This window comes from Streptomyces sp. NPDC021356 (assembly GCF_040641015.1).
Lineage (GTDB): Bacteria > Actinomycetota > Actinomycetes > Streptomycetales > Streptomycetaceae > Streptomyces.
Genome location: NZ_JBFACU010000045.1, coordinates 1 through 55,570 on the forward strand (window position 1 = coordinate 1; position 55,570 = coordinate 55,570).

Consider the following 55,570-nt stretch of genomic DNA (forward strand, 5'->3'; position numbering starts at 1 on the left):
CAGAACGCCGCCACCGTCTTCGTGATCTCGTCCCGGATCCGGTTGTGATGACCGACCTTGCCACCGTCGTACTGCCAGTCGTCATCGTCCTTCACGGAGTTGACGAACGTCGTGGCTTCCCGCTTCAGGTCCTCGAGCTTCTTCACCAGCGGACGGATCTCCGTCGCATACCCCGACAGCGCCCCCGACACCGACTCCAGACCCGACGCGAACGTGTCCGCACGGTCCTTCACCGGCTTCGTCGACGCGAACAACTGCTCCGCCTCCGGAGCCCTGTAATACGCCGACAACCCCTGGAACCGGTTATGGACCTCACCACCGGCATCCCGGATGTGACCCGCGTCCGCCTTCAGATCCCCGTACGCCTTCTCCAACAGCCCCAGATCACCCGTGAACTGCGGAATCTCCTCCGGCTTGATCACGATGCACTGCCCCCCGTTCGCCGGCCCTCCGCAGGGCTGGCTCGCGTCAAGATCTCATCATCATATAAACGGGGTTACGGGGTGTCAGGAGTGGGACGTGGACCGGCGGGTCCGTGTGTGTGGGCCGCCGAAACTCGGGACCGGGTCCGTGGGGGAGGGGGAGATGAGGATTCCGCCCAGGACCGCACCGGCCGTGCCGGGGGTGTGGAGGTCCGCTTCCGCGTACGGGTTTCCGTGCGTGCGGACGTCCTGTTCCGCGTGGTCCCGGGCCTCGCGGGCGAGGGCGTCGGCGCGCAGGTGGTCGGCCGGGGCGTCCGAGGCGAGGAGGCGTTCCGCCTCGGTCAGCAGGGCGCGGGCCCCGGCGCCCACCGCACCCCGGTGCGTCGTGACGAAGTCGGCCGCCGCCGTGGTGGCGCTGCGGGCCGTGAGCAGGATGGCGGCCGACAGCACTCCCGTACGCCCCGCGTCCAGGGGAGCTGCCGCCGCGACGACCCGGCGCAGGACGCCCAACGGGTCATGCGGACGCCCCGACGTCAACTCCTGGCGTACGGAGGCCAGGACGGCGTCCGCGTGCAGGACGCGGGCACGGATCTCACCGGGCGGCACGGCCGTGAGACGGGCCTGCGCTCCCGCCCGCTCCGCCTCCGCCCCGCTCAGCGCGGCCGGCACCATCGACGCGGCCTCGTCCAGTTCCGCGGCGAGGCGTTCGATGCCGTCGAGGAAGACCTCCGCCTGCGCGACCGCGCCCTCGGCGGCGCGCAGATGAGTCACCGCGCGGCCGTTCTCGCCCCGATCGGCCTGCTGGCGTGCCTGGTTGAGGTGGACCGTGGCGAACATCAGGCGGTCCTTGGCCTGTTCCGCGTAACCCGCCACCTGGTCCGACGCCGAGGGGGCGAAGCGCCGTACGAGGCCCAGCAGGACCGCCTCCGTCGCCGGTGTCCGGGCCGTCAGCGCGCGGAAACGGGACTCCGCCACCTCCACCGCCCCGCCGACACCCCGGTCCAGGCCGCGTACGTCGTCGAAACCGTCCGCCGCCGCGTCCAGCAGCCGGCCGGCCTCCTCGCAGCGGCCGATCACGTCGGCCGGCACCTGCCGCCGGGCAGCAGGGTCCGCCGGGACGCCTTCGTCGTAGCGCAGGAGCTGCCCGAAGGCCGTCGCCAGCTCGGTCCCGGCCTGCCGTACGGTTCCGGCGTACGGAGCCACGGCCGTGGCGCCGCCGGTGCGCGCCTCGACGAACCCCAGTTCCTCCCGGCTGGTGCGCACGCAGTCGTCGACCAGGGTCAGCGCCTGCCGCGCCCGTTCGTCCAGTCGGCCGGGTTCGCCCGTGTCGTCGAGCCCGCCGCCGCCCGGCGTCGTCCGGGTCCTCGCCCGCCGGGTGCGCCGAACGTAGCCGTACCCCGCACCCACCACCGCCGCGCCCACCGCCACGAGCGGCAGGACGAGGTCGGCGCCCGACGTCTCGTCCTGCTGGGGTGCGGCGGTGCCTGCGGCGGCCGGGCCCGCGCGGGGGAGCACCCCGGCTGCAACCGCCGTGCCGCTGTCGATCGTCATCACCGGAAGCGCCAGCCAGGCGATCACCGCCGTGCCGCCCAGCGCGGCCCGCGCCGCCCGCACGCACCAGTGCGTGGTGGCGCGGCGCGGCCGGACCGCGCGGGGCAGGGATGACGTCACGTCTCGGAGCGTATGACCGCCCGAGCGGGCTCGCGACCGGGGCTGCGGCACCGGTGGGGCGGTTGCCACGCCACGACAGGTGAGGGGTCGGGACAGCAGCATGCGGAACAGAGGAAGTGCCGAGGGCAGACGCGACGGGGACGGAAGTGCCGAGGGCAGACGCGACGGGGACGGAAGTGCCGAGGGCAGACGCGACGGGGACGGAAGTGCCGAGGGCAGGAGCGACGGGGACGGAAGTGCCGAGGGCAGACGCGACGGGGACGGAAGTGCCGAGGGCAGGAGCGACGCGGACGGAAGTGCCGAGGGCAGGAGCGACGCGGACAGAAGCGGCGGGGGCGGAGGCGACGAGGAGGTGGGGGAGGCCCAGGAGGCCACTGAGGGCAGCGAAGAGGCCGTGCGCCGCGCTCGCCGCTTCCTCCGCGCCCGCCGCTTCCTCCGCCCCCGCCGCCTCGTCCCCGCCCTCGTCCTCCTGCTCCTCCTCCCCCTCCTCGCCGCCGAGACCGCCCTCCGGGTGAACTACACCGGTGACCCGGTCGACGGCACCCGTACCCGGGGCCAGGACGCGATCTGGCTCGGGCACGCCTGGGTGGACGGGCGGAAGAAGGACGACGACGTCGCGGCGCTGGCCGTGCGGCTGCGCGGGACCGGGATCCGGGACCTGTACGTGCACGCGGGACCGCTGGAGCACGACGGCACGCTGCCGGCGTCCGCGTACCGCAACGCCGGATGGCTGGTGGCGGCCGTGCACCGGGAACTGCCCGGGGTGCGGGTGCAGGCCTGGCTGGGGGACGTGCTGGCCACCGAGAGCCCCGACGGGCTGCGGCTGGAGCGGGCGGGGACGCGCGCGGCCGTGGTCGCGTCCACCCGCGCGGTCCTGGCGGCTGGCTTCGAGGGGGCCCACTTCGACCTGGAGCCGCTGCACTCGGGCGACCGGAACTACCTCGGCCTCCTCGACGACCTGCGCGCCGTCACCCGCGCGCACGGCGCCGCCCTGTCCGTGGCCGCACACCAGATCGACCCGCTCCCTGCCTTCCACTCCCTCTGGGGCACCCTCACCAACCACCCCAAGTGGTGGTCGCAGGCGTACTTCGGCGAGGTCGCGCGCCGGGTCGACCAGATCGCCGTGATGTCGTACGACACCATGCAGCCGTCGCAGAGCCTGTACGGCGGCTACGTCGCCCAGCAGACCTCACTCGCCCTGGAGGTCACCCCGCCCACCACCGACCTGCTGATGGGCCTGCCCTTCTACCACGAGAACCGGTTCGGCCACTGGGCGCACGCCGAGACCGTGCCCGCCGCCGTCCGGGGCGTCCGCCTGGGCCTGTCCCGCGCGGACGCGGACCGGGTGCGCTTCGGCGTCGCGCTGTACGTCGACTTCGCCGCGACCGAGGCGGACTGGAGCGCGTACCGGGACGGCTGGGTGTGAACGGGGACGGCCGGGTGCGAGCCGGGGTCCTCACGGGGAGCGCCGCCTGATCTTCGAGCCCAGCCACACCAGCGGGTCGTACTTGCGGTCCGCCGCGCGCTCCTTCAGGGGGATCAGGGCGTTGTCGGTGATGCGGATGTTCTCCGGGCACACCTCCGTGCAGCACTTGGTGATGTTGCAGTAGCCGAGGCCGTGGTCGTCCTGGGCCGTGCGCGCGCGGTCCACGCCCGTCTCGGCCGCCGCGTCCAGGGGGTGCATGTCCAGCTCGGCGATCCGCATCAGGAAGCGCGGTCCGGCGTACGCGGGCTTGTTGTCCTCGTGGTCGCGGACGACGTGGCACACGTCCTGGCACAGGAAGCACTCGATGCACTTGCGGAACTCCTGCGGGCGGTCCACGTCCTCCTGCGTCATCCGGTACTCGCCGGGACGCAGGCCGGCCGGCGGTACGAAGGCGGGGATCTCGCGCGCCTTGGCGTAGTTGAAGCCGACGTCCGTGACCAGGTCCCGGACGACGGGGAAGGCGCGCAGCGGAGTGACGGTGACGCTCTCCTCGGGGGTGAAGACCGACATGCGGGTCATGCACATCAGGCGCGGGCGCCCGTTGATCTCCGCCGAGCAGGAACCGCACTTGCCCGCCTTGCAGTTCCAGCGCACGGCGAGGTCGGGTGCCTGGGTGGCCTGGATGCGGTGGATGATGTCGAGGACCACCTCGCCGTCGTTGACCTCGACCGGGAAGTCCTTCAGGCCGCCGCCCTCCGCGTCGCCCCGCCACACCTTGAAGCGGGCCTGGTAGCCGCTCATTCGTATCGCTCCTCCTCGGCGAGGTACTTGCCCAGCTCCTCCTTGGGGAAGAGGGCGAGCAGGTCGGGGCGGACGGGGTCGGTGGTCTCGCGGGTGAGGACGATCCGGTCGCGGGCCGGGTCCGTGGCCGCGAGGTCTCCCGTCGGGTCGGCGAGCCGGCACAGCAGGTTGATCCGGCGCCAGGCGCGGTCCATCTGCGGATGGTCCTCGCGGGTGTGTCCGCCGCGTGACTCGGTACGGATCAGGGCGGCCCGGGCCACGCACTCGCTCACCAGCAGCATGTTCCGCAGGTCCAGGGCGAGGTGCCAGCCCGGGTTGAACTGCCGGTGCCCCTCGACCCCGGCCCGGTGGGCCCGGACCCGCAGCTCGGCGAGCTTGGCCAGGGCCTGCTCCATCTCGCCCTGGCGGCGGATGATGCCGACCAGGTCGTTCATGGTCTGCTGGAGTTCCTGGTGGAGGGTGTACGGGTTCTCCGGCGGCCCGTCCTGCTTCTCCGGTGGCCCGGCCTGCCCCTCCGGCCTGGCCTGCCCCTCCTGCGAGGCCTGCCCCTCCTGCGAGGCCTGCCCCTCCTGCGAGGCCTGCCCCGCCGGGCCGCTCTCCGTCGCGGGCGGTTGCTGCGTCTGCGCGGAGAACGGCCGCAGCGCCTCCGCCGCCGCCGCGTCGACCTGGGTGTCGTCCACGGGCGGCCGGGCGTACGCCAGGCCCTGCGCGTACTCGGCCGCGTGCCAGCCCGCCCGGCGGCCGAAGACCAGCAGGTCGGAGAGGGAGTTGCCGCCGAGCCGGTTGGAGCCGTGCATGCCGCCGGCCACCTCCCCGGCCGCGTACAGGCCCGGTACGCCGCGCGCCGCCGCCGTGTCGGATTCGACGGCGATGCCTCCCATCACGTAGTGGCAGGTCGGTCCCACCTCCATCGACTCCGCCGTGATGTCCACGTCGGCCAGCTCCTTGAACTGGTGGTACATCGACGGCAGCCGGCGCCGGATGACGTCGGCGGGCATGCGCGTGGAGACGTCCAGGTAGACGCCGCCGTGCGGGGAGCCCCGGCCCGCCTTGACCTCGGCGTTGATGGCGCGGGCGACCTCGTCGCGGGGGAGCAGGTCCGGCGGGCGCCGGTTGTTGTCCGGGTCCTCGTACCAGCGGTCGGCCTCGGCCTCGCCCTCCGCGTAGCTGTCCTTGAAGACGTCGGGGACGTAGTCGAACATGAACCGCCTGCCCTCGGCGTTGCGCAGCACCCCGCCGTCGCCGCGCACCGACTCGGTCACGAGGATGCCCTTCACCGACGGCGGCCAGACCATTCCGGTGGGGTGGAACTGCACGAACTCCATGTTCAGCAGGGGCGCTCCGGCGAGCAGCGCCAGCGCGTGCCCGTCGCCGGTGTACTCCCACGAGTTCGAGGTGACCTTGAACGACTTGCCGATGCCGCCGGTGGCGAGGACGACGGCGGGGGCCTGGAGCACGAAGAAGCGGCCGGTCTCGCGGTCGTAGGCGAAGACCCCGCAGACCCGGTCGCCGTCCTTGAGGATCCGGGTCACCGTGCACTCCTGGAAGACCTTCAGCCGGGACTCGTAGTCCCCGGTCTCCCGGTGGTCCTCCTGCTGGAGCGAGACGATCTTCTGCTGGAGGGTGCGGATCAGTTCGAGTCCGGTGCGGTCACCGACGTGGGCGAGGCGCGGGTATTCGTGGCCGCCGAAGTTGCGCTGCGAGATACGGCCGTCCTTCGTACGGTCGAACAGCGCGCCCCAGGTCTCCAGCTCCCACACCCGCTCGGGCGCCTCCCGGGCGTGCAGCTCGGCCATCCGCCACTGGTTGAGGAACTTCCCGCCGCGCAGCGTGTCGCGGAAGTGGACCTGCCAGCTGTCGTGCGGGTTGGCGTTGCCCATGGCCGCCGCGATGCCGCCCTCGGCCATCACGGTGTGCGCCTTGCCGAACAGCGACTTGCAGATCACCGCCGTGCGCGCCCCGCGCTCGCGTGCCTCGACGGCGGCGCGCAGCCCGGCGCCCCCGGCGCCGACCACGACGACGTCCCACTCCTGCCGGTCGACCACGGACATCAGCCAGTTCCCCACTCACTAGAGCCCACCAGGACGGACGCGGCCCACGGGAAGCCGCGTCCCGCTAGAAGAAGCGCGGATCGTCGAAGACGCCGGACGCCACCAGGTACACGTAGAAGTCGGCGAGCGCCACGCTCACCAGGGAGGCCCAGGCCAGTTGCATGTGCCGGGCGTTCAGCCGTCCCACGAACTGCCACATCCGGTAGCGCACCGGATGCTTCGAGAAGTGTCTGAGCCTGCCGCCGACGATGTGCCGGCAGGAGTGGCAGGAGAGGGTGTACGCCCAGATCAGCCCGATGTTGGCCAGGAAGACCAGGGTGCCCAGGCCCATGTGACCCCAGTGGTGGTGCGGGTCGCGGAAGGACAGCACCGTGTCGTAGGTCAGCACGCCCGCGACGAGCAGGGCGGCGTAGAAGAAGTACCGGTGGATGTTCTGCAGGACCAGCGGGAAGCGGGTCTCGCCCGAGTAGCGGCCGTGCGGCTCGGCGACCGCGCAGGCCGGCGGGGATGCCCAGAAACTGCGGTAGTACGCCTTGCGGTAGTAGTAGCAGGTCAGGCGGAAGCCCAGCGGGAAGATCAGGACGATGATCGCCGGGGAGATCGCCCACCAGCTGCCGAAGACGTCGGCGTTGGGTCCCATGTGCATCGTCCGGCAGTTCTGCGCCAGGCACGGCGAGTAGAACGGCGAGACGTACGGGGCGGCGTAGTAGTCCGCGTTCGCGAAGGCGCGCCACGTCGAGTAGACGACGAAGGCGAGCAGCCCGGCGGCGGTGACCGCCGGTGCCAGCCACCAGCGGTCGGTGCGCAGGTGACCGGCGGCGATCGCGGCACGGCCCGGGGAGCGGACGCCGCCGCGCGCGGGGTGGGGGGCCGTGCCGGGGGGTTCCGTACCAGTGGCCACGTGAGGACTCCGGTCGGGTCAGGGGGCGTGGCGGTCGCGGACGCCGAGTCCCTCGTCGTCCGAGTCCGTCCACAGGGAGATGTCGTAGGGCGTGTCGGAGATGGTGACGAGGGCGGGGCGCTGGGGCGCGGCCGGGCTCTGCGTGGCCTCGCGCAGCAGGGCGACGCTCTCGCGCAGGTGGTCGGCGTCGGTGCGCACGCGGCGTATCTCCAGCGCGCCGCCGAGCTGGTGTTCCAGCCGGGCCACCGAGCGCAGCAGTTCGTCGAGGGTGTGCTGTACGGACGTCAGGTCGTCGGGCACGGACATGACGTGACCTCACTTCCACGGGCCGTGCGGCCCTGGACGGCGACGTTCATGCGCCTGCGAGTGTCGCGCGTCACACCTGTCGGTGGGAAGGGATGTGCAGCGATCGGCGGATCGCACCTCCCTGGCGCACGCCCCCGCACGCGCTCTGTGTGCGCCGGGGCGCATTGCTCCGCACGGGTGACCTTCCGGGCTCCCGCCGCCGTGTCGCCTCCGGCAGACGAACCCTTTCCTTTTCAGTGGGCCATAGATCTGATCAGCTCCAAAATACCGCCAAATGTGAACAAGCAGTACATGACTCCCCATCGCCCACCGGCGGGAGCGGCTCCCCGGAGGTAGCACAGATGTCGTACGACGGTGTCGGACCCCGCGCGGTCATGCGCTCGGTCGCCTTCCTGACCGCGGGCGCCCTCGCGGTGCCCCTGCTGGCCGGCTGCGGCTCAGACGACGAAGGCAGCAAGCCCCTGGCCGGACAGGACATCGCACCCGCCGCCCGCGCCCAGGTCGCCGACGGCGGCACCCTGCGCTGGGCCGTGGACGCGATGCCGGAGACGCTCAACACCTACCAGGCGGACGCCGACGCCGGCACCACCCGGATCGCCCAGGCCGTCCTGCCCGCCATGTTCCGCCTCGACGCGAACGGCCGCCCGCAGCGCGACGCCGACTACCTCGACTCGGCCCGCGTGGTCGAGACCGAGCCCAAGCAGGTCGTCGTCTACCGGCTCGACCAGCAGGCCGTCTGGAGCGACGGCCGCGAGATCGGCGCCGCCGACTTCGCCGCCCAGTGGCGCGCCCTGTCCGGCAAGGACTCCGCCTACTGGACCGCGCGCAACGCCGGCTACGACCGCATCGAGAAGGTCGAGCGCGGCGCCAGCAACCTGGAGGTCCGCGTCACCTTCGCCCGCCCCTACGCGGACTGGCGCTCGCTCTTCTCCCCGCTCTACCCCAAGGACGTCACCGGCACCGCGAACGACTTCAACGACGGGGCGCGCAAGAAGCTCAAGGTCAGCGCCGGCCCGTTCACGGTGCAGAAGATCGACACCAAGAAGAAGGACGTCGTCCTCGCGCGCAGCCCGCGCTGGTGGGGCCACCCGGCCAAGCTGAACCAGATCGTGCTGCACGAGGTGGCGCCCGGCAAGCGGGCCGCCGCGCTCGCCGACGGCACCGTGGACGTGGCCGACATCGACCCCGCCGACGCCGACCGCATCACCCTCGCCGGCGGCGCCCGGGGCAGCTCCCCCTTCCAGGGCCCGGCCGGCGGGCGCACCGCCGCCAAGGCACTGCGCTCCTGGGCGCTCGTGCACGGCTCCGACGAGAAGGCCGCCGACCGTGAGCGCCGCGCCCTGGAGAAGGGTCGCGGCACGCTCACCACCTACCTGGAGCAGCAGGAGGCGCTGCGCGGCGTCCAGGTGCGCAAGTCGCTGGAGCCCGCCTTCACCCAGCTCGCCCTGAACGGCGCCGGCGGCCCCCTCGCCGACGAACGCGTCCGGCACGCGGTGGCGCACGCCCTGGACCGCAAGGCACTCGCCGAGATCGTCCTCAAGCCGCTCGGCCTGCCCACGGCCCCCGTCGGCAGCCACCTCGCCCTGCCCGGCCAGGACGGCTACGCCGACAACAGCGACGCGCTCGGCGGCCAGGACACCGCCCAGGCCAAGGCACTGCTCGCCGACGCCGGCTGGGTGCCCGGCCAGGGCAAGGAACAGAAGAAGGGCGACAAGGCGGCCGGCGCCGAGGGGCACCGGAGCACGAGCGGGTCGCCGGCCGCCTCGGGCGAGGGCACGTACATCGTCGGCGTCAACGACGACATCGAGGCCAACGGCGACGGCAAGGGCCACGCGCAAAGCGGTCACCGCGTCTCCGGTGACGACGAGAGCGGCAAGGAGAGCGCCAAGGACCCCGCCGGGGACGGCAGCGGCCCGCGCCAGCTCGCCCAGGACGGCAGGCAGTACGCGCGCGAACAGCTGACGCAGGGCGGTGCGCCGGGCGCGTACGCCCCCCGGGGGACCGCCGCCCCGGCCGGTACCGTGGCCGGGCCGCTGGCCAAGGACGGCAAGCCGCTCACCCTCCGGTTCGTCCTGCCCTCCGGCTCCGGCTCACAGACGCTGCGCAAGGTCGCCGACCGGATCACCGCCATGCTGGAGAAGGTCGGCATCGCGACCGACATCACCAAGGTCCCGGACGAGAGCTACTTCCGCGACCACATCGCCGCCGGCCAGTACGACCTCGCCCTGTACTCCTGGCCGTCCTCCCCCTACCCGGCCACCGACGCCCGCCCGGTCTACGCCAAGCCCGTCCCGGCCGCCGACGGCTCCCTGAACGTCCAGCAGAACTACACCCGCGTCGGCACCGACCAGGTCGACCAGCTCTTCGACGAGGCCCTGGCCACCCTGGACCAGGACGAGGAGCGCGGCCTGGTCCGCAAGGCCGACGCCCGGATCTGGGCGAGCGCCGGGTCCATCCCGCTCTACCAGCGGCCCCAGCTCGTCGCCGTCCGCGGCACCCTGGCCAACGTGGGCGCCTTCGGCTTCCAGACACCGCTCTACGAGGACATGGGCTTCCTGAAGAAGGGCGCGAAGGCGTCGGCGGACGCCTCGTCGTAGCGGGACCGGCCGCGGGCGGAATCCGGGGCCGAACGGCCCCGCAGGCCCCCGCGGCGGCGCACCCGTACCATGGGGTGAGGCCGTGGCGCGTTCAGCCCGGCAGGGCGCGCGTACCGAGGACGTACGCGCAGCCGTCCGCACACTCCGGGAGTACGCCTCACTATGGCCACGCGCCACGACATTCGAAACGTAGCCATCGTCGCTCACGTCGACCACGGCAAGACGACCATCGTCGACGGCATGCTGAAGCAGGCCGGTGCCTTCGCCGCCCACCAGCTCGACTCCGTCGACGACCGCATGATGGACTCGAACGACCTGGAGCGTGAGAAGGGCATCACGATCCTCGCCAAGAACACGGCGGTGAAGTATCACCCCAAGGACGGCGGGGACCCCATCACGATCAACATCATCGACACCCCCGGCCACGCCGACTTCGGCGGCGAGGTCGAGCGCGGCCTGTCGATGGTCGACGGCGTCGTGCTGCTCGTCGACGCCTCCGAGGGCCCGCTGCCGCAGACCCGGTTCGTGCTGCGCAAGGCGCTCCAGCAGCGCCTGCCGGTCATCCTGTGCATCAACAAGACGGACCGCCCGGACTCCCGGATCGACGAGGTCGTCAACGAGACGTACGACCTCTTCCTCGACCTGGACGCCGACGAGGAGCAGATCGAGTTCCCGATCGTCTACGCCTGCGGCCGTGACGGCATCGCGTCCCTGACCAAGCCGGACAACGGCACGGTCCCGGCCGACTCCGACAGCCTGGAGCCGTTCTTCTCCACGATCCTGGAGCACATCCCGGCCCCCACCTACGACGAGGAACTGCCGCTGCAGGCCCACGTCACCAACCTGGACGCGGACAACTTCCTCGGCCGTATCGCGCTGCTGCGCGTGGAGCAGGGCGAGCTGCGCAAGGGCCAGACGGTCGCGTGGATCAAGCGCGACGGCTCCGTGCAGAACGTGCGGATCTCCGAGCTGATGATGACCGAGGCGCTCACCCGCAAGCCCGCCGAGAAGGCGGGCCCCGGTGACATCTGCGCCGTCGCCGGCATCCCGGACATCATGATCGGCGAGACCCTGGCCGACCCGGAGAACCCGGTCCCGCTGCCGCTGATCACGGTCGACGAGCCCGCGATCTCCATGACCATCGGCACCAACACCTCCCCGCTGGTCGGCCGCGGCGGCACCGGCAAGGGCGCCGACGCGAAGGCGGCCGTCAAGGACCGCAAGGTCACCGCCCGCCAGGTCAAGGACCGCCTGGACCGCGAGCTGATCGGCAACGTCTCGCTGCGCGTGCTGGAGACCGAGCGCCCGGACGCCTGGGAGGTGCAGGGCCGCGGTGAGCTGGCGCTGGCCATCCTGGTGGAGACCATGCGCCGCGAGGGCTACGAGCTGACCGTCGGCAAGCCGCAGGTCGTCACCAAGGAGGTCGACGGCAAGACGTACGAGCCGGTCGAGCGCATGACGGTCGACGTGCCCGAGGAGCACATGGGCGCGGTCACCCAGCTCATGGGTGTGCGCAAGGGCCGGATGGACAACATGTCCAACCACGGCTCGGGCTGGGTCCGCATGGAGTTCGTGGTGCCCTCGCGCGGTCTGATCGGCTTCCGCACCGAGTTCCTGACGCAGACCCGCGGCACCGGCATCGGCCACTCCATCCACGAGGGCTTCGAGCCCTGGTTCGGCACGCTGACCACCCGCAACAACGGTTCGCTGGTCGCCGACCGCTCCGGTGCCGTCACCGCCTTCGCGATGACCAACCTCCAGGAGCGCGGTGTCCTCTTCGTGGAGCCGGGCACCGAGGTGTACGAGGGCATGATCGTCGGTGAGAACTCCCGCGCCGACGACATGGACGTCAACATCACCAAGGAGAAGAAGCTCACGAACATGCGGTCCTCGACCGCCGACGTGACCGAGTCCATCGTCCCGCCGCGCAAGCTCTCCCTGGAGCAGTCCCTGGAGTTCTGCCGCGACGACGAGTGCGTCGAGGTCACCCCGGAGGCGGTCCGCATTCGCAAGGTGAGCCTGGACGCGCGCGACCGCGCCCGCGCGGCCAGCCGGGCCAAGCACGGCTGAACCACCGCCGCCGGCCCGTGAGGGCCGCAGCGCGCAACGTCGCACCAGGGCCCGCCCGGCAGTACGCCGGGTGGGCCCGTGCGTTTTGGCGGGGCCCCGCGGTGTCAGGTGCGTACAGGGTTTTCCCTACATCCGGGCCCCGGCCCGTCCTCTTTCTCCTGCGCGGGTTCGCGCCATTGTTAGAGTGACCGGAATCTACGGCTTGTCGGGTCCTCGTGCCGGTCTGTTCCGCCCACCGGACTCGAACCTGCCTCCAGGCATGCTCGCTCCGCCGCCCCGCGCAACGGGTTTTACCGGCCATACTGTCCGCTATTCGGACAGTCGCGCCCGATAGTTGTGTAACAAGTCCGTTTCGCAGGGATCTTTCACCAAACCCTTTGTCCGGATTTTGGAAGATGTACGCGGCAGGTGTGATCGAACCGAGACCTGGAAGGTGTGGTTCGGTACGGTTCGGATGGCAGATAGTTAGGCGCGTAGAGCTCGGATCAACGGGTCACGCGCTGCTGGCGGCGCCGACTCACGAGCCAGGGGGCACCTGAGCATTTCAGGCACCGGTAACGGTGATGCGTCAAGTGCCCCTCCATGCGGTGAACCAATGGACTCATGAGGAGGAGCCCCATGCGTGGTGCCAAGAGCGCCAAGTGGGTTGCGATAGCCGCGGTTGTGGCGCTGGGTGCGACGGCCTGCGGTGGCGGCGGTGGCAAGGGCAGCGACAGCAAGGCCGCGGCCGACCCCAACGGAAAGTTCTCCGTCGAGGTGGGCGAGCCGCAGCACCCGCTGCAGCCGGCGAACACCATGGAGTCCAACGGCAGCATCGTCATCAAGTCGCTCTTCTCCGGGCTCGTCGACTACGACTCCAGCGGCAAGATCGTCATGGTCAACGCCCAGTCGGTCGACACCAAGGACAACAAGACCTTCACGGTCAAGCTGAAGCCGGGCTGGAAGTTCCACGACGGCACCCCGGTCACCTCCACGTCCTACGTCAAGGCGTGGAACTGGGCCGCGAACCCGGCCAACAAGCAGACCAACAGCGCCTGGTTCGCCGACATCCAGGGCTACGACGACGTCGCCCCGGCCAGCGGCAAGCCGAAGGCGGACAAGATGTCCGGCCTGAAGGTCGTCGACGACAACACCTTCACCATCACGCTGTCGAAGCCGATCCCGTACTTCGTCTACAAGCTCGGCTACGAGGTCTTCGACCCGCTGCCGGAGTCCTTCTACAAGGACCCGACCGCCGCGGGCGAGCACCCGATCGGCAACGGCCCCTACAAGTTCGTCAGCTGGCGCCACAAGCAGTCGATCGAGGTCGCCAAGTACGACGACTACAAGGGCCCGAACGTCGCGAAGAACGGCGGTGTGGTCTTCAAGAACTACGCCAAGCTGGAGACCGCGTACCAGGACCTGAAGTCCGGCAACCTCGACGTGATGCGCCAGGTCGCCCCGCGTGACCTGCCGGTCTACAAGCAGGACCTCGGCGACCGCGCCGTGGACGAGTCGTACTCGGCCATCCAGACCATCGCCGTGGCCTTCTACGCGCCGCAGTGGAAGAACGTCAACGTGAAGGTCCTCCAGGGCCTGTCGATGGCGATCGACCGCGACACCATCACCAAGACCGTCCTGCAGGGCACCCGTGAGCCGGCCACCGGCTGGGTCGCCAAGGGCGTCCTGGGCTACCAGCCGAACGCCGTCGGTGACATCACCAAGTACGACCCGGCCAAGGCCAAGCAGCTCATCAAGGACGGCGGCGGCGTCCCGGGCAACAAGATCTCCATCCAGTACAACGCGGACGGCGGTCACAAGGAGTGGGTGGAGGCCGTCTGCGGCTCCATCACCAAGGCCACCGGCGTGGCGTGCACGGGCGACTCGAAGGCCGACTTCCAGGCCGACACCAACGCGCGTGACAACCACCAGGTCAAGTCGCTCTACCGCTCCGGCTGGGTGCTCGACTACCCCTTCATCTCGAACTTCATCCGCGACCTGTTCGGCTCCAAGGCCGACGGCAACCAGGGTGGCTTCAAGAGCAAGGAGATCGACGACCTCATCGCCAAGGCCGACGCGGCCAAGACGCTGGACGAGTCGGAGAAGCTCTACCAGCAGGTCGAGAAGCAGCTGCCGAACTACATGCCGAGCATCCCGCTCTGGTACTACAAGGTCAACGCGGGCTACTCGGAGAAGGTCACCGACGTCAAGTACAACCAGAGTGGTGACCCGATCCTGACCGGCGTTCAGGTCAAGAAGTAACCGCTGACGACGACAGCGTGTGCCGGGCCGCACCCTTCAGGGGGTGCGGCGCGGCAGCGGCCGACGAACGGCCGGGGGGCCCTTTTCGCCGCGTACGTACGGAATTCTTCGGGAAGCCGCTCGTATGGGGCGAAAAGGGCCTGCCGCTGTGACTGACATGGAGGCACCATGGGGCGCTATGTCGCACGACGACTGCTCCAGATGATCCCGGTCTTCATCGGGACAACCCTGCTGATCTTCCTGATGGTCTACGCTCTGCCCGGCGACCCCGTGCGCGGGCTCTTCGGGGACAAGGCCACCACGCCGCAGGTGATCAACTCACTGCGGCACCAGTACGGCCTCGACAAGCCGGTCCTGGTCCAGTACTGGGACTACATGCGGGGCATCGTCCTGCACTTCGACTTCGGCGACCAGATCGCCAGCGGCCGCCCGGTCACCGACATCCTCGGCGAGGCCTTCCCGGTGACGCTTCGGCTCGCCGGTCTCGCCTTCGCCATCGAGGCCGTCGTCGGCATCGTGCTCGGCGTCGTCGCCGGCATGCGCGCGGGCAAGGCCGCCGACACCGTCATCCTCTTCGTGACGCTGCTGCTGATCTCGGTGCCGGTCTTCGTGCTCGGCTACATCCTGCAGACGGTGTTCGCGATCAACCTGGGCTGGCTGGAGCCGTCGGTCACCGACAGCACCGACCTCAACCAGTTCATCCTGCCCGCCATCGTGCTGGCCAGCGCGTCGCTCGCCTACGTCGCCCGGCTCAGCCGGACCTCGGTCGCCGAGAACCTGCGCGCCGACTACATGCGCACCGCCATCGCCAAGGGCCTGCCCAAGCGCCGGGTGATCGGTGTCCACCTGATGCGCAACTCGCTCATCCCGGTCGTCACCTTCCTCGGCACCGACCTCGGTGCGCTGATGGGCGGTGCGATCGTCACGGAGGGCATCTTCAACATCCACGGCGTCGGCGGCACGATCTACGACTCGATCGTGCGCCGAGAGGGCACCACCCTGGTCGGGCTGGTCACCATCCTGGTCCTCGTGTACCTCTTCTGCAGCCTGATCGTCGACCTGCTGTACGCGGTTCTGGACCCGAGGATCCGTTATGCCTGAGCTGACCACTTCCGCTGACGAAGCCCCCAGCGCCGCCGCGACCGCAGCCGCGGGTGCCGAACTGCCGCAGCCCAAGGCGGAGAAGACCCGCAGCCTGTGGGGTGACGCCTGGCAGGACCTGCGCACCAACTGGGTGTTCATCGTCTCGGCGGTCCTGATCCTGTTGCTGCTGCTGATGGCCGCCTGGCCCAGCCTGTTCACCGGCGGCGACCCGAACAACAAGGACCTGGCCGGGCACTACCTGGCGCACCCGCACTACAGCCACGTCTTCAAGGTCGACTGGCTGGGCTACGACGCCCAGGGCCGCAGCGTGTACGCCCGCGCCATCTACGGCGCGCGCGCCTCGCTGCTGGTCGGTGGCGGCACCACCCTCGCGGTCACCCTGCTCGGCGGCCTGATCGGTATGGTCGCCGGCTACTTCGGCGGCTGGATCGACGCGGTGCTGTCCCGGGTGACCGACATGTTCATGGGCATCCCGTTCCTGCTCGGCGCGCTGGTGCTGCTGAACGCCTTCACCGACCGCACCATCCCGGTCGTCATCCTGGCGCTGGCCTTCCTCGGCTGGACGCAGACGGCCCGCGTCATGCGCGGTGCGGTCATCACCGTCAAGTCCACGGACTACGTGCAGGCCGCCAAGGCGCTCGGCGCCGGGACCAACCGGATCCTCTTCCGCCACGTGCTGCCCAACGCGGTGGCGCCGGTGATCGTCGTCGCCACCATCTCGCTCGGTGTCTACATCGGCGCCGAGGCCACGCTGTCGTTCCTCGGCCTCGGCCTGAACGGCGCCTCGTGGGGCAACGACATCTCCGACGGCGGCAACTCGATCCGCGTGGCCCAGTGGATCATGCTGTACCCGTCGATCCTGCTCAGCATCACGGTGCTGGCGTTCATCATGCTCGGTGAGGCCGTCCGCAACGCCCTCGACCCGAAGACGCGCTGAGGGAGGCGTACGTGACCACCATCGAAGAAGTCACCCCGGTGCCGTCGCCCCGCGACGGCGGGACGGACGGCGGGCCGCTGCTCGACGTGCGTGACCTGCACGTGGAGTTCCACACCCGTGAGGGTGTCGTACGGGCCGTCAACGGCGTCAACTACAGCGTGAGCGCCGGCGAGACCCTCGCCGTGCTCGGCGAGTCCGGCTCCGGCAAGTCCGTGACCGCGCAGGCGATCATGGGCATCCTGGACATGCCGCCGGCGAAGATCCCCCAGGGGGAGATCCGCTTCCGCGGGCAGGACATGCTGACCATGTCCGCCGAGGAGCGCCGCAAGATCCGCGGTCGCCGGATCGCGATGATCTTCCAGGACGCGCTGTCGTCGCTGAACCCGGTGCTGACCGTCGGCTACCAGCTCGGCGAGATGTTCCGCGTCCACCAGGGCCTGTCCAAGAAGGACGCCAAGGCCAAGGCGATCGACCTGATGGACCGGGTGAAGATCCCGGCCGCCGCGGCCCGCGTCAGCGACTACCCGCACCAGTTCTCGGGCGGTATGCGCCAGCGCATCATGATCGCCATGGCGCTGGCCCTGGAGCCGGACCTGATCATCGCCGACGAGCCGACCACGGCCCTCGACGTGACGGTCCAGGCCCAGGTGATGGACCTGCTCGCGGAGTTGCAGCGCGAGTACAATATGGGTCTGATCCTGATCACCCACGACCTCGGTGTCGTCGCCGACGTCGCGGACAAGATCGCGGTGATGTACGCGGGCCGCATCGTGGAGCAGGCGCCCGTGTACGAGCTGTACAAGCGCCCGGCGCACCCGTACACGCGGGGTCTGCTGGACTCGATCCCGCGCCTGGACCAGAAGGGCCAGGAGCTGTACGCGATCAAGGGTCTGCCGCCCAACCTGCTGCGCGTACCGACCGGTTGCGCCTTCAACCCGCGCTGCCCCAAGGCCCAGGACATCTGCCGTACGGAGATCCCGGAGCTGCTGCAGGTCACCGAGCGCGACGGCGGCGAGCTGCCGGGCCGCGCCTCGGCGTGCCACTTCTGGAAGGAGACGATCCATGGCTGAGCTCAGCAAGAACGACGAGCGGCAGGACGCCACGCCGAACGTCTCCGAGGTGGACGTCGTGGAGGCGGGCACCGAGGAGGAGGCGGTCGGCGCCATAGAGGCGCCCGTCCAGCGCGGTGAGCCGATCCTCCAGGTGCGCGACCTGGTGAAGCACTTCCCGCTCACCCAGGGCATCCTGTTCAAGAGGCAGGTCGGCGCGGTCAAGGCCGTCGACGGCATCTCCTTCGACCTGTACCAGGGTGAGACGCTGGGCATCGTGGGCGAGTCCGGCTGCGGCAAGTCCACGGTGGCCAAGCTCCTGATGAACCTGGAGCGGGCGACCGCGGGCCAGATCTTCTACAAGGGCCAGGACATCACCAAGCTGTCCGGGCGTGCGCTGAAGGCGGTGCGCCGCAACATCCAGATGGTGTTCCAGGACCCGTACACCTCGCTCAACCCGAGGATGACGGTCGGTGACATCATCGGCGAGCCCTTCGACATCCACCCCGAGGTGGCTCCGAAGGGCGACCGGCGCCGCAAGGTGCAGGAGCTGCTGGACGTCGTCGGCCTGAACCCGGAGTACATCAACCGCTACCCGCACCAGTTCTCCGGCGGTCAGCGCCAGCGCATCGGCATCGCCCGCGGCCTCGCGCTCAACCCCGAGGTCATCATCTGCGACGAGCCGGTGTCCGCGCTGGACGTGTCGGTGCAGGCGCAGGTGATCAACCTGATGGAGCGGCTGCAGGACGAGTTCAACCTGTCGTACATCTTCATCGCGCACGACCTGTCGATCGTCCGGCACATCTCGGACCGCGTGGGCGTGATGTACCTCGGCAAGATGGCCGAGATCGGCACGGACGAGCAGATCTACGACCACCCGACGCACCCCTACACGCAGGCGCTGCTGTCGGCCGTTCCGGTGCCGGACCCGGACGCCCGCGAGCACCGCGAGCGGATCATCCTCACCGGCGACGTGCCGTCCCCGGCCAACCCGCCCTCGGGCTGCCGCTTCCGCACCCGCTGCTGGAAGGCCCAGGACAAGTGCGCCGAGGAGGTCCCGCTGCTGGCGATCCCCGAGCGTTTCAAGGGCGAGGACTCCCAGGCGGCCCACGAGTCGGCCTGCCACTTCGCCGAGGAGAAGGACATCGTCCACGCGGCGTAGTCCCCTCGACAGCACCACCGCCGATGCCCGGCGCCCCCTCCAGGGTGCCGGGCATCGGTGTTCGCGGGGCCCGACGGGCGTGCATCCGGCTGGAGTGGGGCCGCCCCCGGTGAGGCGTACGGGATACATACGGCTTATGTGCTGATATGTGGGCCGAGCCGTCGGCCGGACCGTGCCGTGTCCCGTACCCGAGGAGGCGCCCATGCGTGCAGGCACCCGCGTGCGGTGGGCCGGCGCGGCGCTGGCGGCGGCCGTGCTGCCGCCGGCCGCGGGGTGCGGCAGCACGACGGGCGCCGGGGCGGGAGTGCTCAGCTCCTCCTGGGGCGACCCGCAGAACCCGCTGGAGCCCGCCAACACCAACGAGGTGCAGGGCGGCAAGGTGCTCGACATGGTCTTCCGCGGCCTGAAGCGGTACGACCCGAGGACCGGCAAGGCCGAGAACATGCTCGCCGAGCGGATCGAGACCACCGACTCGCAGAACTACACGATCACCGTCAAGCCCGGCTGGACGTTCAGCAACGGCGAACCCGTCACCGCGAAGTCCTTCGTCGACGCCTGGAACTACGGCGCGAGCCTGAGGAACAACCAGAAGAACGCGTACTTCTTCGGCTACATCGACGGCTACGACAAGGTCCACCCCACCAGCGGCGCACAGAGCGCAAACACGCTCGCCGGGCTCAGGGTCACCGGGCCGCGGACCTTCACCGTCCGGCTCGGCCAGAAGTTCTCCACCTTCCCCGACACCCTCGGCTACGCCGCCTTCGCCCCGCTGCCCCGCACCTTCTTCACCGACCACAAGGCCTGGCTCGACAGGCCCGTCGGCAACGGCCCGTACACCATCGAGTCCTACACCAAGGGCGCGCAGATGTACCTGAAGAAGTGGGACCGCTACCCCGGGCCGGACAAGGCGCTCAACGAGGGCGTGACCCTCCTCGTCTACACCGACAACAACACCGCGTACACCGACGTCCTGGCCGGCAACCTCGATTTGGTCGACGACATCCCCGCCAGCCAGCTCAAGAACGTCACCTCCGACCTGAACGGCCGCTACATCAACACCCCGGCCGGCATCATCCAGACCCTCGCCTTCCCGTTCTACGACGAGGCCTGGAACACCGACGGCGCCCGCAAGGTCCGCACCGGCCTGTCCATGGCCATCGACCGGGCGCAGATCACCAAGACCCTCTTCCGCGGCACCCGCACCCCCGCCACCGACTGGACCTCACCGGTGCTCGGCACGGACGGCGGCTTCCAGGCCGGACTGTGCGGCAGGACCTGCGCGTACGACCCCGCCGAGGCCAGGAAGCTGGTCAAGGAGGGCGGCGGGCTGCCCGGCGGCCAGGTGCGGATCACGTACAACGCGGACACGGGCTCGCACAAGGAGTGGGTGGACGCCGTGTGCAACTCCATCAACAACGTGCTCGGCAACGACCGCGCGTGCGTGGGCAACCCGGTCGGCACCTTCGCCGACTTCCGCAACCAGATCTCCCGGCACCGCATGCCGGGCCCCTTCCGGGCCGGCTGGCAGATGGACTACCCGCTCATCCAGAACTTCCTCCAGCCGCTCTACTACACCGACGCCTCCTCCAACGACGGCAAGTGGTCGAACAAGCAGTTCGACCACCTCGTCGACCGGGCCAACGCCGAGACCGGCAAGGCCGCCGCGATCCGGCTCTTCCAGCAGGCCGAGGGCGTCGTCCGCGACAACATGGCCGCCATCCCGCTCTGGTACCAGAACGGCAGCGCCGGCTACTCCGACCGGCTGCACCACGTGGCCCTCAACCCGTTCAGCGTGCCCGTCTACAACGAGATCAAGGTCGGCTGAACCGCCATGGGACGCTACGTCGCCAGACGCCTGCTGCAGATGGTCCCCGTCTTCGTCGGGGCCACCCTGCTCATCTTCCTCATGGTCAACGTGATGGGCGACCCCGTCGCCGGCCTGTGCGGCGAACGCGCCTGCGACACCGCGACGGCCGCCCAGCTCAAGCGGGAGTTCGGCCTCGACAAGCCGCTGTGGCAGCAGTACGCGACCTACATGGGCAACGTCTTCACCGGCGACTTCGGCACCGCCTTCAACGGCCAGCCCGTCACCGAACTGATGGGCGCCGCCTTCCCGGTGACCATCCGGCTGACCGTCGTCGCGATCGTCTTCGAGATCGTCATCGGCATCACCCTGGGCGTGGTGACCGGACTGCGGCGCGGCCGGCCCGTGGACACCTCCGTCCTGCTGCTCACCCTGGTCGTCATCTCCGTCCCCACCTTCGTCACCGGCCTGCTCCTGCAACTGCTGCTCGGCGTCAAGTGGGGCTGGATGCGGCCGTCCGTGCCGCCCGAGGCCTCCTTCGACGAGCTGATCGTGCCCGGCCTGGTCCTCGCCTCCGTCTCCCTCGCCTACGTCACCCGGCTGACCCGCACCTCCATCGCCGAGAACCGGCGCGCCGACTACGTCCGCACCGCCGTCGCCAAGGGCCTGCCCCGCCGCCGCGTCGTCGTACGGCACCTGCTGCGCAACTCGCTCATCCCCGTGGTCACCTTCATCGGCACCGACATCGGGGCGCTGATGGGCGGCGCCATCGTCACCGAGCGCATCTTCAACATCCACGGCGTGGGCTACCAGCTCTACCAGGGCATCCTGCGCCAGAACACCCAGACCGTCGTCGGCTTCGTCACCGTCCTCGTGCTGGTCTTCCTGGCCGCCAACCTGCTCGTGGACCTGCTGTACGCCGTACTCGACCCGAGGATCCGCTATGCCTGAGCAGCCGCCGCAGTCGCAGCCGTACGAGCCCGAGGGCGCCGTCGCGGGGACCGGCATGGGCGGCGGGATGGACCTCGCGGCGAGCGAGGCGAGCAGCCTGGCACCGGGGCCGGAGGGGGGAGCGGGCGGCGCGGGCCCGGGGGAGCGGCCCCGCTCGCTGTGGTCAGACGCCTTGCGCGACCTGCGCCGCAACCCCGTCTTCCTGCTCTCCGCGCTGGTGATCTGCTTCCTCGTCCTCATCGCCGTGTGGCCCTCCCTCATCGCCCCCGGCAACCCCCTGTCCTGCGACCTGGCCCGCGCCCAGGACGGCCCTTCGCCCGGCCACCCCTTCGGCTTCGACGGCCAGGGCTGCGACGTGTACACGCGCACCGTGCACGGCGCCCGCGCCTCCGTCACCGTCGGCGTCTGCGCCACCCTCGGCGTCGCGGTCCTCGGCTCCGTGCTCGGCGCCCTCGGCGGCTACTTCGGCGGCGCGTGGGACGCGGTCCTGTCCCGGGTCACCGACATCTTCTTCGCCATCCCGGTCGTCCTCGGCGGCCTGGTCCTGCTGTCCGTCGTCACCAGCAACACCGTCTGGCCCGTTGTCGGGTTCATCGTGCTGCTCGGCTGGCCGCAGATCTACCGCATCGCCCGCGGCTCCGTCATCACCGCCAAACAGCACGACTACGTGCAGGCCGCCCGCGCCCTCGGCGCCTCCGACACCCGCATCCTGCTGCGCCACATCGCGCCCAACGCCGTCGCCCCCGTGATCGTGGTCGCCACCATCGCGCTCGGCACGTACATCGCCCTGGAGGCGACCCTGTCCTACCTCGGCGTCGGGCTGAAACCGCCGAGCGTGTCCTGGGGCATCGAGATCTCCGCCGCCTCGCCCTACGTCCGCAACGCCCCGCACGCGCTGCTGTGGCCCGCCGGCGCGCTGGCCCTCACCGTTCTGGCCTTCATCATGCTCGGCGACGCGGTCCGCGACGCCCTCGACCCGAAGCTGAGGTGACGGCGCGATGCTGCTCGAAGTCCGCGCCCTGCACGTGGAGTTCCGCACCCGCGACGGCGTCGCCCACGCCGTCAACGGCGTCACCTACCAGGTGGACGCGGGCGAGACCCTCGCCGTGCTCGGCGAGTCCGGGTCCGGCAAGTCCGTGACCGCGCAGGCGGTCATGGGCATCCTCGACATGCCGCCCGGCCGCATCACTGCCGGCGAGATCCTCTTCCAGGGCCGTGACCTGCTGAAGCTGCCGGAGGAGGAGCGGCGCAGGGTCAGGGGGGCCGGGATCGCGATGATCTTCCAGGACGCGCTGTCCGCCCTCAACCCGGTGCTCACCGTGGGCGACCAGCTCGGCGAGATGTTCACCGTGCACCGGGGCATGTCCCGAAGGGACGCGCGGGCGAAGGCGGTCGAGCTGATGGACCGGGTGCGCATCCCGGCCGCCGCCCAGCGCGTCCGCGACTACCCGCACCAGTTCTCCGGCGGTATGCGCCAGCGCATCATGATCGCCATGGCGCTGGCCCTGGAGCCGGACCTGATCATCGCGGACGAGCCGACCACCGCCCTCGACGTGACGGTGCAGGCCCAAGTCATGGACCTGCTCGCAAAGTTGCAGCGCGAGTTCGACATGGGCCTCATCCTGATCACCCACGACCTGGGCGTGGTCGCCGACGTCGCGGACAGGATCGCGGTGATGTACGCGGGCCGCATCGTGGAGAGTGCCCCGGTCCACGCCCTCTACAAGGCGCCCGCGCACCCCTACACACGCGGCCTGCTCGACTCCATCCCGCGCCTGGACCACAAGGGCCAGGAGCTGTACGCCATCAAGGGCCTGCCGCCCAACCTCACGCGCATCCCCTCCGGCTGCGCCTTCCACCCGCGCTGCCCGATGGCCCGGGACGTGTGCCGCACGGACGTACCGCCGCTGTACGAGGTGGACGAACAGCGCGGCTCCGCCTGCCACTTCTGGAGGGAGTGCCTGGATGGCTGAGCCGCTGCTGGAGGTCGCCGGGCTGGTCAAGCACTACCCGCTCACCCAGGGCATCCTGTTCCGCAAACAGGTCGGCGCGGTCAGGGCCGTCGACGGCGTCGACTTCGTCCTCGGCCGGGGCGAGACGCTGGGCATCGTGGGCGAGTCGGGCTGCGGCAAGTCCACGGTGGCCAAGCTGCTGTGCCACCTGGAGCGGCCCACGGCCGGACAGATCCGCTACCGCGGCGAGGACGTCACGAAACTCTCCGGGCGCGCGCTGAAGGCGGTGCGCCGCAACATCCAGATGGTGTTCCAGGACCCGTACACCTCGCTCAACCCGAGGATGACGGTGGGCGACATCATCGGCGAACCGTACGAGATCCACCCCGAGGTGGCCCCGAAGGGCGAGAGGCGCAGGAGGGTCCAGGAGCTGCTGGACGTGGTGGGCCTGAACCCGGAGTACGTCAACCGCTACCCGCACCAGTTCTCCGGCGGTCAGCGCCAGCGCATCGGCATCGCCCGCGGCCTCGCCCTGCGCCCGGAGATCATCGTCGCGGACGAGCCGGTCTCCGCGCTGGACGTGTCCGTGCAGGCCCAGGTGATCAACCTGATGGAGCGGCTCCAGGCCGAGTTCGACCTCTCCTACGTCTTCATCGCGCACGACCTGTCCATCGTGCGGCACATCTCCGACCGGGTCGGCGTCATGTACCTGGGCCGCATCGTGGAGACCGGCACGGACGAGCAGATCTACGACCACCCGACGCACCCCTACACGCAGGCGCTGCTGTCGGCCGTCCCGGTGCCGGACCCGGAGGCACGCGAGCACCGCGAGCGGATCATCCTCACCGGCGACGTGCCGTCCCCGGCCGCCATCCCCTCCGGCTGCCGCTTCCGCACCCGCTGCTTCAAGGCCCGCGAGCGCTGCGCGCGGGAGGTTCCGCTGCTGGCGGTCCCCGAGGAGTTCCGCCACGAGGGCGGCCCGGCGGCCCACGACTCCGCCTGCCACTTCGCGGCGGAGCGGCGGACCGTGCGTTGACATCCGGGAAACCTCACGGAAACGGCTCCGAGACGCGCGGGCGGCAGGCTGTGACCGTACGGCCGTGCGGGTGCCGTTGGCGGGCCGGGCGCGCGATTCCCTTGCGGGGCAGGCGCGCCCGGCCCGTCGCCGTGTCCGCTCAGCCGCCGAGGCCGAGGGACCGCTTGAGGAAGTCCACCTGGAGCAGGAGCAGGTTCTCCGCGACCTGTTCCTGCGGGGTCATGTGGGTGACCCCGGACAGCGGAAGCACCTCGTGCGGCCGGCCGGCGGCGAGCAGCGCCGAGGAGAGCCGCAGCGCGTGGGCGACCACCACGTTGTCGTCGGCGAGGCCGTGCACGATCATCAGCGGGCGGTGCGGTCCGGCGGGTGCGGACAGGCCGCCGTCGCCGGTGACGAGGGAGGAGTGCTCGTAGGGCTGCGGGTCCGCGGCCGGGTCGCCCAGGTACCGCTCGGTGTAGTGGGTGTCGTAGAGGTGCCAGTCGGTGACGGGGGCGCCGGCGATGCCCGCGTGGAAGACGTCGGGGCGGCGCAGCACGGCGAGGGCGGAGAGGTAGCCGCCGTAGGACCAGCCGCGGATCGCCACCCGGTCGAGGTCGAGCGGATGGGACTTGGCGAGGTCCTGGAGGGCTTCGATCTGGTCGTCGAGGGTGACCGTGAAGTCGTGGTGGATCGCCTTCTCCCAGGCGGGGGAGCGGCCGGGGGTGCCGCGGCCGTCGGCGACGACCACCGCGAAACCCTGGTCGGCGAACCACTGGGAGGTGAGGTACGCGTTGTGCGCGGCCATCACACGGGAGCCGTGCGGGCCGCCGTAGGGGTCGAGGAGGACCGGCAGGGGGGCGGCTGTGGCCGTGTCACGGGGGTAGTCCGTTGGCATAAGCACGGCGCACGGAATTCGGCGTGCGCCCCCCTGGGTGAGGGTCACGCGCGGGGAGATGCCGGGCTTTTCGGCGTACGAGGCGATCTCCGCCACCTGCTCACCGCCGCGCAGCACCCGCACCCGCGACCCCGGCCGGTCCAGCGTCGCCGACACCAGCACAGTCACGTCCCCGGCGCGCACGGCCGTGTGCACGCCGGGCTCCTGGCTGACGCGCTCCACGCCCAGCTCGTTGACCCGGTAGACGTGCGTCTCGCCGGTCTCCGCCTCGGCGGCCTCCTCGCCCGCCGAGGCGGAGACCAGCACGTCCCCCTCCCCGACGTCGAGCACGGCACGCAGGTGCAACTGGGCGCCGGTGAGCGGGCGTTCACCGACCGCCAGGACCCGGGCGCCCCCTTCGTCCACGATGCGTACGAGTTGTCCCGAGGGGCTCCAGCAGGGCGTGCCGGGGAAAAGATCAAGCCAAGTTCGATCTTCGTCCGCGTGCACCATGCGGGTGGCCCCGGACTCGGGGTCCACGGCCAGGTACAGCTGGCTGCGCTGGTCCCGCGCCTGCACCAGGAGCAGCGGCGCACCCGCCGCTGACCAGTGCACACTCGCCAGATACGGGTAGCGGGCCCGGTCCCAGGCGACCTCCGTGCGGGTCCCGTCCAGCCCGATCACGAACAACCGTACGTCGGCGTCGGGCGTCCCCGCGGCCGGGTAGCGGACCTGGCGGGGCTCCCGCTCGGGGTGCGCCGGATCGGAGATCCACCACTGCCGCACCGGCGCTTCGTCCGCGCGCGCCACCAGCAGCCGGTCCGACTCCGGTGCCCACCAAAAGCCCCGGTGGCGGTGCATCTCCTCGGCCGCGATGAACTCCGCGAGCCCGTAGGTCACGGACTCGGACTCGGGCTCGGCGAGCGCCCGGTCGCCGTCGCCCTCGGCGCCCACCACGCGCAGGGCGCCGCCGGCGACGTAGGCGACGTGCCGCCCGTCCGGGGCGGGGCGCGGGTCGATCACCGGCCCCGGGACGGGCAGTTCGCGCGCCGTCCCCGCCCGCAGCTCGGCCGTGAACAGCCGTCCTGACAAGGCGAAAGAAGCCAATTCCACGGCGGTGTCGGTGGCGTAGGCCACGATTCCGGCACCGCCCTCGCGGGTGCGTTCACGGCGCGCGCGTTCCTCGGGCGAGAGGTCCTCCAGGGAGCCGCCGAGGAGGGCGCGCGGGTCGGCGGCCACGCGCTCCGTGCCCTCCGTGAGGTCGAGGACCCGCAGTGAACTGGCCCGATCCGTACCGGAGTCGGAGCGCAGGAACACGACGCGGGAGGCGTCGGGGGCGACGGCGAAGGCGCGCGGCGCGCCGAGCGTGAACCGCTGGGTGCGTGCGTGCTGCCGGGGGAAGGAGACAGGCTCGGTCGTCATACCAAGACCATATTGGCCATGCGCCCCCTTGTGCGGCCGTGCGCCGACCGATGCGCGCGTGCGGATAGTTATGATCGTTAGCGCATAGTGGGTATGAACCCGCTGACCGTTGCTTGGATTTATCTGCCCCCATAGTTCGACCCCCCGACACCCCCCGCGTCCTGGGATCTTTGGAGGTGAGCCGCCGTGGCACTCTCGATTTCGGCGGTGGTGCTGCTGGCGATCATCGTCTTCTTGTTGATCAAGAAGTCAGGGCTGAAGGGAGGTCACGCGGTCGTGTGCGTCCTCCTGGGCTTCTACCTGGCCTCCTCGACAGTCGCCCCCACGATCAGCGAACTCACCAAGAACGTGGCGGGGATGATCGGCAGCTTGAAGTTCTGAGGCGGCGCGGTGGGCCGAGGCCCGCCGGCTCCGCCGGACGAGCCTCGCGCCGTCATTCCCCGGACGCGTACGGAACGAAGCCCGCCCAGGCGGACGGCCCGAACGCCAGACGGGGGCCGCCCCCGGTGTACTTCGAGTCGCGGACGTGGACGGTGGTGGGGTCGGCGGCGACCTCCAGGCAGGAGTCGCCTTCTGCGCCGCTGCTGTAGCTGCTCTTGAACCAGTCCAGCGCGACTTCCACGCAGGAGTCGCCGTCCGGGCCACTGCTGTAACTGCTCTTGTACCAGGCCAGGCTGGAGCTGTCCGTGGCAGAGGACTTGCGGATCATGTGTCTCCAAGCATGCGCTCGATGAAGGCCAGCGTCTCTTCGGGCGGAAGAGCCTGCGCTCGGATGGTGCCATACCGCATTTCGAGGATTCGCAGTTGCCTTGGATCGGAGATCGGACGACCGTTGAAGGCGCCGTCCGAACGTCCCACCGCACTGCCGTCCTCGAACTTCAGCAGCTCAATCCTGCCGCTCATGCCTGGATGGGCCACGCTGTTCATGGGCATGACCTGAAGCGTGACGTTGGTCAGCCGCCCGGCTTCCAGTAGGCGCTCAAGCTGCTGCTTACGCACCATTGTGCTCCCGACCCTGCGGCGGAGCGTCGCCTCTTCCAGGACGAAGCCGAGAGCAGGGGCGGGGGACCGCTCGAAGACGGACTGCCGCGCCACCCGAGCGGCTACGCGCCGCTCCAAGTCGTCCGGCGAGTAGGCGGGCTGCCAGGACTCAAGCAGGGCCCGGGTGTACTCGGACGTCTGCAGCAACCCCGCGATGTTGCTGCACTCGTACACCCCGATCTCCACCGCCCGCGCCTCCATCTGAGCAAGATCCCGCACCTTCTTCGGGTACCGGACCCTCTTCACGTCCTCCTTCATCGCCGCGATGAGGCCGCCCGCGTTCAGGACCTCGTCCGCCATGTCCAGGTACTCGGGGCGCGGGATCCGTTTTCCCGCCTCGATCTTGTAGACCAGGTCCTCCCCGTACCCGACGGCCACCGCGAACTCACCGGCCCGCAGGCCCGCCGCCTCCCGCCGCAGCTTCAACTGCCGTCCCACGGTGGCCACGACCGCGAGTGCCCAGTCGTCGTCCGGGTCCACCTCCCAGCCCGGCTCGTCCGTCTCCTCCACCGCACTGTCCACCGACATCCGCGCCCCTCCTGGTGCCATCGCCTCACCCGTAGGAACGCCGGCGACATCCTGGACAGCACTGGACAAGCCCTGGACAGTCACTCTACGCAACGGGTCAATCACTCCTCACGGTAAGCCGCAGCGGCCACGCTGAGTGACGTGAATCAGGAAATCGCCGCGCCCCGCGACCAACTGGACGCCCCGGTACGCAACTTCAGCGTGCTGCTGTCCTCCACGCCGCGAGGCGCTCGCCTCGCCCGGCTGCTCGCGGCCGACCAGCTCCGCGAGTGGAGCATCCACGGCACCCCCTGCGAGGCGGCACGCCACCTCGTCGCGGAGCTGGCGGCGAACGCGGCCACGCACGGCCGCCTGCCCGGCCGCAGCTTCCGCCTCACGCTCTACGTGGTGGGGCGCACGCTCCGCATCGAGGTGACCGACACGCGCGGTGACCGGCTCCCTGTGCTGCCCGAGCCGGAACCCGACGCCGATTCCGGCCGCGGCCTGCTGCTCGTCGACGCCCTCGCCGACCGCTGGGGCGTCGCCGAAGGCCGCTTTCCGCGCAAGACGGTCTGGGCCGAACTGCGCCTGCCGTGACCAGAACTCGTGTTCTCGCGTTATCGAAGTGACAAGAATCCAGTATTTTAAGAACGAACAAGGAACCGCATGGTCAACTCGTCCCACGAGGCGATGCACCGCATCTTCCAGGAGTACCCCGGCTTGTTCGCCGGAGTGTCCAAGGTCCTGGGTCTTCCGTTCGTCCAGCCCACGTCCATGGCGGTTCTGCCGACGGATCTCACCGAGATCCAGCCCGTCGAGCGCCGGGTCGACACGCTTTTGCGTTTCGACTCGGAGGGCGACGAGTCACTCCTGGTGGCCGTGGAGGCGCAGCGGGGGAAGGACCCTGGCAAGCCCGCCAGCTGGGCGTACTACCTGTCCTACCTCTACACGAAGTACAAGGTGCCGCCCTTGCTGCTCGTCGTCTGTCAGGACCGGGCCACGGCCGAGTGGGCCTCCCGGCCGGTGGCCATCGGCCCCCGGGAGTGGCCCGCCCTCACGCTGCGCCCCCTGGTGGCCGGGCCGCACAACATGCCCGTGATCACCGACCCGGCCGAGGCCCGTGAGGATCTGGCACTGGCCACGCTGTCCGTCATCACCCACGCGAAAGAACCGGCCGTCGATGGGATACTGAAGGCGCTGTCCGCTGCTCTGCGGGACGTGCCCGAAACGTTCGCCGGTCCGATCATCGAATTCACCGCACAAGGCCTGGGCGGCAATCGCCCGGCCGCAGAAACCTGGAGGAACCTGGTGGCCGTGGATCTCTCCTTCTACAAGTCGTACCTCGCCCAGGAAGTCCGTGCGGAAGTTCGTGCGGAAGTCCAGGACGAAGTCCGTGCGGAAGTTGCCGAAGAAGTCCGTGCGGAAGTTGCCGAAGAAGTCCGTGCGGAAGTTGCCGAAGAAGTCCGTGCGGAAGGCCGTGTCCAGAAGGGCGCCGAAGACATCCTGCTCGTCCTTGAGACCCGTGGGCTCGACGTGCCCGGCGCGGTCCGGGAGCGGGTCACCGCCTGTGACGATCCCGAGCTGCTGCGACGCTGGCTCACCCGTGCCGTGACCGTGCCGGTTGCCGAACAGATCTTCGAGTAGCGGATCTCCGGGAGGCGCGGGGCGGGTCGGCCCCGGACCCGTCCCGCGTCGCTTCGCGTCCCGTGCCTCGTAGGGTGGAGGCATGACGGAACTCCCCGATCGGCGTCTGCTGCTGGTGCACGCGCATCCCGACGACGAGTCGATCAACAACGGCGCGACCATGGCACGCTACGCGGCCGAGGGCGCGCTGGTGACGCTGGTGACCTGCACGCTGGGGGAGCGGGGTGAGGTCATCCCGGACGGGCTGCGGCACCTGGGCGGGGCCGCGCTCGGTGCGCACCGGCGGCAGGAGCTGACCGCCGCCATGGGGGAACTGGGAGTCGCGGACGTCCGGCTGCTCGGTGGCGCCGGACGCTACCGGGACTCCGGGATGATGGGCCTCGCGGACAACGACGACCCGGACTGCTTCTGGCAGGCCGACGTCGACTCGGCCGCCGAGCACCTCGTCGCCGTGATCCGTGAGGTACGCCCGCAGGTCCTCGTCACCTACGACGAGAACGGCGGCTACGGCCACCCCGACCACATCCAGGCCCACCGAGTCGCCATGCGCGCACTCGACCTCGCCGCCGACCCCGCCGTACGCCCCGACCTGGGCGCACCCTGGCGGATCGCCAAGGCGTACTGGAACCGGGTGCCGCGTTCCGTCGGCGAGGCCGCCTTCGCACGGCTCGGCCAGGAACTGCCCGGCCTGCCCTTCGCCAAGGCCGCCACCCTCGACGACGTCCCCGGCGTCGTCGACGACGAGCGGATCACCGCCCGCATCGAGGGCGGCACCGCCCACGCCGCAGCCAAGGCCGCCGCCATGCGCGCCCACGCCACCCAGATCGAGGTGGCCGAGCCGTACTTCGCGCTTTCCAACGAGCTCGCGCAGCCCCTGCTCACGACCGAGTACTACGAGCTGGTGCGCGGCGAGCGGGGCGACGCGGGCGCCGACGGCGACCCGGGCGGCGTCGAGAGCGACCTGTTCGCGGGGATCGGAGAAGGGGCAGCACGCCGATGAGCACGTCCGGACGCCGGCCCGCGCAGAGCGGCGGCGGTTCCATGCTGGCCCAGCCCCTCAAGCCGCCCTCCGCCGGACGGGCCGCCGCCTACCTGGGGCTGTTCGTGCTCGGCGCGGTGGTCGCCATCGCCGGGGCGCTGGTGCAGGCCGCCTGGTTCCCCGGCGGGCTGCTGCTCGCCCTCGCCGGCTCGGCGGGACTCTTCCTCGGCGGGGCTCGGGCCATGCGCGGCCGAGGCGGGGCAGTGGCGGGCGCGGCCGGCTGGCTGATCTCCGTCATGCTGCTCACCGCGAGCCGGCCGGAAGGCGACTTCTTCTTCGCCGCCGGTGGCGGCTCCTACCTGTTCCTGCTCGGCGGCATGGCCGTGGCTGTGATCTGTGCCACCTGGGGCGGTGGAAGGCAACCGGACGGCCGCGACGACCGACTTGGCGAGTGACGTACTGCTTCTTTCCCAAGTCCCCGTGCGGGTCCGGTGTGGGTTTCCCCGGCGGTCCCGGGATAAGGGCCTGAAGTGGCCAGTATGGTGGTGCGCGCCGCCGAGCTTCCCCCAAACGCTCGACTGCGCTCGTGCAGGGGGGACCCCCACGCGAGTGAGGTCGTGACGGGCGGCGGAGCCAACCGGGAGAACCTGCCTTGAGTCGTGAAACTGACACTCCGTCCTCCGGGCCCAACGGGCGCGGTGGAGCCGCCTACCCCTCGGGGACCCCGCCGTACGGTGTGCCGGCGCCCTCCGACGACGGTGCGGACGCGGGCCGTTCGGGCACGCATGCGGAGGAACGCAAGACCGAGACCACGCTGACGACCCGGATCCGGATCAACATCCCCGGATCCCGGCCGATTCCGCCGGTGGTCGTACGCAAGACCGTCGCCGAGGGCGGCGAAACCGAGAAGTCCGGGACCGCCCGGACCGAGGGGCCTCAGGGGACCCGGGGGGCAGACGGGTCAGGCGACCGGTCGGCCGCCTACGGGGCCCTGCCGGGCGACGGCAGCGGCGTGACCGGCTTCTCCGGGAGCAGCGGTGACGGCGGCCTGCGCGGTGACGGCGTCCGCGGTGACGTATGGCCCTCGGACACCGCCCCGGCGCACTCCGGCGGCGGCAGCGAGACGTCCGGCGCCGGACCCGCGGCCCCGGCCGGGGAGAAGCCGACCAGCGACTGGTTCGCGCCCCGCAAGTCCGCCCCGGCCAAGGGCGGTCAGGGCGTCGGCGCCACCAACGGCGCCGGGATGTCCGGAGGTTCGGACGCGGGCGGCTCCGCGAACGGCACGGGCCCCGCCGGAGGATCCGGTACGAGCGGGTCCGGTACGGGCGTGAACGGCGCCGACGGCCCCGGCGGTGCGCGGCCGGGAGCCGGCGGGCGCCCCGGTGGTGTCGTCGGCTCCATGCGGGCGCCCGGGGGGTCCTCCCGCGCCGGTGGCGGCAAGGGCTCCGGGCTGCCCGGCGCCACGGGTGGCCCGGTCGCCCCGGGGCACGGCGGCGGCACCGGTTCCTTCGACGTCACCGAGGCGCTGGCCGCCGGCCCCCTGGCCGGTGGCCCCCGCCCCGGAGGCGGCCCCTCCGGCGGTCCCCGGCCGGGCGGCGAACCACGCCGGGACGACCTGCCCTTCTTCACAGGCAACGGCCAGAGTGGCCAGAGCGGCGAGAACGGACAGGGCGGCCAGGGCGGACCCCTCGGCCCGGGAGGACCTGGCGTCCCCGGCGCCCCGGGTGGTTTCGACGGTGCGGGTGTCCCCGGCGGCCCGGGTGGCTCGCCCGGCCCCGCCGGACCGACCGGCGGCCCGGTGACCGGGGACGGTCCGCTGCTGCCGGGCGGCGGCGCCCCCGCGCACCGCGCGGGCTCCGGCGTTCCCGGCGCGCCCGCCGCCGCGCACCCGGGGACCGGCCTGCCCGGTGGCGGCCTGAGCGACGACACCGCGATCCTCACCCCGCAGAAGCCCGCCCCCGAGCCGGGCGCCCCTGGGCACGTCCAGCGGCCGGACAACGTCTCCGGACACACCGTCACCAGCGGCATGCCCGTCGTGTCCCCCGGCGACGGCGACCGCGCGGGCGGCGGCGCCGACTCGCCCTTCCGGACCGGCACGGGCGGCCCGCGGCCGGGGGCGCCCACGCCACCGAAGTCGCCCGGGACCGGCGGGCAGAGCGCAGCTCCGGCCGGGAAGCCCGCCAAGGGGGCCAAGGCGCCCAAGAAGAAGGGCCGCAGCAAGGTCGCGCTGCTCGGCGGCCTGGTGGTCGTCGTCGCGGGCGTCGCCTACGGCGCGGGCCTGCTGATGAACCACTCCGACGTCCCCAAGGGCACCACCGTGCTCGGCGTGGACATCGGCGGCGGCAGCCGCGACGACGCGGTCAAGAAGCTCGACGACACCTTCGGTAAGCGCGAGAAGCAGCCGCTGAAGCTGTCCGTCGACGGCAGGACGGTCGCCCTCAGGCCCGACCAGGCCGGGCTCCAGCTCGACACCCAGGCGACGGCGAGCGCGGCGGCGCAGAGCGACTACAACCCCGTCTCCGTCATCGGCTCCCTGTTCGGCAACCACCGGGTGGTCGACCCGCGGATGCCCGTCGACGAGGAGAAGCTCCAGGCCGCGCTGCAGAACGCGGCGGGCGGCGCCGGTTCGGCCACCGACGGCACCATCCGCTTCGAGCCGGGCAAGGCCGTCGCGGTGTACGGCAAGGCGGGCAAGGGCATCGACGCCGGCCGTTCCGTGCAGGCGGTCGAGCAGGCGTACCGCACCCAGGTGGAGACGGGCACGGCCACGCCGGTCCCGGTCCCGACCACCACCCGGCAGCCGACGGTCTCCAACGCCGAGGTCGACCGGATGATGAAGCAGTTCGCCGAGCCGGCGATGTCGGCCAAGGTGACGGTGGTCGCGGGCGCGCACCCCCTTCCGATGAGTCCGCAGAAGTCGCTGTGGAAGTTCCTCGGGGTCAAGGCGGTCGACGGCAAGCTCGTCGAGTACTACGACCAGGAGAAGCTCAAGCAGCTCTACGGCGGCGCCTTCGACGGGGTGCTGATCACCCGGGGCAACGGGCAGAAGACGCCCGTCACGGTCCAGGACGTGATCGCCGCCCTGCGTCCGGCGCTGGTGAGCAAGACCAACCGGGTCGGCGTCATCGCCCTCAACCCCAGCTAGAGCCGACTGGTCCCGGCCGAGGGGCCGCCGGAGCGCACCCGCGCCCCGGCGGCCCCTCAGCCGTATCGCCCCTCGGTGATACCGCCGCATCGCCGCCGCTCCCGTACGCCCGTGTCGCCGCATCGCCGCCGCTCCCGTACGCCCGTGTCGCCGCATCGCCGCCGCCCCCGTACGCCCGTGTCGCCGCTGTCACCCGTCCCGCATGACATCTGTCATCCCCTGGTCAGGACCCCCGACACTGCCGTCCGGCCGCGCCCCCGGCGACCATGGGGACATGACGACGACAGCGGAGACCACCACCGCGACCGCGGTGGTGGCGTTCGACCAGGTGACCAAGAGCTACGGGAACGTACGGGCCGTGGACGGGCTGAGCCTCGCCCTGTACCCGGGGGAGACCGTGGCGCTGCTCGGCCCGAACGGCGCGGGCAAGTCGACCACCCTCGACCTGCTGCTCGGCCTCAAGAACCCCGACAGCGGATCCGTCACCGTCTTCGGGACCGGCCCCCGCGAGGCGATCGTCGCCGGCCACGTGGGCGCCATGCTGCAGAGCGGCGGACTGATGGAGGAGGTCACCGTCGCCGAGCTGGTCAAGCTCGGCCGCGCCCTGCACCCGCGGCCCTACAAGCTGGACGACGTGCTGGCCCGCGCCGGGATCACGCAGATCGCCGACCGCAAGGTCAACAAGCTCTCGGGCGGCCAGGCCCAGCGCGTCCGCTTCGCGCTGGCCACCGCCGGTGACAGCGACCTGATCGTCCTGGACGAGCCGACCACCGGCATGGACGTCTCCGCCCGCCAGGCCTTCTGGGCCACCATGCGCGAGCAGGCCGACCAGGGCCGTACGGTCCTGTTCGCCACCCACTACCTGGAAGAGGCCGACGCCATCGCCGACCGCGTGCTGGTGCTGCACCGGGGCAGGCTGCTGGCCGACGGCACCGCCGCCGAGATCAAGGCCAAGGCGGGCGCCCGGCGGATCGCCTTCGACCTGGAGGGCGCCGTCGAGGAGTCCGCCCTGCGCGGCCTGCCCTTCCTGACCTCGTTCGACGTGTCCGGCCAGACCGTCCGCATCCAGTCCTCCGACGCCGACGCGACCGTCCACGCCCTGTACGGGCTCGGTGTCTACCCCCGCAACCTGGAAGTCGCCGGGCTCGGCCTGGAGCAGGCGTTCGTCGCCATCACCGAGGCCGAGGAGGCCAAGCAGTCGTGAACAGCCTGATCAAGCTGGAACTCGCCCGTGCCCTGCGCAACCGCAAGTTCCTGTTCTTCTCGGTGCTCTACCCCTCGATCCTGTTCCTGATCATCGCCGGGCAGGCCGACGGCGCCACGAAGGTCGACGGCACCGGCCTGACCCTGCCGACGTACATGATGGTCTCCATGGCCTCCTTCGGCGCCCTGACCGCCGTGCTCATGGGCAACAGCGAGCGCATCGCCAAGGAGCGCGAGAGCGGCTGGGTGCGGCAGCTGCGGCTGACCACGCTGCCGGGGCGCGGCTACGTCTTCGCGAAGACCGCCAGCGCGGCCGTGGTCAGCCTGCCGTCCATCGTCGTCGTCTTCGTGGTCGCCGCCGTCGTCAAGCAGGTCCGCCTCGACGCCTGGCAGTGGCTCGCCCTCACCGCCGCGATCTGGGCCGGCAGCCTGGTCTTCGCCGCGCTCGGCGTCGCCATCGGCTACCTCGCCAGCGGTGACGCGGTCCGCCCGATCACCATGATCGTCTACTTCGGCCTGTCGCTGCTCGGCGGCCTGTGGATGCCCTCGACCACCTTCCCGCAGTGGCTCCAGGACATCGCGAAGTGGCTGCCCACGCACGCGTACGCTGCTCTGGGGCAGGCCATCGAACAGAGCCAGGCCCCGCACGCCAAGGACATCGCCATCCTGGTCGTCTTCTTCGCCCTGTTCGCGGGCGGCGCGGCCTGGCTGTACCGGAAGGACACGCTGAAGGCGTGAGCGTCATGACGGAAGACCGATCCCAGGCGGCCCGCGAGCAGCGGCTGCTGCGCATGGGCGAGCCGGCCCGCAACCTGGGCGAGGCCTGGCGCAAGCTGGTGTGGATCATGCCCTGGCTGATCTTCCTCAGCTCGCCGGTGCGCGACCTGACCGGAGGCGCGCACACGGCGGTGGCCACCGCGGGCGGCTGGGCCGGCCTGGCCGCCTTCACCGGGACCTACCTGGCCCTGATCTTCCGCAACATGGGCCGGCCCTTCCCGCAACCGGTCCTCGTCTGCCTGGTCGCCGTCCTCGGGGTCCTCGCCGTGGTGCTGTGCCTGACCCTCGGCGGCGAATGGGTCGGCCTGTTCGTGTACGTCGCGGTGGTGTGCGGCACGGCCTTCCCGCTGCGCGTCGCCTACTGGACGATCCCGCTGACCACCGCGGTGATGGTGGCCGTCGGCCGGCTCGTCGGCGCGGGGGACATGTGGACGATGGTCCTGCTGGTGCTGCTCGTCGGCTTCGCGATGACCGGCGTACGGCAACTGGTGCGCACGACGGTCGAACTGCGCCAGGCCCGTGCCACCGTCGCCCAGCTCGCCGCCAACGAGGAACGCCTGCGTCTCGCCCGTGACCTGCACGACCTGCTCGGCCACTCGCTCTCCCTGATCACGCTGAAGAGCGAGCTGGCCGGGCGGATGCTCCCCGGCCACCCGGACAAGGCCGCCCAGCAGGTCGCCGACATCGAGCAGGTCAGCCGGCAGGCCCTGGTCGACGTGCGCGAGGCCGTCACCGGCTACCGGCGGCCCCGCCTGGCCCCGGAACTGGCCGGTGCACGGGTCGCGTTGACGGCGGCCGGGGTGAGCCCCGACCTGCCCGCCGAGCCCGACCTCACCGGCGTCCCCGAGGAGAGCGAGGCCACGCTCGCCTGGGCGCTGCGCGAGGCCGTCACCAACGTGGTGCGGCACAGCGGCGCCCGGCGCTGCGCGGTCGAGGTCGTCCGCCGCCAGACCCTGGACGGCCCGATGCTCGAACTGTCCGTGGAGGACGACGGCTCGGGCGGTGCCGGAAACGGGCCCGGCAACGGCCTGACCGGCCTTCAGGAGCGGCTGGAGAAGGCGGGCGGCATGCTGGAGGCGGGCCGCTCCGGCCGCGGCTTCCGCCTCGTCGCCCGGGTGCCGGCCGCCGTACCGGGACACGTAGTATCCCCGGCATGAGCAGCACGATCAGAGTTCTCCTCGCCGAGGACCAGTCGATGGTCCGCGAGGCACTGGCCGCCCTGCTCGGCCTGGAGGACGACATCGAGGTCGTCGCCCAGGTGGCGCGCGGTGACGAGGTCGTGGCCGCCGCGCACGCCCACGGCATCGACGTGGCCCTGCTCGACATCGAGATGCCCGGCTGCACCGGCATCGAGGCGGCGGCCCGGCTCCACAAGGAACTGCCCGCGGTCAAACTGGTCGTCCTCACCACCTTCGGCCGCCCCGGCTACCTGCGCAGCGCCATGGAGGCGGGTGCCGACGCCTTCCTCGTCAAGGACGCCCCGGCCGCCCAGCTCGCCGAGGCCGTGCGCAAGGTGCTGGCCGGGGAGCGGGTCATCGACCCCACGCTCGCCGCCGCGGCCCTCGCGGAGGGCGCCAACCCGCTGACCGACCGCGAACGCGAGGTCCTGCGCGCCGCCGCCGACGGCTCCACCAACGCCGAACTGGCCGCCGCCCTCCACCTCTCCCAGGGCACGGTCCGCAACTACCTCTCCACAGCCATCCAGAAACTGGCGGTGCGCAACAGAGCGGAGGCGGTACGCATGGCGAGGGAGAAGGGCTGGCTGTAAAGGCGCAGGCAGCCCGCCCAGAGGCGCGCGGGGCCGTGTCGATGCGCGGCTCCGCCGCGTGGGCGCGACAAGCCACGACAGTCCCGCACCCGCCCACCGGTCATCCCCGCACGGCGCCCAGGCGCCCCCGTCGGACAGCTCAGTTCAGCCGGGCCCGCGCGGCATGCGCCTCCCCGCGCACCCGCCGGGCGGCATCCTCGTCCACCGCGCCCACGACATCCGCGTAGGCCTCCAGCGCCTCGGCACCGCCGACGAAGTCCCCCCGCTCCACCAGCAGCCGCGCCCGCTCGTACCGCAGCCGTGCCGGGTGCGAGGGCAGCCGCAGGGACAGCTCGACCGCCCACAGCGCCACGTCCGACCGCTCCGGGCGTGCGGCGGCCCACGCGCGGATGTTGTTCAGGACCCGCAGGACGACGGCCAGCGGCTCCGCGGGCACCAGCATCGACTGTTCCAGCGGCGCCCCCGTCGCCCCGGCGACCAGCAGCTCCGCGTCCGCCCCGGTCAGCACCCGGCCTCCGTCGAACGGGTCGGCGAGCACCTGTTCCCCGGCCGTGCCGAGGCCGATCACGAAATGCCCGGGCAGCGCCACCCCGTACACCGGCGCCCCCGCCCGCCGCGCGACCTCCATCCACACCACCGACAGCAGGATCGGCAGCCCGCGCCGCCGCCGCAGCACCGTGTGCAGCAGGGAGGAGTCCAGCCGCTCGTAGTCCGCGGCCGAGCCGCGGAACCCGTGCCGGTCGCCGAGCAGGTCACGCAGGGCCCGTGCCCACGCGAGGGGCCCGCCGGGGCGGTAGAGCAGCTGCCCGGCGAGCCGGTCCAGTTCCAGTTGCGCCGCGTCAAGACCGGCCTCGTCCAGCATGCCGTCGCCCGCCGCGCCCACCAGCAGGCACAGCGCCGCCAGGTCGGGGCGCCGAGCGCGCGCCTCCTCGGCGAAGCGGCGGCGCAGCTCGGCGGACCGGTCGGGCGGTGGGGGACTGGGATGGCGCATCGCGGGCTCGGGTCCTTTCACGAGACGCCGGGCGCGGCCGCCCCCGCCGCCGGGTCCGGCTCGCGGTAGTGGTGGTACGTGTGGTGCGCGGCGAAGCCCAGAGAGGCGTAGAGCGCCCGCGCCGCGGTGTTGTCCGTCTCCACCTGGAGCCAGGCGGCCGACGCGCCCTCGTCCAGGGCCTGCCGGGCGAGCGCGGCCAGGACGGCACGGGCCAGTCCCTGCCGCCGCCGCGCGGGGTCCACCTCGACCGCGGCGAAGGAAGCCCACCGCCCGTCCACGACGCACCGCCCGATCGCGGCCGGCGCGTCCCCGGCCGCCGCGCCCGGAACCGACGCGAACCACACCGAGGGCCCGGTGCCAAGGACCTTCAGGGCCACCTCGCTCACCCCCTTGCGCTGGTAGCGCGCGAGCCACGCCTGGTCGGCCGTGCGGGACAGCACCACCCCGGACGGTTCCGCCAGGTCCCCGGCCGCCCGGTCGGCGACCGGCGCGAGCGCCCCGGTCCACAGTTCGGCGGTGACCTCGCGGAGCCAGCCGCGCCGCTCCAGCTCCGCGCACAGCGACTCCTGCGTGCCCTCGGCGCCGGTGGCGGTCTGGACGTAGGCGGGCAGGCCGCGCTCCTGGTACCAGCGTCGTACGGCGGCCAGTGCCGCGTCGAGCGGGAGGCCGGGGTCGCCGAGCGGCAGGGCGGAGTTGGCCCGGCGGGTGAAGCCGGAGGCCGCCCGCAGCTCCCAGTCGCCGAGCCGCTCGCTCTCCACCGGCTGCCAGGCGCGCGCGGCGACACGCGCGAGTTCGGGGTACGTGGCCGCGGGGCCCCTGCGGCGGGCCGGCGCGGCCGGGACGACCTTTCCGGCCACCAGCGTGGATTCCGCGATCCGGACGGTTTCGCCGTCCTTGCGTGTGATCAGGAGCACACCATTGTTCCATGATGTGAGAACACCGACCGTGTCAGTGAACTTCTCACCCGTGCCCCGAGGTTCGCTCAAGCGCCTTACGGAGACCCGTTTGCCCACGTCAGCAGTGGTGATGCGGACCTCGAGCCGTCCCGTCGCCCAGATTTCCACAGGTCAGTTCACCCCTCCTGTATGGATCATGCCCCGGAACGGAGATACTAGGTGGCGGGCATCGACGACGCCGCGCTCCCGCGCGCCAGGCGGCGGAGCCTGTGGAGGCCCGCCAGCGCCCTATCGAGGAGGAACGACAGCGTGACCTACGTCATCGCGCAGCCTTGTGTCGACGTCAAGGACAAGGCGTGCATCGAGGAGTGCCCGGTCGACTGCATCTACGAGGGCCAGCGGTCCTTGTACATCCACCCGGACGAATGCGTCGACTGTGGTGCCTGTGAGCCGGTCTGCCCGGTCGAGGCGATCTTCTACGAGGACGACACTCCCGAGGAGTGGAAGGACTACTACAAGGCCAACGTCGAGTTCTTCGACGAGCTCGGCTCTCCCGGAGGCGCCAGCAAGCTGGGCCTGATCGAGCGTGACCACCCGGTCATCAGCGCGCTGCCGCCGCAGGGCGAGTAACCGTCCGGCGGTCGCGAGCCTCCCCCAAGTTCTCGGCTTCGCTCGAACAGGGGAGACCGCCATCGCCTCGGTCCCGTACGGCCTGACCGCTTCGAGCGTGTCGGCGGCCGTGCGGGACCGAGGTGTTTTCCGTACGAGAAAGTGAGCCTGATCCCCGTGTCCGCAGTCTCCGACCGACTCCCCACCTTCCCCTGGGACAAGCTGGAGCCGTACAAGAAGACGGCCGCAGCCCACCCCGACGGCATCGTCGACCTGTCGGTCGGCACTCCGGTCGACCCGGTCCCCGAGCTGATCCAGAAGGCGCTGATCGCGGCGGCCGACTCGCCGGGCTACCCGACGGTGTGGGGCACGCCGGAGATGCGCGACGCGATCACCGGCTGGGTCGAGCGCCGGCTCGGGGCGCGCGGGGTCACCCACCGCCACGTCCTGCCGATCGTCGGCTCCAAGGAACTGGTCGCCTGGCTCCCCACCCAGCTGGGCCTGGGCCCCGGCGACACGGTCGCCTTCCCGCGCCTGGCCTACCCGACGTACGAGGTGGGCGCCCGGCTGGCCCGCGCGGAGTACGTGGCCTACGACGACCCGACCGAGCTGGACCCGGCGCACCTGAAGCTGCTGTGGCTGAACTCGCCGTCCAACCCGACGGGCAAGGTCCTGGGCAAGGAGGAGCTGACCCGGATCGTCGCCTGGGCCCGCGAGCACGGCGTCCTGGTCGTCTCCGACGAGTGCTACCTGGAACTGGGCTGGGACGCCGACCCGGTCTCCGTCCTGCACCCCGACGTGAACGGCGGCTCGTACGACGGCCTTGTCGCCGTCCACTCGCTCTCCAAGCGCTCCAACCTGGCCGGCTACCGCGCCGCGTTCCTCGCGGGCGATCCGGCGGTCCTCGGCCCGCTCCTGGAGATCCGCAAGCACGGCGGCATGATGACCTCGGCGCCGACCCAGGCGGCGGTCGTGGCGGCCCTGGGCGACGACACCCACGTCCGCGAGCAGCGCGAGCGCTACGCCGCCCGCCGCACCGCCCTGCGCGCGGCCCTGCTCGCCCACGGCTTCCGCGTCGAGCACAGCGAGGCCAGCCTCTACCTGTGGGCGACCCGCGACGAGTCCTGCTGGGACACGGTGGCCCACCTGGCCCGCCTCGGCATCCTGGTCGCCCCCGGCGACTTCTACGGCCCGGCCGGCGACCGGTTCGTCCGCGTGGCCTTCACGGCGACGGACGAGCGGATCGCGGCGGCCGTGGGCCGCCTCTGACCGGCCGCCCGCACACGCGCCGACGGGGCCGGGGGAATCTCCCCCGGCCCCGTCGCGTGCGTACGAGGGGCGGTCAGCCGCCCAGCGGCAGGCCCTGGACCGGCAGGCCCGGGGTGGGCAGGCCCTGCGTGGGCAGCCCGCCCTTGGTCGCGCTCTTCGCGGTGTCACCGAGGAGACCGGCCGCGGACCCGGCCGCGTCGCCCGCCGTCTTCTGCGCCACCGGGGTCGCCTTCTTCACGAGGCTGCCGCCGGTCTTGCCCGCGGCCGGCACCGCCTGCTTGACGGCCTTGCCGCCGGTGTCGCCCGCGACCCCGGTGACGTGCTGCGCCGCACCGTCCACGGTGTTGCCGACGCTCGCCCCGTCCAGCGCGGTCAGGCCGCCGAGGTTCGGGGTGGCCGGCAGCTGGGGCGCAGCACCGGCGGAGCCGGCCGCACCGACCCCGGCTGCCGCCCCGGCGGCGACGAGCAGCGCGGCACGGGCGATCCGGCGGGTCAGGGGGAGGGACATGTTGCTCCTTCGACGGGAGAGAACCTTGAAGTGTCCGACCGGGCCCGGTAGTTCACCGAGGGCCGTGGGGCCGCCGGCGGGCCGGGCTCGGACGCAGTGACTACCGCTCGAAGCGCGCGAAGGTTGCGGCGGGGCGACGTAAAGAGTTCGCAATGCGTCGCATTATCTGCTGTGGATAAAAACGGGCAAAAGGAAACGGGCCGGAAAGGCTGCTGAATCCTTACAGCAGCGCCCTTCCAAGGGATTCGGCGGATCGGCGGCCGACACCGCGCACGCCCGTGCGCACCACCGCCCCGGCCCGGCCCGCGCCACCCCGGAGGGTGACGACCCGAACGGGGGTCCAGTGGGGGAGGCTAGTTCGCCGTCGTGATGCGGACCGTGCCGGAGCCCAGGGAGGTCCCGTCGGCGTTCTTCCCGTCCGTCGCCCGCCACTCGCCCTCGGTGACCCCGGCGGTCCATTCCCGGCCGGCGTACGACACCCGCTCGATGTGCAGCGCCGAGGCGTTGGCCACCGCCCAGTGCGCCAGCTGCCAGCCGCGCCGCGCCAGGGTGAGCCCGCCGCCGGAACCGGTGCCGGCCCGCACCGGCAGCGTCACCGTCCGGCCGTCCGCGCCCGCCGCGCCGCCCGGCGCCGTGGGCGCGGGCGACGCACCGCGGCGACCGCCCACCTCCGCACCGGCCTCCTGCACCATGTCCCGCCCGAAGTCCCGCACCAGCGCCGCCCGCACCGCCGCCGGACCCGTCGCGGGGCTGATACCCGGCCGGCCCTGGCAGGTCAGCGTGGCCGCGGCCCGCCCGGTGAGGGCGGCGGAGAGCAGCGTGGCGTCCTGCTCGTGCTGGGCGTACGCCTCCGGGAAACCGCTGCGCTGCACCCGCTGCGCGGCCACCGTCAGCGGCAGCCGGGTGTAGTCGTGCACCTTGGTCAGGTGCTCGTAGAACATGCCCGCGGCGTACGCCGGGTCCATGATCTCCTTCGACGTCCCCCAGCCCTGCGAGGGCCGCTGCTGGAACAGTCCCCGGGAGTCCCGGTCGCCGTGGTCGATGTTGCGCAGTCCCGACTCCTGGAGGGCGGTCGCCAGCGCGATCGTCACCGCCCGCTCGGACATGCCGCGCCCGGTGCCGACCGCCGCGATCGTCGCCGCGTTGACCGCCTGCTCCGGCGTGAACTCGTACGACCCGCCGCCCTTGCCCGAGGACACGACCTCGCAGCCGGGACCCGTCCCGCCCGTCAGGTACTGCACCGTGAGATAACCCGCGACCGCGAGCAGGACGACAAGGGCCGCCCCGATCCTGAGGAGGCGGCCACGACGCTTCGGAGTGGGGGACGGCTCTGGCACGCGTACAAGGTACTGGAGACGGACCGGGCAACCGTCGCCGGTGAGGAGAAAACGCCCCGGCGCGTGGCAGGTCAGGGCAGTTCGCGCGGCAGGCCGGGGGCGTTAGGGTCGGCGGTATGGCCGATACCCCGCTTGACCTCACGCTGGACGCCGCGCGGCTGACCGCGCAGCTCGTCGACTTCCCCTCGGAGAGCGGCACGGAGAAGCCGCTCGCCGACGCGATCGAGGCCGCGCTGCGCGCCCTGCCGCACCTGACGGTCGACCGGCACGGCAACAACGTCGTCGCCCGCACCCACCTCGGGCACGACCAGCGCGTGATCCTGGCCGGCCACATCGACACGGTCCCCATCGCAGGCAACGTGCCGTCCCGGCTGGACGAGGACGGCGTCCTGTGGGGCTGCGGCACCTGCGACATGAAGTCCGGGGTGGCGGTGCAGCTGCGCGTCGCCGCCACCGTCCCGGCACCCAACCGCGACCTGACCTTCGTCTTCTACGACAACGAGGAGGTCGCCGCCGAGCTGAACGGCCTGCGGCACGTCGCCGAGGCCCACCCGGACTGGCTCGCGGGCGACTTCGCCGTCCTCCTCGAACCCTCCGACGGCCAGGTCGAGGGCGGCTGCCAGGGCACCCTGCGCGTCCTGCTGAAGACCAAGGGGGAGCGGGCGCACTCCGCGCGCGGCTGGATGGGCGCCAACGCCATCCACGCCGCCGCGCCCATCCTGGCCAGGCTGGCCGGGTACCAGCCGCGCCACCCGGTCATCGACGGCCTGGAGTACCGCGAGGGCCTCAACGCGGTCGGCATCTCGGGCGGCGTGGCGGGCAACGTCATCCCCGACGAATGCGTCGTCACCGTCAACTTCCGCTACGCCCCCGACCGCAGCGAGGAGGAGGCGATCGCCCACGTCCGCGAGGTCTTCGCGGACTGCGGCGTCGAGGAGTTCGTCGTCGACGACCACAGCGGCGGCGCGCTGCCCGGCCTCGACCACCCGGCCGCCGCGGCCTTCATCGAGGCGGTCGGCGGCACACCGCTGCCCAAGTACGGCTGGACGGACGTCTCCCGCTTCTCGGCGCTCGGCGTGCCGGCCGTCAACTACGGCCCCGGCAACCCCCACTTGGCGCACAAGCGGGACGAGCGGGTCGAGACGGCGAAGATCCTCCTGGGCGAGGAGCGGCTGCGGGCCTGGCTGACGAGCTGACCCGCGGCCACGAACCCGACCGACCGAGGTCCCCCGCCCGTAACCCGCCAAGACCTACGCTGAGGTGGAACGACCGCACGTGGAGGGAGCGCACATGCCGACAGGCAACCCGGAGGGCAAGAAGCGGCCACCGGAGGAGCAGCGCCTTGGACCCGTGCTCCGGCGCCGGAGCCAGGTCCAGGCCAGCACCACGGACCAGCGGCTGCTGGACGAGCGCGCCCCCACCGACTGGGTGCACACCGACCCGTGGCGGGTGCTGCGCATCCAGTCGGAGTTCATCGAGGGCTTCGGCACACTGGCCGAACTCCCGCCCGCGATCAGCGTGTTCGGCTCGGCGCGCACCCCGGTGGACTCGCCGGAGTACGAGGCCGGGGTGCGGCTGGGGCGGGGACTGGTCGACGCGGGCTTCGCCGTGATCACGGGCGGCGGTCCGGGCGCGATGGAGGCGGCGAACAAGGGCGCCTGCGACGCGGGCGGCATCTCGGTCGGCCTGGGCATCGAGCTGCCCTTCGAGCAGGGTCTGAACCCCTACGTCGACATCGGCCTGAACTTCCGCTACTTCTTCGTCCGCAAGATGATGTTCGTGAAGTACGCGCAGGGCTTCGTGGTCCTGCCCGGCGGCCTCGGCACCCTCGACGAACTCTTCGAGGCGCTCACCCTGGTCCAGACCCAGAAGGTCACCCGCTTCCCGATCGTCCTCTTCGGCAGCGCGTACTGGGGCGGCCTGGTCGACTGGCTGACCCACACCCTCATCGCCCAGGGCAAGGCGGCCGAGGCCGACCTGACCCTGTTCCACGTCACGGACGACGTGGAGGAGGCGGTGGCCCTGATGTCGAAGGAAGCGGGCAAGTAGAGCGCCCCGGCGGGGGTCGCGGGTCCGTGCGGCTGCGCCGCGTGGGCGCGACCGGCCCACCGGGCGCGCGCCCGAAAGGGCACGCAAGGGGGTCCGGGGGCGAAGCCCCCGGGTCCGGGACGGGAAGGGGCGGCGGGGGCGAGAAACGCCCTACGCCAGCCCCCGCCGGGCGACAGCGGGCCCCCGGTGCCCCGCGATCGCCGCCACCATGTCCACCACCTGCCGCGTCTCGGCGACCTCGTGCACCCGGTACACCTGAGCCCCCAGCCACGCCGACACCGCGGTCGTGGCCAGCGTCCCCACCAGCCGCTCCTTCACCGGCCGGTCCAGCGCCTCCCCCACGAAGTCCTTGTTGGACAACGACACCAGCACCGGCCACCCCGTGGCGACCATCTCGTCGAGCCGCCGCGTCGCCTCCAGACTGTGCCGCGTGTTCTTCCCGAAGTCGTGCCCGGGATCGATCAGCACCGACTCCCGCGGCACCCCGAGCGCGACCGCCCGCTCGGCCAGCCCCACGGTCACCTTCAGGATGTCCGCCATGACGTCGTCGTACGTGACCCGGTGCGGCCGGGTCCGAGGCTCGGTGCCGCCCGCGTGCGTGCACACCAGCCCCACCCGGTAGCGGGCGGCGACCTCGGCGAGCCGCGGGTCCACACCGCCCCACGCGTCGTTCAGCAGATCGGCGCCGGCCTCGCACACCGCCTCGCCGACGTCCGCCCGCCAGGTGTCCACGCTGATGACCACGTCCGGGAAGCGCCGCCGCACCTCGGCGACGAAGCCGACCGTGCGCCGCGCCTCCTCCTCGGCCGTCACCTCCTCGCCGGGGCCGGCCTTCACCCCGCCGATGTCGACGATCGCCGCGCCCTCGGCGACCGCCCGCTCCACCCGCGCGAGGGCCGGCTCGTCGCGGAACGTCGCCCCCTGGTCGTAGAAGGAGTCGGGGGTCCGGTTGACGATCGCCATGATCACCGGCTCGTGGGCGTCGAATTCACGCCTGCCCAGCCTGAGCATCCGCTGTGACCTCTTCTCGTACGTTCCGCTCTTCGGCCGCCTGCGACCCTAACCGGCAGCGTCGCATGGCACGATCGGACCCTGACACATACGACAGACTCCGGACTCCGTGGGGACCTCAGCGATGGTGATGTTCTTGTTCCTGGTCGTCGCGCTCGCGGTCGTCGTCGCCGCGGTGACCCTCGCGGTCGTGGGCGGCGGGGGCACCGGACCGCTGCCCGAGGCCGCGCCCGAGCGGCTGCACGACCCGCTGCCACCGGACCGCCCGGTGGGCCGTGCCGACGTGGAGAGCCTGCGCTTCCCGCTCGCCGTCCGCGGTTACCGCATGGCCGACGTCGACGACGCCCTCGGCCGCCTCGGCGCCGAACTCGCCGAGCGCGACGCCCGGATCGCCGACCTCCGGACCGCGCTGGCGGGCGCCCGGTCCGCCGCGGCCCCGGTACGCCTGACCAAGCCGGAACCGGAGGACCAGCAGTGAGCGACGCGACAGCACAGAGCCCGGTGACCGAGGCGGCGCCCGACGGCGCCGCGCTCGCGGGCCCGGACGGCGCACGGCGCTGCCCCTGGGCGCTGTCGGCGCCCGAGTACGTGGCCTACCACGACGAGGAGTGGGGCCGCCCCGTCCACGGCGACGACGCCCTCTACGAACGGCTCAGCCTGGAGGCCTTCCAGTCCGGGCTGTCCTGGATCACCATCCTGCGCCGCCGCCCCGGTTTCCGGGCCGCCTTCGCCGACTTCAAGATCTCCGCGGTGGCGGAGTTCACCGACGCCGACCGCGAGCGCCTGCTCGCCGACACCGGGATCATCCGCAACCGCGCCAAGGTGGACGCGACCCTCGCCAACGCGCGCGTGCTCGCCACCTGGTCCCCGGGCGAGCTGGACGCCCTCATCTGGTCCCACGCCCCCGACCCGGCCACCCGCACGGTCCCGCACACCCTCGCGGACGTCCCCGCCGTCACCCCGCAGTCCACGGCCCTGTCCAAGGCGCTCAAGAAGCGCGGCCTGCGCTTCGTCGGCCCGACGACGGCGTACGCGTTGATGCAGGCGTGCGGACTGGTCGACGACCACCTCGTGGACTGCGTGGCACGGCGCCGCCCCTGAGCGCCCGCGGGAGCGGCGCCGCCGCGCTGCGCGGGTCAGCGGCCCAGGTACTCCGGCTTCTCCTTGTTCACGAACGCCTGCACGGCGATGTGGTGGTCCTCGGAGCTCCCCGCGCGCGTCTGCAGCTCGTCCTCCTTCTCCAGCGTCTGCGCCAGGGAGTGCGTCAGGCCGTAGGCCACCGATTCCTTGAGCGCGGCGTACGCCAGCGTGGGGCCCGCGGCCAGCTTCCGCGCGGCCTTCTCGGCCTCGGCGCGCAGCTCGCCCGCCGGTACGACCCGGTCGGCGATGCCCAGCTCCAGGGCCTCCTGGGCGGTGACGGTGCGCGGGAAGAGCAGCAGGTCGGTGGCGCGGCCGGCGCCGACCACCCGCGGCAGGGTCCAGGAGATGCCGGAGTCCGCGGTCAGCGCGACCCCGGCGAACGAGGTGTTGAACGACGCGGTGTCCGCGACGATCCGGTGGTCGGCGGCGAGCGCGAAGCCGAAGCCCGCCCCGGCGGCCACCCCGTTCACCGCGGCCACCACGGGCTTGGCCGCGCCCGCCAGCGCCCGCACGATCGGGTTGTAGTGCTCCCGTACGGTGCTCATCGTCTGCCCCGACCCGCTCTCGCGGTCGGCGGCCAGCAGGCCGATGTGCTCCTTGAGGTCCTGGCCCACGCAGAACGCCCGGTCACCCGCGGCGGTCAGCAGCACCGCCCGGACCGCCTCGTCGGCCGCCGCGGACTCGGCCGCGTCCCGGAGCGCGACCTTGGTCGCGATGTCCAGCGCGTTCATCGCCTCCGGGCGGTTCAGCGTGATCGTCGCGAGAGCGTCGCTCACCTCGTAGAGCACGGTGTCGGCCATGGCGCATCCCCTCCGGTGTCGGCTCCGGCGTACCGCTCGGTACGTCCTGTGTCCGAAGGACAGCATGACGGAGATCACCGGCCCGAGCGCGGAGCGGGCGTGTGACCTGCGTCAAAGAATTCGGGTGGGCCGGGTGCCGGGGGACGCGGGCGTGGGGGCGCAGTATCGCAGTCACATCCCCGAATTGAGTGGTTTTGCTCGCGCGCGTTGCCCAAGCGATGCGGACCGATGTTGGTCATCGGGTCCTGGGATGCGGGATAATGGCTGGGAAGCAATGTGTTCGATGCCGGTGTCGCGTGTCCTGGGCCGTTCTGGGGCGTGGAGCGCGCGCGTGCCCTTTTCGGTGCGCCGTCGGCTTTGACGATGAGCTGGGTTTCAGGAAGGGGAACGAGCATGGCGGCCATGAAGCCGCGGACGGGTGATGGCCCGCTCGAGGTCACCAAGGAGGGGCGGGGCATCGTCATGCGCGTTCCGCTCGAAGGCGGCGGTCGACTCGTCGTCGAGCTGACCCCTGACGAGGCCGACGCGCTCGGCGACGCCCTCAAGAAGGTCGTCGGCTGACGCGGAAGCGACCATACCCTTTCGGTGACCCCGGTACCGCACGCGGTGCCGGGGTCGCTGTCTGTCCTGCCGGGGGCCGAGGGCGGGGCGACCGGGGCCGGGAGTCAGGGGCCGGAGCCGGGGGCGGAGGCCGGAGGGGCGGGGCCGGGCCGGGAATCCGGGCGCCGGGCCGGGGAGCCGGGCGTCCGGGCCGGGCGGTTTGCGCTCGCCGGACGGCTCAGCGCTTGACCGCGCACAGCAGGCCGTCGCCCACCGGGAGCAGTGACGGCACCAGCTCGGGGCTCTCGCGCACCGTGCGCAGCAGCTCCCGCAGCCGGACGACCTCCGCCGGCTGCGGCCCGGAGTCCACCGTCCGGCCGTGCGCGAAGACCCCCTCGAAGACGACCAGGCCACCGGGGCGCAGCAGACGCAACGATTCGGCGAGATAGTCGGGGAACTCGTGCCGGTCGCCGTCGCAGAACACCAGGTCGTACCCGGCGTCCGCGAGCCGGGGCAGGACCTCCAGGGCACGGCCGGGGATGAAGCGGGCGCGGTTGCTCGCGAACCCGGCGGCCCGGAACGCCTGCCGGGCGAACTGCTGGTGCTCCGGCTCGGGGTCCACGGTGGTCAGCACCCCGTCCGGGCGCATCCCGTGCAGGAGGTGGATGCCGGAGACGCCGGTGCCGGTCCCGATCTCCGCGACCGCCTTCGCGTCCACGGTGGCGGCGAGCAACCGCAGCGCCGCGCCCGCGGCGGGGGACACCGCGCGCAGCCCTGCCTCGCCGGCCCGGTCCCTGGCCCAGTGCAGCGCGTCGTCCTCGGCGACATAGGCGTCGGCGAACGCCCAGCTCGTCTGCCGGTTGCCGGTAATGACCCTCTCCTGTCCCCTGGATGCCTGGGCGTGACTGTATCCGTTGGGGCCGGGAACCCGCAGATGGGACCGGTCGTTTGAAGGGGTGGGGGAGCAGCGGGCGACGTGACCGGAGGCCGGACGGGGGGTATGGGATGGAACGGGACGACGAGCAAGTGCCGACGCAGCCGGATGACCCGTGGCAGGGCGTGTCAAATTCAAGTAAAACCGCTTATCCGGAGCTAACGGGCGAGGTGGCTATGGTAGGGGCTCCACTGGACACCACCAGAGCCGACAGGGGAGGTGCGGCCGCGCCTGTGGATCGGGGAGGAGTGCTGCGGCGCTTCCTCGGATCGGCAGGCAGGCCGAAATCCGTGAACGACACCGCTGCTGACCCGACCCACGCCGAGGGCCCCGCCCAGACCGCGACCTTCTCCAGCGACGCGGACGGGCAGGCGTGGACTCCGCCCACCTGGGAGGAGATCGTCAGCACCCACAGTGGCCGCGTCTACCGCCTGGCCTACCGCCTCACCGGTAACCAGCACGACGCCGAGGACCTCACCCAGGAGGTCTTCGTCCGAGTCTTCCGCTCCCTGTCGACGTACACGCCGGGCACCTTCGAGGGCTGGCTGCACCGCATCACGACCAACCTCTTCCTGGACATGGTCCGCCGCAAGCAGCGCATCCGCTTCGACGCGCTCGGCGACGACGCGGCCGACCGGCTGGCCAGCAAGGAACCCACCCCGCAGCAGCTCTTCAACGACGCGCACTTCGACGCGGACGTCCAGCAGGCCCTGGACACCCTCGCGCCCGAGTTCCGCGCCGCGGTGGTCCTGTGCGACATCGAGGGACTCTCCTACGAGGAGATCGCCGCGACCCTGGGCGTGAAGCTCGGCACGGTCCGCTCCCGTATCCACCGCGGCCGTTCGCAGCTGCGCAAGGCCCTGGCGCACCGTTCGCCCGAGGCCCGGCAGGCGGAGCGGCGCCGCTTCGTGCCCCGCGTCGCCGCGCTGGGAGGAGGGGGCGCGACCGCGTGAGTGGGTCCCGATCCAACCCCGCCGCGAGGGGCTTCGCGGAACAGCATCTGGGAGACCGGCTCTCCGCCCTGGTGGACGGGGAGCTAGGTCATGAGACGCGTGAGCGCGTCCTGGCGCACGTGGCGACCTGCCCGAAGTGCAAGGCGGAGGTCGACGCCCAGCGCCGGCTGAAGAATGTCTTCGCCGAGACGGCCCCCCCGCCGCCCTCCGAGAGCTTCCTGGCCCGCCTCCAAGGGCTGCCGGGCGGCGGTGACGCGGACGGCGGTGCGCCGCTGGGCGCGGGAGGCTTCCCCGGCAGGATCTCCGGCCTCTCCGGGCGCGCGCAGGACTCCGGGGACACCGGGATGTTCGGCGTGCGGCGCGGCGAGCGGTTCGAGTTCGGGTACGTGGCGGCCGCCCCGTTCGCCCCCGAGCCGGAACCGGAGCGGCCGGAAGGCTTCCGGATCCATCACGTCGGCCGCCCCGACGGGGACCGGCCGCCCTCGCGCGGGCTCCGCTTCGCCTTCGTCGCCGCCGGTGCGGTGTCGCTGGCGGCGGTCGCCCTCGGCGGCGTCACCACCGGCGCCGCGGGAGACACGGCCGCGGAGGCGCGCGGCGGCTCCGGTACGGGCAGCAACGCGACCCCGGCGCGCCCGGCCGGTGCGGCGGCGGTCGGGCCCGAGGCCTCACGGCGCCGCCAGTCGCCGAGCGCGCCCCTGCCCATCCAGCGGTCGACCGGCGCGGGACCGGCGGCACCGACGTCGTTGTCCGCGCCCCTGCTGCCCGGCGTGCCCACCCCGGAAGCCGCCGTACCGGTGACGGACGTGGTGCGCACGCTGACGGCGCCCGTGTCCGCCGGGGCCGCGATGCTGTCCCCGCTGATACGTCCGCTCGGCACCCGGCCGCCGGTCTCCCTGACGGCGTGGTCCGCCGACCCGCAGCTCACGGCGCCCGGTCTGCTCGCGGCACCGGCGCCGGGCCCGACGCCCAGTCCGCCTTCTCCCGCCACCGCGCACCTGGCGCCCTGACCGGCGGCAGGCTCCTGCGCGGCGGCCCGTGAACCTGGTTGAATCCAGGTGGTCGCGCCCATGACACCCGTCCGGGCGCGCGGTCGACGAAGCACGGCCACCGCCGACGAGCCGTGCCGCGGGCACCTGTGGGGAGAGCATGAACGAGGGGAAGCCCCCGAAGTCCACCCGCCCGAGGTGGTGGAGCCGCCCCCGGCCCACCCCGCCGGGGGAAGCTGCGCCCATGGCGGCCCCCACGGCCCCGCAGGACCCGCCCGCGACCGCACACGCCGCTCCCGGCACGGCCGGGCCCGCGGTCGCCCCTGACCACGGGAACGGAAACGTCGGGAGCGACGGGGACTACGCTCTCCAGCGCCCCGCCGGGGAACTCTCGGGCGCCACCCCCGCGCCCGCCTCCCAGGAGCCGGTCGCGCCCGCCGCCGAGCGCCCCGGGCCCCTGCACGACCCCGACCCCTACAGCACCCCGCCCTACGGCGAACCGGGCCCCTGGGCGCCCGCCCCACCGGTCCAGCACCCGACGACCCCGACACCGCCGCCCGCGGCCACGCCGGCGCCCTTCTCGGGGGCCGTCCCGGCGCAGGGTCCCGCGGCAGGAGCGCCCGCTGCGGCGCCCACGCCCACCGCGGCCCCGGATGCCGCCCCGCGGCCCCAGTCCGTGCCGGTACCGGACCCGGCGGCAGGATCCCCTGCCGCTGCCGCCGCCTCCGCCCGCCTCACGGCCCCCCAGGTCTCTCCGCACGTCTCTCCCCCTGCCTTTGCGCAGGGTGCCCCGGCCCCCGTCCCGGCGCCGCACGGCCCGGCCGTCCCCGCCGACCCGTGGCAGCGCTACGACCCGTGGGCGGCGCGGCCGGGGCACGGACCGTTCCAGCACGGCGGGACCGGTGCGGCGAGCGCGGAGCAGCGGCGCGGGCGCCGCCGGCGGTCCCTCGCCGGCGGGGCCGTGCTGCTGGCGCTCGCGGCGGGCGTGCTCGGCGGGATCGTAGGGGCCTACCTCGAACGCAACGGCGGCATCGGCACCGTAGAACTGCCGCAGGCGGGCAAGGAGCCCGCCGGACGGGCACCGGACAGCGTGGCCGGGATCGCCGCGCGCGCCCTGCCCGGCGTCGTCACCCTGCACGTGTCCGGTTCCGGCGAGCAGGGCACCGGCACGGGCTTCGTGCTCGACCGCGTCGGACACATCCTCACCAACAACCACGTCGTCGGGCCCGCCGCCTCCGGTGGCGACATATCGGTGACCTTCAGCGGCGGGCAGACCGCCCGCGGCAGGATCGTCGGCCGCGACACCGGGTACGACCTCGCCGTCGTGCAGGTCCGCGGCGTGCGCGGGCTGACGCCGATGCCGCTCGGCAACTCCGACAACGTGCGGGTGGGCGACCCGGTCGTCGCCATCGGCGCCCCGTTCGACCTGGCCAACACCGTCACCTCGGGCATCATCAGCGCCAAGGAGCGCCCCATCACCGCCGGTGGCGAGAAGGGCGACGGCAGCGACCTGTCCTACGTCGACGCGCTGCAGACGGACGCGCCGATCAACCCCGGCAACTCCGGCGGCCCCCTCCTCGACTCCCGCGGCCGGGTCGTGGGGATCAACTCGGCCATCCGCTCCGCCGACACCGGCTCGGACGTGGAGACGGGACAGGCGGGCTCCATCGGGCTCGGCTTCGCCATCCCGGTCAACCAGGCCAAGCGGGTGGCCGAGGAACTGATCAACACGGGCCGGGCCAGCCACCCGGTGATCGGCGTGACCCTCGACATGGCCTACCAGGGCGACGGCGCCAAGGTCGGCGCGCGGGCGAAGGACGGCGGATCCCCGGTCACGCCGGGCGGCCCGGGCGCCGAGGCCGGCCTCAGGGCCGGCGACGTGATCACCGCGGTGGACGGCGTGCGCGTCCACTCGGGTGAGGAACTGATCGTCAGGACGCGCGCCCACCGCCCCGGCGCCCACCTGGACCTGACCGTCGAACGCGACGGGAGGAAACGGCGGGTCACCCTGGTCCTCGGTTCCTCGGACAGCGGCTGACACGCGGCCCCTCCGGCCGGGCCCCGTCGGCGGCACGTGACCCGCCCAGGACGACGCGGACCTTCCGCAACGCGGACAAGCCGGAAAACTGGTCGTGTACACGGGGCCCGACACCTCGGGACGGTACCGGTCCGACACCTGGGACGGGTACCGTGGATCCGGCCCGGACCACGGATGGACCCGCACAGACCGGACCACCCGAGGGCCGAGGACCACGGACATCGCAAGGAGCTTCAGGTGTTCAACGACATAGGACTGCCCGAGCTGGCGACGCTCATCGTCCTGGCCATGCTCGTGTTCGGTCCGGACAAGCTCCCCAAGCTCATCCAGGACGTGACGCGCACGATCCGGAAGATCCGCGAGTTCTCGGACAGCGCCAAGCAGGACATCCGCAAGGAGCTGGGTCCGGAGTTCAAGGACTTCGAGTTCGAGGACCTCAACCCCAAGACGTTCATCCGCAAGCAGCTGGACAACGAGGACCTGGGGCTGAAGGAGATCCGCAACGGCTTCGACCTGAAGAAGGAGATGGCCGAGGTCACGGACGCGGTCACCGGCCGCGACGCCGACTCCTCCGCCGCCTCGTCGTCCTCGTCCGCTTCCGCGGTGTCCCCGGTCTCGGCCGCGGGCGCCTCGGCGGGTCCGGCCGGCGGCCGCGTCGACATGACGAAGAAGCCCGAGGGCACGGACCGGGACGACCGCCCGCCCTTCGACGCGGACGCCACCTGAGCCACACGGCCTGAACCCGACGCTCCGGAGAGCCACGCCCCGGGCGCGTTCCCTGCCGCCCCGGGCGGGGTCGATATGCTGCCGAGTTGTTGTGCGGACCGGACGAGTACGCCCGATGGGGGGCGGGCCGCGCCGGTCCGACGAGAGCGAGGAGGCGTCCGGGTACATGGAGACGACAAGTAGGGCGGTCGCGCAGGCACCGGCCGAGGAGGGCGGACAACCGCTCCCCTCCGCCCGGCGCACGGTCGACGGCTACCTGCTGGCGCCCTTCCCGTGGTACGGCCTCGACGAGGCCTTCACGGGGCCGCGCCGGCTGATGCAGGTCGGCACCTCCGCCGACGGCTGCGTGGAGCACGGTTCCCTCGGGCACGGCGACGAGCCCTCGGTGCGCAACGAGTTCGTGTCCGGTTCCCCGGACGATCCCAGGGAGAAGTTCACGGTCGTCGTCACCGTCGCCGCCAACCCGGTACGGCAACTCGCCGACGGCACCGGCCGCCTGGAGGCCACCTCCGTCTCCTCGGCGGCCTGGCTGGCCGGGGTCGGCCTGCTGTCCGTCACCTGGCCCGTGCAGATGGACCACGCCCTGCGCGACGACTGGCTGGAGCAGCAGACCGAGACGGCGTGGGTGCTGGCCGACGACCTGTCCGGTCCGGACTGGTCGTCGCTCTCGCTGCCCGTGGACGGCGAGCCGACCCCGTTCCACTACCGTGAGTCCGAGTTCGGCTGGGTGCTCGCCGGATCGACTCCGCAAGGGGTGCACGTGGGGGCGTACGGACGGGGGATGAGCGCGTACGGGCTGGGCTTCGCCGTGGTCGAGGACATCACCGCCTACGCGTGACCTCCCCGCCGGGGGTACGACGAGGAAGGGCGCCGTCCGCGCGGACGGGGGCCGTACGCGTGGTACGGGCACCCACCGCCCCCTAGGAAGGCCGCAGGGGCACGCCAGACCGGGCCCGAAAGGGA

50 protein-coding genes and 1 pseudogene are annotated in these 55,570 nt (G+C 72.0%); 35 read left to right on the forward strand and 16 right to left on the reverse strand.

The window, feature by feature from the left end; genetic code table 11:
• Both AB0G56_RS36945 and AB0G56_RS36950 read right to left on the reverse strand, forming a co-directional pair.
• A pseudogene (locus AB0G56_RS36945) lies at positions 1-422 on the reverse strand (protein phosphatase); the annotation flags it as partial.
• Positions 423-506: 84 nt separating this feature from the next.
• A complete protein-coding gene (locus AB0G56_RS36950) occupies positions 507-2,093 on the reverse strand; it encodes a hypothetical protein (protein WP_360978963.1) in 1,587 nt (528 codons plus the stop codon).
• 352 nt (positions 2,094-2,445) lie between these two features.
• On the opposite strand from AB0G56_RS36950, the gene AB0G56_RS36955 reads away from it, so the two are divergent.
• Positions 2,446-3,519 (forward strand): hypothetical protein, encoded by a 1,074-nt coding sequence (locus AB0G56_RS36955; protein WP_360978966.1) that lies wholly within the window; start codon positions 2,446-2,448, stop codon positions 3,517-3,519.
• Positions 3,520-3,549: 30 nt separating this feature from the next.
• Here the strand turns inward: AB0G56_RS36955 and AB0G56_RS36960 are convergent, their stop codons facing one another.
• The 4 genes from AB0G56_RS36960 to AB0G56_RS36975 all read right to left on the reverse strand — a co-directional run bounded on the left by AB0G56_RS36960 (position 3,550) and on the right by AB0G56_RS36975 (position 7,578).
• Positions 3,550-4,320, reverse strand: a complete 771-nt coding sequence (locus AB0G56_RS36960; protein WP_360978969.1) for a succinate dehydrogenase/fumarate reductase iron-sulfur subunit — start codon at positions 4,318-4,320, stop codon at positions 3,550-3,552.
• On the reverse strand, positions 4,317-6,371 hold the full coding sequence (locus AB0G56_RS36965; RefSeq protein WP_360978972.1) for a fumarate reductase/succinate dehydrogenase flavoprotein subunit: 2,055 nt from the start codon (positions 6,369-6,371) through the stop codon (positions 4,317-4,319). Before AB0G56_RS36965 ends, AB0G56_RS36960 begins: the two co-directional genes overlap by 4 nt.
• 64 nt (positions 6,372-6,435) lie before the next feature.
• Positions 6,436-7,272: a hypothetical protein gene (locus AB0G56_RS36970; protein ID WP_360978975.1), complete on the reverse strand. Its 837-nt coding sequence runs from the start codon at positions 7,270-7,272 to the stop codon at positions 6,436-6,438.
• A gap of 18 nt (positions 7,273-7,290) precedes the next feature.
• The gene (locus tag AB0G56_RS36975) at positions 7,291-7,578 is read right to left on the reverse strand and encodes a hypothetical protein (RefSeq protein WP_360978978.1); all 288 of its coding nucleotides are present in this window, start codon (positions 7,576-7,578) and stop codon (positions 7,291-7,293) included.
• A gap of 341 nt (positions 7,579-7,919) precedes the next feature.
• Between AB0G56_RS36975 and AB0G56_RS36980 the strand changes: the two genes are divergently transcribed.
• The 12 genes from AB0G56_RS36980 (at position 7,920) to AB0G56_RS37035 (ending at position 24,481) form a co-directional block, all read left to right on the forward strand.
• Complete coding sequence (locus AB0G56_RS36980; RefSeq protein WP_360978981.1) at positions 7,920-10,175, forward strand: ABC transporter family substrate-binding protein; 2,256 nt, start codon at positions 7,920-7,922, stop codon at positions 10,173-10,175.
• 162 nt (positions 10,176-10,337) lie between these two features.
• Complete coding sequence (gene typA, locus AB0G56_RS36985) at positions 10,338-12,245, forward strand: translational GTPase TypA (protein WP_360978984.1); 1,908 nt, start codon at positions 10,338-10,340, stop codon at positions 12,243-12,245.
• A gap of 618 nt (positions 12,246-12,863) precedes the next feature.
• A complete protein-coding gene (locus AB0G56_RS36990; RefSeq protein WP_360978987.1) occupies positions 12,864-14,486 on the forward strand; it encodes an ABC transporter substrate-binding protein in 1,623 nt (540 codons plus the stop codon).
• A 168-nt stretch (positions 14,487-14,654) separates the two neighbouring features.
• Positions 14,655-15,587, forward strand: a complete 933-nt coding sequence (locus AB0G56_RS36995; protein WP_360978990.1) for an ABC transporter permease — start codon at positions 14,655-14,657, stop codon at positions 15,585-15,587.
• Positions 15,580-16,527: an ABC transporter permease gene (locus tag AB0G56_RS37000; protein WP_360978993.1), complete on the forward strand. Its 948-nt coding sequence runs from the start codon at positions 15,580-15,582 to the stop codon at positions 16,525-16,527. The genes AB0G56_RS36995 and AB0G56_RS37000 overlap by 8 nt, the downstream gene beginning before the upstream one ends.
• 11 nt (positions 16,528-16,538) lie before the next feature.
• Positions 16,539-17,597 (forward strand): ABC transporter ATP-binding protein, encoded by a 1,059-nt coding sequence (locus AB0G56_RS37005; RefSeq protein WP_360978996.1) that lies wholly within the window; start codon positions 16,539-16,541, stop codon positions 17,595-17,597.
• Complete coding sequence (locus AB0G56_RS37010; RefSeq protein WP_360978999.1) at positions 17,590-18,738, forward strand: dipeptide ABC transporter ATP-binding protein; 1,149 nt, start codon at positions 17,590-17,592, stop codon at positions 18,736-18,738. Before AB0G56_RS37005 ends, AB0G56_RS37010 begins: the two co-directional genes overlap by 8 nt.
• 202 nt (positions 18,739-18,940) lie before the next feature.
• Positions 18,941-20,563, forward strand: coding sequence for an ABC transporter substrate-binding protein (locus tag AB0G56_RS37015; protein WP_360979002.1), 1,623 nt, complete (start codon positions 18,941-18,943; stop codon positions 20,561-20,563).
• A gap of 6 nt (positions 20,564-20,569) precedes the next feature.
• Positions 20,570-21,493 (forward strand): ABC transporter permease, encoded by a 924-nt coding sequence (locus tag AB0G56_RS37020; RefSeq protein ID WP_360979005.1) that lies wholly within the window; start codon positions 20,570-20,572, stop codon positions 21,491-21,493.
• Positions 21,486-22,484, forward strand: a complete 999-nt coding sequence (locus tag AB0G56_RS37025) for an ABC transporter permease (protein WP_360979008.1) — start codon at positions 21,486-21,488, stop codon at positions 22,482-22,484. The genes AB0G56_RS37020 and AB0G56_RS37025 overlap by 8 nt, the downstream gene beginning before the upstream one ends.
• A 7-nt stretch (positions 22,485-22,491) precedes the next feature.
• Positions 22,492-23,466: an ABC transporter ATP-binding protein gene (locus AB0G56_RS37030; RefSeq protein WP_360979011.1), complete on the forward strand. Its 975-nt coding sequence runs from the start codon at positions 22,492-22,494 to the stop codon at positions 23,464-23,466.
• Positions 23,459-24,481 carry a dipeptide ABC transporter ATP-binding protein gene (locus tag AB0G56_RS37035; protein ID WP_360979014.1) on the forward strand — a complete coding sequence of 341 codons (1,023 nt, stop codon included), beginning with the start codon at positions 23,459-23,461 and terminating at the stop codon, positions 24,479-24,481. The genes AB0G56_RS37030 and AB0G56_RS37035 overlap by 8 nt, the downstream gene beginning before the upstream one ends.
• Positions 24,482-24,620: 139 nt before the next feature.
• Here the strand turns inward: AB0G56_RS37035 and AB0G56_RS37040 are convergent, their stop codons facing one another.
• Complete coding sequence (locus AB0G56_RS37040) at positions 24,621-26,756, reverse strand: prolyl oligopeptidase family serine peptidase (RefSeq protein ID WP_360979017.1); 2,136 nt, start codon at positions 26,754-26,756, stop codon at positions 24,621-24,623.
• A 186-nt stretch (positions 26,757-26,942) separates the two neighbouring features.
• On the opposite strand from AB0G56_RS37040, the gene AB0G56_RS37045 reads away from it, so the two are divergent.
• Positions 26,943-27,137, forward strand: coding sequence for a membrane protein (locus AB0G56_RS37045; RefSeq protein ID WP_037852162.1), 195 nt, complete (start codon positions 26,943-26,945; stop codon positions 27,135-27,137).
• A 52-nt stretch (positions 27,138-27,189) separates the two neighbouring features.
• Here the strand turns inward: AB0G56_RS37045 and AB0G56_RS37050 are convergent, their stop codons facing one another.
• A complete protein-coding gene (locus AB0G56_RS37050; RefSeq protein WP_360979020.1) occupies positions 27,190-27,465 on the reverse strand; it encodes a DUF397 domain-containing protein in 276 nt (91 codons plus the stop codon).
• Complete coding sequence (locus tag AB0G56_RS37055) at positions 27,462-28,325, reverse strand: helix-turn-helix transcriptional regulator (protein ID WP_360979023.1); 864 nt, start codon at positions 28,323-28,325, stop codon at positions 27,462-27,464. Before AB0G56_RS37055 ends, AB0G56_RS37050 begins: the two co-directional genes overlap by 4 nt.
• 141 nt (positions 28,326-28,466) lie before the next feature.
• Between AB0G56_RS37055 and AB0G56_RS37060 the strand changes: the two genes are divergently transcribed.
• The 9 genes from AB0G56_RS37060 (at position 28,467) to AB0G56_RS37100 (ending at position 37,820) form a co-directional block, all read left to right on the forward strand.
• Entirely contained in the window at positions 28,467-28,901 is a 435-nt protein-coding gene (locus tag AB0G56_RS37060; protein ID WP_360979026.1) for an ATP-binding protein, read from the forward strand.
• Positions 28,902-28,970: 69 nt separating this feature from the next.
• Positions 28,971-29,948, forward strand: coding sequence for a hypothetical protein (locus tag AB0G56_RS37065; protein ID WP_360979029.1), 978 nt, complete (start codon positions 28,971-28,973; stop codon positions 29,946-29,948).
• A gap of 82 nt (positions 29,949-30,030) precedes the next feature.
• Positions 30,031-30,948: an N-acetyl-1-D-myo-inositol-2-amino-2-deoxy-alpha-D-glucopyranoside deacetylase gene (mshB, locus tag AB0G56_RS37070; protein WP_360979032.1), complete on the forward strand. Its 918-nt coding sequence runs from the start codon at positions 30,031-30,033 to the stop codon at positions 30,946-30,948.
• Positions 30,945-31,382 (forward strand): DUF6113 family protein, encoded by a 438-nt coding sequence (locus AB0G56_RS37075; RefSeq protein WP_360979035.1) that lies wholly within the window; start codon positions 30,945-30,947, stop codon positions 31,380-31,382. The genes mshB and AB0G56_RS37075 overlap by 4 nt, the downstream gene beginning before the upstream one ends.
• A gap of 197 nt (positions 31,383-31,579) precedes the next feature.
• The gene (locus AB0G56_RS37080; protein ID WP_360979037.1) at positions 31,580-34,072 is read left to right on the forward strand and encodes a hypothetical protein; all 2,493 of its coding nucleotides are present in this window, start codon (positions 31,580-31,582) and stop codon (positions 34,070-34,072) included.
• 274 nt (positions 34,073-34,346) lie between these two features.
• Complete coding sequence (locus tag AB0G56_RS37085) at positions 34,347-35,276, forward strand: ABC transporter ATP-binding protein (RefSeq protein WP_360979040.1); 930 nt, start codon at positions 34,347-34,349, stop codon at positions 35,274-35,276.
• On the forward strand, positions 35,273-36,013 hold the full coding sequence (locus AB0G56_RS37090; protein ID WP_360979043.1) for an ABC transporter permease: 741 nt from the start codon (positions 35,273-35,275) through the stop codon (positions 36,011-36,013). Before AB0G56_RS37085 ends, AB0G56_RS37090 begins: the two co-directional genes overlap by 4 nt.
• Positions 36,014-36,018: 5 nt before the next feature.
• Positions 36,019-37,209, forward strand: a complete 1,191-nt coding sequence (locus AB0G56_RS37095; RefSeq protein ID WP_360979046.1) for a histidine kinase — start codon at positions 36,019-36,021, stop codon at positions 37,207-37,209.
• Entirely contained in the window at positions 37,206-37,820 is a 615-nt protein-coding gene (locus AB0G56_RS37100) for a response regulator transcription factor (protein ID WP_360979049.1), read from the forward strand. The genes AB0G56_RS37095 and AB0G56_RS37100 overlap by 4 nt, the downstream gene beginning before the upstream one ends.
• A gap of 139 nt (positions 37,821-37,959) precedes the next feature.
• Here the strand turns inward: AB0G56_RS37100 and AB0G56_RS37105 are convergent, their stop codons facing one another.
• Together AB0G56_RS37105 and AB0G56_RS37110 are read right to left on the reverse strand one after the other, a co-directional pair.
• Positions 37,960-38,811 (reverse strand): transglutaminase-like domain-containing protein, encoded by an 852-nt coding sequence (locus AB0G56_RS37105; RefSeq protein WP_360979052.1) that lies wholly within the window; start codon positions 38,809-38,811, stop codon positions 37,960-37,962.
• Between the two features lie 17 nt (positions 38,812-38,828).
• Positions 38,829-39,875 carry a GNAT family N-acetyltransferase gene (locus AB0G56_RS37110; RefSeq protein WP_360979055.1) on the reverse strand — a complete coding sequence of 349 codons (1,047 nt, stop codon included), beginning with the start codon at positions 39,873-39,875 and terminating at the stop codon, positions 38,829-38,831.
• 141 nt (positions 39,876-40,016) lie between these two features.
• Between AB0G56_RS37110 and fdxA the strand changes: the two genes are divergently transcribed.
• The gene (gene fdxA / locus AB0G56_RS37115) at positions 40,017-40,337 is read left to right on the forward strand and encodes a ferredoxin (protein ID WP_360979057.1); all 321 of its coding nucleotides are present in this window, start codon (positions 40,017-40,019) and stop codon (positions 40,335-40,337) included.
• Between the two features lie 156 nt (positions 40,338-40,493).
• Positions 40,494-41,585, forward strand: coding sequence for a bifunctional succinyldiaminopimelate transaminase/glutamate-prephenate aminotransferase (locus AB0G56_RS37120; protein WP_360979060.1), 1,092 nt, complete (start codon positions 40,494-40,496; stop codon positions 41,583-41,585).
• A gap of 73 nt (positions 41,586-41,658) precedes the next feature.
• Here AB0G56_RS37120 and AB0G56_RS37125 read toward each other — a convergent pair whose 3' ends face one another.
• Together AB0G56_RS37125 and AB0G56_RS37130 are read right to left on the reverse strand one after the other, a co-directional pair.
• A complete protein-coding gene (locus AB0G56_RS37125) occupies positions 41,659-42,093 on the reverse strand; it encodes an ATP-binding protein (RefSeq protein ID WP_360979063.1) in 435 nt (144 codons plus the stop codon).
• 353 nt (positions 42,094-42,446) lie between these two features.
• Positions 42,447-43,430, reverse strand: a complete 984-nt coding sequence (locus AB0G56_RS37130; protein ID WP_360979066.1) for a heavy metal transporter — start codon at positions 43,428-43,430, stop codon at positions 42,447-42,449.
• A 116-nt stretch (positions 43,431-43,546) separates the two neighbouring features.
• On the opposite strand from AB0G56_RS37130, the gene dapE reads away from it, so the two are divergent.
• Positions 43,547-44,626, forward strand: coding sequence for a succinyl-diaminopimelate desuccinylase (dapE, locus tag AB0G56_RS37135; protein ID WP_360979068.1), 1,080 nt, complete (start codon positions 43,547-43,549; stop codon positions 44,624-44,626).
• A gap of 94 nt (positions 44,627-44,720) precedes the next feature.
• Positions 44,721-45,479, forward strand: a complete 759-nt coding sequence (locus tag AB0G56_RS37140) for a TIGR00730 family Rossman fold protein (RefSeq protein WP_360979071.1) — start codon at positions 44,721-44,723, stop codon at positions 45,477-45,479.
• 150 nt (positions 45,480-45,629) lie between these two features.
• On the opposite strand, the gene folP is transcribed toward AB0G56_RS37140, so the two are convergent.
• Positions 45,630-46,490: a dihydropteroate synthase gene (folP, locus tag AB0G56_RS37145; RefSeq protein ID WP_360979074.1), complete on the reverse strand. Its 861-nt coding sequence runs from the start codon at positions 46,488-46,490 to the stop codon at positions 45,630-45,632.
• A 124-nt stretch (positions 46,491-46,614) separates the two neighbouring features.
• Between folP and AB0G56_RS37150 the strand changes: the two genes are divergently transcribed.
• A complete protein-coding gene (locus tag AB0G56_RS37150) occupies positions 46,615-46,968 on the forward strand; it encodes a DivIVA domain-containing protein (protein ID WP_360979077.1) in 354 nt (117 codons plus the stop codon).
• Between the two features lie 23 nt (positions 46,969-46,991).
• The gene (locus AB0G56_RS37155) at positions 46,992-47,591 is read left to right on the forward strand and encodes a DNA-3-methyladenine glycosylase I (RefSeq protein WP_360979095.1); all 600 of its coding nucleotides are present in this window, start codon (positions 46,992-46,994) and stop codon (positions 47,589-47,591) included.
• A 35-nt stretch (positions 47,592-47,626) separates the two neighbouring features.
• Here AB0G56_RS37155 and AB0G56_RS37160 read toward each other — a convergent pair whose 3' ends face one another.
• Entirely contained in the window at positions 47,627-48,430 is an 804-nt protein-coding gene (locus AB0G56_RS37160) for an enoyl-CoA hydratase-related protein (protein WP_360979080.1), read from the reverse strand.
• Positions 48,431-48,823: 393 nt separating this feature from the next.
• Between AB0G56_RS37160 and AB0G56_RS37165 the strand changes: the two genes are divergently transcribed.
• The gene (locus tag AB0G56_RS37165; protein ID WP_003966491.1) at positions 48,824-48,991 is read left to right on the forward strand and encodes a DUF3117 domain-containing protein; all 168 of its coding nucleotides are present in this window, start codon (positions 48,824-48,826) and stop codon (positions 48,989-48,991) included.
• Between the two features lie 217 nt (positions 48,992-49,208).
• On the opposite strand, the gene AB0G56_RS37170 is transcribed toward AB0G56_RS37165, so the two are convergent.
• Positions 49,209-49,904 (reverse strand): O-methyltransferase, encoded by a 696-nt coding sequence (locus AB0G56_RS37170; RefSeq protein WP_360979098.1) that lies wholly within the window; start codon positions 49,902-49,904, stop codon positions 49,209-49,211.
• 248 nt (positions 49,905-50,152) lie between these two features.
• On the opposite strand from AB0G56_RS37170, the gene sigE reads away from it, so the two are divergent.
• From sigE to AB0G56_RS37195, 5 genes are all read left to right on the forward strand, one after another.
• A complete protein-coding gene (gene sigE, locus AB0G56_RS37175; protein WP_360979101.1) occupies positions 50,153-50,857 on the forward strand; it encodes an RNA polymerase sigma factor SigE in 705 nt (234 codons plus the stop codon).
• Entirely contained in the window at positions 50,854-51,864 is a 1,011-nt protein-coding gene (locus AB0G56_RS37180) for a zf-HC2 domain-containing protein (protein WP_360979083.1), read from the forward strand. The genes sigE and AB0G56_RS37180 overlap by 4 nt, the downstream gene beginning before the upstream one ends.
• Before the next feature lie 139 nt (positions 51,865-52,003).
• Positions 52,004-53,881, forward strand: a complete 1,878-nt coding sequence (locus AB0G56_RS37185) for a trypsin-like peptidase domain-containing protein (RefSeq protein ID WP_360979086.1) — start codon at positions 52,004-52,006, stop codon at positions 53,879-53,881.
• 237 nt (positions 53,882-54,118) lie between these two features.
• Complete coding sequence (locus tag AB0G56_RS37190; RefSeq protein ID WP_360979089.1) at positions 54,119-54,607, forward strand: sec-independent translocase; 489 nt, start codon at positions 54,119-54,121, stop codon at positions 54,605-54,607.
• 166 nt (positions 54,608-54,773) lie between these two features.
• The gene (locus tag AB0G56_RS37195; protein ID WP_360979092.1) at positions 54,774-55,445 is read left to right on the forward strand and encodes a hypothetical protein; all 672 of its coding nucleotides are present in this window, start codon (positions 54,774-54,776) and stop codon (positions 55,443-55,445) included.
• Positions 55,446-55,570 lie beyond the last annotated feature (125 nt).

Bases quoted from the DNA above. Each gene is read 5' to 3' on its own strand.
- AB0G56_RS36960 (WP_360978969.1), bottom strand. From the start codon at position 4,320: ATGAGCGGCTACCAGGCCCGCTTCAAGGTGTGGCGGGGCGACGCGGAG.
- AB0G56_RS37050 (WP_360979020.1), bottom strand. From the start codon at position 27,465: ATGATCCGCAAGTCCTCTGCCACGGACAGCTCCAGCCTGGCCTGGTAC.
- AB0G56_RS37100 (WP_360979049.1), top strand. From the start codon at position 37,206: ATGAGCAGCACGATCAGAGTTCTCCTCGCCGAGGACCAGTCGATGGTC.
- AB0G56_RS37040 (WP_360979017.1), bottom strand. From the start codon at position 26,756: ATGACGACCGAGCCTGTCTCCTTCCCCCGGCAGCACGCACGCACCCAG.
- AB0G56_RS37140 (WP_360979071.1), top strand. From the start codon at position 44,721: ATGCCGACAGGCAACCCGGAGGGCAAGAAGCGGCCACCGGAGGAGCAG.
- dapE (WP_360979068.1), top strand. From the start codon at position 43,547: ATGGCCGATACCCCGCTTGACCTCACGCTGGACGCCGCGCGGCTGACC.
- mshB (WP_360979032.1), top strand. From the start codon at position 30,031: ATGACGGAACTCCCCGATCGGCGTCTGCTGCTGGTGCACGCGCATCCC.
- AB0G56_RS37010 (WP_360978999.1), top strand. From the start codon at position 17,590: ATGGCTGAGCTCAGCAAGAACGACGAGCGGCAGGACGCCACGCCGAAC.
- AB0G56_RS37125 (WP_360979063.1), bottom strand. From the start codon at position 42,093: ATGTCCCTCCCCCTGACCCGCCGGATCGCCCGTGCCGCGCTGCTCGTC.
- AB0G56_RS37105 (WP_360979052.1), bottom strand. From the start codon at position 38,811: ATGCGCCATCCCAGTCCCCCACCGCCCGACCGGTCCGCCGAGCTGCGC.
- AB0G56_RS37015 (WP_360979002.1), top strand. From the start codon at position 18,941: ATGCGTGCAGGCACCCGCGTGCGGTGGGCCGGCGCGGCGCTGGCGGCG.
- AB0G56_RS36990 (WP_360978987.1), top strand. From the start codon at position 12,864: ATGCGTGGTGCCAAGAGCGCCAAGTGGGTTGCGATAGCCGCGGTTGTG.
- AB0G56_RS36975 (WP_360978978.1), bottom strand. From the start codon at position 7,578: ATGTCCGTGCCCGACGACCTGACGTCCGTACAGCACACCCTCGACGAA.
- AB0G56_RS37030 (WP_360979011.1), top strand. From the start codon at position 22,492: ATGCTGCTCGAAGTCCGCGCCCTGCACGTGGAGTTCCGCACCCGCGAC.
- AB0G56_RS36995 (WP_360978990.1), top strand. From the start codon at position 14,655: ATGGGGCGCTATGTCGCACGACGACTGCTCCAGATGATCCCGGTCTTC.
- AB0G56_RS36980 (WP_360978981.1), top strand. From the start codon at position 7,920: ATGTCGTACGACGGTGTCGGACCCCGCGCGGTCATGCGCTCGGTCGCC.
- AB0G56_RS37085 (WP_360979040.1), top strand. From the start codon at position 34,347: ATGACGACGACAGCGGAGACCACCACCGCGACCGCGGTGGTGGCGTTC.
- AB0G56_RS37025 (WP_360979008.1), top strand. From the start codon at position 21,486: ATGCCTGAGCAGCCGCCGCAGTCGCAGCCGTACGAGCCCGAGGGCGCC.
- AB0G56_RS37150 (WP_360979077.1), top strand. From the start codon at position 46,615: ATGGTGATGTTCTTGTTCCTGGTCGTCGCGCTCGCGGTCGTCGTCGCC.
- AB0G56_RS37160 (WP_360979080.1), bottom strand. From the start codon at position 48,430: ATGGCCGACACCGTGCTCTACGAGGTGAGCGACGCTCTCGCGACGATC.
- AB0G56_RS37065 (WP_360979029.1), top strand. From the start codon at position 28,971: ATGGTCAACTCGTCCCACGAGGCGATGCACCGCATCTTCCAGGAGTAC.
- AB0G56_RS37020 (WP_360979005.1), top strand. From the start codon at position 20,570: ATGGGACGCTACGTCGCCAGACGCCTGCTGCAGATGGTCCCCGTCTTC.
- AB0G56_RS37165 (WP_003966491.1), top strand. From the start codon at position 48,824: ATGGCGGCCATGAAGCCGCGGACGGGTGATGGCCCGCTCGAGGTCACC.
- AB0G56_RS37035 (WP_360979014.1), top strand. From the start codon at position 23,459: ATGGCTGAGCCGCTGCTGGAGGTCGCCGGGCTGGTCAAGCACTACCCG.
- AB0G56_RS37185 (WP_360979086.1), top strand. From the start codon at position 52,004: ATGAACGAGGGGAAGCCCCCGAAGTCCACCCGCCCGAGGTGGTGGAGC.
- AB0G56_RS37095 (WP_360979046.1), top strand. From the start codon at position 36,019: ATGACGGAAGACCGATCCCAGGCGGCCCGCGAGCAGCGGCTGCTGCGC.
- AB0G56_RS37000 (WP_360978993.1), top strand. From the start codon at position 15,580: ATGCCTGAGCTGACCACTTCCGCTGACGAAGCCCCCAGCGCCGCCGCG.
- AB0G56_RS37055 (WP_360979023.1), bottom strand. From the start codon at position 28,325: ATGTCGGTGGACAGTGCGGTGGAGGAGACGGACGAGCCGGGCTGGGAG.
- AB0G56_RS37195 (WP_360979092.1), top strand. From the start codon at position 54,774: ATGGAGACGACAAGTAGGGCGGTCGCGCAGGCACCGGCCGAGGAGGGC.
- AB0G56_RS37075 (WP_360979035.1), top strand. From the start codon at position 30,945: ATGAGCACGTCCGGACGCCGGCCCGCGCAGAGCGGCGGCGGTTCCATG.
- folP (WP_360979074.1), bottom strand. From the start codon at position 46,490: ATGCTCAGGCTGGGCAGGCGTGAATTCGACGCCCACGAGCCGGTGATC.
- typA (WP_360978984.1), top strand. From the start codon at position 10,338: ATGGCCACGCGCCACGACATTCGAAACGTAGCCATCGTCGCTCACGTC.
- AB0G56_RS36965 (WP_360978972.1), bottom strand. From the start codon at position 6,371: ATGTCCGTGGTCGACCGGCAGGAGTGGGACGTCGTCGTGGTCGGCGCC.